This is a genomic window from Collinsella sp. UBA1693 (genome assembly GCF_002320115.1).
In the GTDB taxonomy this organism is placed as follows: Bacteria; Actinomycetota; Coriobacteriia; order Coriobacteriales; family Coriobacteriaceae; genus Collinsella; species Collinsella tanakaei.
The window spans coordinates 57,672-112,949 of sequence record NZ_DCJT01000005.1; the positions used below are offsets into that span (position 1 = coordinate 57,672).

The window sequence follows — 55,278 nt, forward strand, 5'->3', positions numbered from 1 at the left end:
GGTCTACTCGCTCATCCCCACCATCGCGAGCACGGCCTGCACGTTCATCGCGCTCGCTCCGGCGGTTCCCGCCTACGCGGCAGCGCTCGCGGTGATGCTGGTGGTCTATGTGATCGTGGCGACGCGCATGTACCAGCGAATCCTTCCGCTTTCCGCGGAAACGGCAAAAGCGCAAAACCGCCTCTCCGGCGTGCTGTCAGACGCCGTCACAAACATCTTGGCCGTCAAGACCTGCGGACGAGAAGACTTTGAAAAGGACCTCTTCAACCAAGCGGACCTTGACGCCATGCGCGCCGAGAGCCGCTCGATGCGAGCCACCATGCAGCGCGGCTTCACCACCAGCGGCATCATCACCGTGATCATGCTGGTTGTATCGATTTTCGTCGCCGGCGGCAACGCGTGGTTTGGCATCTCAAGCGGCATGCTGGTGATGATGTTCTCCTACACCTACCAGCTTTCCATGCGGTTCAACTACATCAACTCCATGATGCAGCGCATGAACCGCGCCATAGGCGACGCGAGCGAGATGGCGCGCATTTTGAACGAGCCGCGTCTGGTAGAAGACGCCCCCGGCGCACCAGACCTTGCGGTTAGCCGCGGGGCTATCGATTTCGAGCACATTGGATTCGCCTACGCGGACGCCGCGCAGGGCGACCGCGTGTTTAGCGACCTTAACCTGCACATCGAACCCGGTCAGCGCGTGGGCTTGGTGGGACGCTCGGGCTCGGGCAAGACCACCCTCACCAAGTTGCTGCTCCGTCTCTCCGACGTGCAAGACGGCCACGTCTACGTTGACGGGCAGGACATCTCCGCGTGCACGCAGCAGAGCCTTCGTCGCCAGATAGCCTACGTTCCGCAGGAAGCGCTGTTATTTCATCGCTCTATCCGCGAAAACATTTCTTACGGGCGCCCCGATGCGACCGAGGCGGAGATTCGCCGCGCAGCGCAACTCGCCAACGCGCTCGAATTCATCGACCGCTTGCCCGCAGGGCTGGATACCCTGGTGGGAGAACGCGGCGTCAAGCTGTCCGGCGGGCAGCGCCAGCGCGTAGCGATCGCGCGCGCCATCCTCGCGGACGCGCCCATCTTGGTGCTGGACGAGGCGACCAGCGCGCTCGACTCCGAAAGCGAGGCGCTGGTGCAAGACGCCCTTGAGAATCTTATGCAGGGACGTACCTCGATTGTGGTAGCGCACCGCTTGTCGACCGTCGCCGCACTCGACCGCATCGTGGTGCTAGCGGACGGCGAGATCGTAGAAGACGGCACGCACGCCGAGCTTGCGGCGGCCGGCGGAGAGTATGCCGCGCTTTGGAGCCGCCAGACCGGCGCGTTTTTGGATAGCGAGTAAACGGTGGGCTTCCTGGTATGCCAGGTGCCCTTTACGCTTGATGCAGTACAGGGCGAGGACCCCATGCCGCGCGGATGGCATCGATGATCTGCGCCGTGCGAACCGTGGATGCAAGCGGCATGACGGGACTCTCGCTTTTGCCCGAGCGCATGAGCCCGCAGAAATGCGCAATCTCGCCGTAGAAGTCATCGACCACAAGCGGCATGTCCTCAATCATGGGTCCACCATTCCCCCGCGTCACCACCAAAGATGAAGGACGGTGAAACATGGGGACAAGGATAGTACCGCGCTCGCAATCAATACGGCATTCGACCTTATACGTCTGGCTATCACCCGAGAAATCGAGGCGCACGGGAACGTCGCCGATGCGAAGGCGGACCTCATCCGCGATGTCGACGGATACTCCACCGCGCCCCTCGATCCAACGCACCTCCGCCCGCTCGACGGCAACATCGCCGGCCAGGATATCCTCCGTCCACGCGACCCCGTAGCAGCCAAGGTCATACAACGTTCCTCCCTGATCGGGATCGAGCAGGTAGCTATCGCGAAGCTCTCCGTAATCGAGTAAATGGGCCACGTCCACGCTTGCAACCGCCCCCAGCTCACCGCTATCGAGCAGCTCGTGAACACGCGAGCGAACAGGTGTAAAGCGCGGCTTCATCGCTTCCATGAACAGCGCGCCGGATTCACGAGCCGCGCGGGCGACCTCATCCGCCTGCGCCCCGGCGAGAACCGCCGGCTTCTCGCACAGCACTGCCTTGCCGGCCGACAGCGCCCGGCAGCTCCAAGTAGCATGCAAGCCGTGAGGCAGAGCTATGTACACGGCGTCCACGTCGTCATCCAACAGCAAGCGCTCATGCGCTTTCCATCCATTATCGCTTGCACTCGCATAGCACTTGCCCATGTCAACGCGATGCTTTTCAGCGTAAGCGGAGAGTCGCTCCGCGTTCCTACCAGAGATCGCCACAAGCTCGGCGCCCTCGACGCGCTCGAGCGCCGCGGCAAAGCGATGCGCGATCGAGCCCGCGCCCAGAATACCCCAGCGAATGCATTCCATAAGGCCTCCCACCTGTTAAAAGCGTACGCTTGTCATGATACTCACCCACGACGGCCTCGCGGGCGAAGGCACTCTCGATCAGTATGGTCAATGAGGGCCACGAGGTGGGTAACTCCAAGCTTATACATGAGCAAATGCCGCACGATATGCCGTTGTCGCCCATCTGAAACCGGCATCGGAAGGGATTTCACGCAGCTACGATAGTTATATATCTAACGTTTAGATATAGTTTGTCTCCAACATTACGAAGAATAGCAAGTCAAATAGTCCCAGGCGCGGCCTCGCCATCTCACTCGGAAGAACTATCAAGTCTATGGAAATAATCCCATGCCCACCTGAAGCGTTTCAATTGCCACACCAAACGCTGACGGCTTTATTTCATGAACTCCGCCTGTATGAAAGAATTAGAATCGGCAGTTCGCAAATTGCCCGCGTGCATAATGACGTCGCGCACCGCCTCCGACAAAACCCGCAGCCCTCCCCATTGCAACATGGAGAGGGCTGCGGGCCTCAAAAATCCGTGTGTTTCCGCGCGAAGGCGTGCTTCATCTACGCCGTGGCGGCGGCGTCGGAGGCATCAGCCTCGGGCGACGCCTCATCGGAATCCTTGCCCTGCGTGGTCGCTCGGGTGGCTCCGAACTTGGTAACCTGACGCGTCGCCGCGTCGTCGGTTTCCGCATCATCGCCCTCGACGGGCTTGGCATACGAGAACTCGATGGCATCGCCAACGTGGTAGCGAACAATATCCAACATATCGGGCAGAGCGAAGTCGTAGATGGCATCATCGCCCTCAAGTGTCACGTAGAAATGGGAGTTACCGTCGATGACGGCCTGCGCGATGCTTGCGATCTTGCCGGAGGCCTTCTCTTCAGCACCGGATGCGGCGGCCTCATCCTCGCTTAAGGTGCCATCGGCAGCAAGCATAGACAGATAGCTCTCTTGGGTCGCCGCAACGGTGGAGCCGGTCGCGACGCTTTGGTAGTGCTGCACGTTGATCATGGCATACATCTTGACCAAACCGGCGTTGTCCTTCAGCGCCATAAAGTAGGTGGGCTGTCCGGAGACGTTCAGCAGCAACGGATAGGTCGCCTGGTACTTAAGGTTTTGTACCTGGCCCTCGGCAGAAGCCATGGCGGAATCCTCGGTCGCGCCCGGCACGGAATAGAAATGCGACTCGCCGGTACGCTGGTTCACCAAGATAAAGCCAACGCTGGAGTTATCAGCGGTAACGGAGGTCACGCCGGAATATAGGTAGATATCCTCGCCCTGCGCAAGGTAGTTGTAGCCAAGCTGGCCGTCAGTGCCCGGCGTTGTGCGCACCACGCCCTGCTGTCCCAACCAGGAGTTGAGCCAGCCCTTAGCGTAGGCGCCGCTCCAGTTGTACTGCTGGATCAGCAGGTCGCTGGGGTAGGCACGGTCAACCCAGCTAGGCACGTCTTCAACGGCGTAGTCCTCGGTCTCGCCCGTGCACGCGTTAACGAGCACCACACGGCTCACGGTTGTTCCTTCAAACAATCCGATGGTGCGCTTCTGCACGGGGAACACCCACCAGGGCGTCCCCTCCTCATCCAGCTCGAAGGACTTCTGGTCAAACATGTAGGTGGGATACTTCAGCTGCGCGTAGCGGTCGATATTGCGCGCCAGGGGCTCGGACTCGCTGTACCTGATGGCGTCCTTCAAACGGACTACCTCTGCCTCCTGGGTCACCATGTCAACCAGCACGTATGCGGGAATGCCCTGGCTGCGGTTGGAAAACCACTTGAACAGGTCCGCGTACGTAAGCGGGCTCACGCGCACCGGGCGTCCTTGGTAGTTGATCATGCTGTAGGCGGGGCTGATCTCGAACTGGCTCACGTACTCAGGAATAGATCCCATGGCGCGGTTGCCAAGCAGCACGGCGGAATCGCGGTCGATAACCGGGACCTCGGAATAATCCACCTGTTCGATGTCCTTGGCGAAGTCTCCGTCCGTGGTGTTAAGCACGGTCGCGTAGCGCTCGGCGTTACCCGGCATGAACGGCTCGCCCCACAGCACGCCAAGGAAGAATAGGACGATGACGGCGGCGGGAACAAAGACCAAGCGGTTGAAGAGCTTCTCATGCTTCTCGGATCTCAGCGCGGCGATCTTGAAGCCGAAGATAGCGGCCATGGCGATAACCAGAACCCACATCCAAACACCGGGGCTTTGTAAGTTGAGGGCGGGATGGAACCACCAGTAACCCGCAACCAAAGCCACGACCAGCAAGATGACAAGCGCTATAAACGCGCGGCGGCTCCATTGCGCTATACGCTGGGCGATGGGACTGGGCGCACGGCGCCCGCGGTGCCTTCCACCGTGACGGGAGGAACCGGAACCGCCCTTGCTGGAACCCTTGCCAGCAGCAGAGCCACCGGACCCAGCGCGGCGCTCCTCCCCATCGATAACCGCATCAACGGGAATGGGTCCGTCATGAGCATCAGATGAGGACGAGCCGCCAAAGCCCGATCCAAATCCATTTTCAGAAAAACCAAACATGCTATGGAGCATGTCTTGGAAATCGTCATTGTTGAAATCGTCGTTACCCTGGGCCACCGTCGGTCCACTCCTTCATCCGTTTTAGGACAGATTGATACATAGCGTCCAATATACCCACGGAAAAAGGCGCTCAACCCTATCAACGTAGCCTCGCGCGCCAACAGCTATCAAGAAATCCAGGCGTCCCAAAAGCCCAAATTCGGCCAAAGAGGGGCCGGTAGGCGCTATTCCGCTCCGTGACCCCCCCCTCTACGCTACCGCGGCCACCATCTTTTTGATGAGCTTTTTGCGCGAATCGCAGGCCACCAGCTTCCCGTTGATGCGTGCATAGGCCTTGCCTTCGAGCTCGGGATTCTTCTTTAGGCATTTACCAAAGCAACCGCATGAATAATCATCTTTAGTCAAAACCTCTTTAAGGTGCTTACCCTTGATACCAGAGCACTTGGGGCAGATCTTGATGGCGGTCTTCGACATGAGGGCCTCCCGTTAAAGCAAGCTCGATGCGCCGCGGCGAACGAGTCGCAGTCCGACGCAACGGCGTTTCATTATATGCATCGAGATTACCATCATTTTTACCCAAATAGTTGCACAAAGGAAACTATTCTAAAGATTTCCGATGACCCGCTGTATGCGCGGCTGATTGGAAAAGACGTTTTAGCACCGAACGCATACGCAAGGGGTAGAATGGTTGACCTTGAACACGGCAACTAAGGAGGAACTGGTGAGGGTTATCGTCTACACGGACGGCGCGGCGCGAGGCAACCCGGGGCGCGGCGGCTACGGAGCGGTTTTAAGCTGCGTCACCCCATCCGGCAAAGAGCACGTGCTGGAGCTCTCGCGCGGCTACGAGCGCACCACCAACAACCGCATGGAGCTACTCGCCGTAATCGTAGCACTGGAGGCCCTCAAGCGCCCATGCGAGGTAGAGCTGCACTCAGACTCGCAGTACGTGGTCAACGCCTTCAACAAGCATTGGGTCGAAGGCTGGCAGCGCCGCGGCTGGCAGACCTCGCAAAAAAAGCCGGTGAAGAACATCGATTTGTGGAAGCGCCTGCTTGCCGCAAAGGAGCCCCATCGGGTCACGTTCATGTGGGTCAAGGGCCATGCGGGCCACCCGCTCAACGAGCGCTGCGACCAGCTGGCAACCAGCGCGGCAGACTCGGGTACACTTGACATCGACACGGGATTTGTCGAGGGAGACGCCGACTAGACCCAACCAGACCAAAGGAGCCGCCATGATTCGCATCGCCACCATCGGCACCAGCATGATAACCAGCAGTCTGTTGGAGGTGCTCAAACCAAACCCGCGCGCCGTCTTTGTGGGCGCCTGCTCGCGCGACGCCCAGCGCGCGGAGGCCTTCACGCAGGCACACGGTGGCGATCGCGGGTTCTCTTCCGTTGAAGATCTCGCGGCATCATCTGACGTCGACGCCGTATACATAGGCTCCCCCAACGCCATTCACTACAGCCAGGCGCTCGCTTGCGTTCGCGCGGGCAAGCACGTGCTGGTCGAAAAGCCAGTCTGCGCAAACCAACACCAAGCCTCCGAGCTCTTTGACGAGGCGACAAAACACAACGTGGTCGCACTCGAAGCCATGCGCCCCCTTCACGACCCGGCCCTGCGCCAGATCCGCGACGCCCTGCCGCGCCTGGGCACCATCCGCCGCACCACCTTGCGCTTTGGCAAATACTCCTCGCGCTATACGGACGTGCTGGCGGGCCGCCGCACCAACATCTTCGATTGCGCCATGGCATCCGGCGCGCTTATGGACATCGGCGTCTACTGCGTGGAACCACTGGTCGCCCTGTTTGGTAAGCCCCAAACCGTGCAGTGCACAGCGGCCCTTTTGGACGATGACACACGAGGCATCACGGGAGGCGCCATAGACGGCGCGGGCGTGATCTGCGCAAGCTACCCCGGTCACATAGCGACGCTTCACTACTCCAAGATCACCTCTGATTTGGCCGAAAACCAAATAGAGGGCGAACTGGGCACGCTCACGTTCAGCGGGGTGTCGATGCCCTCGAACGCGCGCATCGACCTTCGCGAAACCAAGGCGGCCGACAGCGTTGGGTATTCCAGCACCTCGACCACCGCAAGTGCGCTTGAGCTGCCCGGTTGCCCCAACACCATGGCCTATGAGCTGGATGATTTCATCGACGCCGTGCTGGCTACGCAAGCAGGCGCCCACGCCGCCGACGCACCCGCCGGTTGGCTGGGTAGCGTGGGCGACCTGCAAGCCATAAGCCTGGAGTCGCTTGAGATCATGGACGCCGCACGCCGCCAGGCGGGCGTGGTCTTCCCCAGCGACAAACAAGACCAGTAAGACGCAGGGAGGCGCCGCATGGGATTTATCGACCGAATCGTATCCCGCTCATCCAAATATGACCTGGGTGACGAGGACCGCCCCAGCAAAGCGGACCAGCGCAGTCCTGTAGAGGAAAGTCTCCTTGCACGGCTGCACCAGGCGTCAGACCAAAGCTGCGACACCGGCGAGGCCCAAAGCGAACCCGCTCAGCTACGCCTGCACCTGCGCTTTATAGGCACCGTCCAGGGCGTGGGCTTCCGTTGGACCAATCAAGGCATCGCCAACCAACTTAACCTCACCGGATGGGTACGCAACAACAGCGACGGATCGGTTGAGATGGAGATCCAGGGGCCGCCCGCCGCCATTGCCGCGCACCTAGATGCCGTCCATGCCTACTACCGCCGCTTTAACAACCGCATCTGGTTGGACGAGGAGCAGGACCGCACGCCGCAGACGGACAGCAAGGGGTTCGAGGTCCGCTATTGACCCAGCACGTCGAGCATCTGGCTTAGGTTCTTCTTGCCAAATGACACGCGTTCGGCACCGCCGCGCTCGACCACCACGCACGGCACGCTCATGGCGTTATACCGCTCGCGGAGCCGCGGGAAGTGCGCGACGTCGAACACGTGCGCCGTTACGCGTGGATTGTCTGCAGCGATGCGCTGTGCGGACACGACCGTCTCCGGGCACATGGTGCAAGAAAGCGACACAAGTACCTTGATGGAAACCTCGTCCACCAGCCCTGAGATCCGCGCTTCGTCATCCTGGGCGATAGGCTGACCGGGCCCTGCGGCGTTATAGAGGCCCAGCACAAAGCTGGTGAACTCGTGGCCGCCCGGAACTCCATGAAACGCTAAACCCAGCGGGTTCCCCTCGGCGTCGCATACCTCAACGTAGGGAAGCCCCTCGCCCGCCGGCGAGTCCGTAGCCGCCTCCGCCTCCTCCAGATGCAATTTGTCCGTAAGGCCGCAAATCTCGTCCATATACGCGCGAAGCTCGGAAGACAGATCGGATCCGTCTGTATGCAGCCGCAACACCAAAGAGCGCTCCATACGGGAGAATACGGTATTTAGCTGCGCAAGCATGGAGTCGTCAAACAAGGACGAGGAGCCGGCGACAGCGCCTGCCCGCGAACCCGCCGCGCCGGGCTCTGCGCCCGCGCCCGCACCAGCACCGGATGCACTCCCGGTAGCAGCCACGGGGCGTCCCGCCGGCGCCGCGGGCACAAGACCGGTACGTTCCTGCGCGGCCTTGAGATAGCGCTCCATATCCGTTGCGGTCTGCGCCGCCTGCCCTACCGCTGTGGCAACCTGGCGAAGGCTCTTCACGCACACGTCTCCCGCCGCAAATAGTCCGTCTGCAGAGGTCATCTGGTGCTCGTCGGTCAGCACGTAGCCAAAGGGATCAAGCTCGGCGATGCCTTTGACCAGCTGGGTCGCGGGTGCGTAGCCAACAAAGACAAAGATGCCAAAGGTGTCGCCGTCATCTGCGCGGTAGACGCCCTCCTCGCCGGTCTTGATATTGCGGTAGCGCAGGGTACGCAACGCGGAATCACCCGTCGCCTCAACCACCTCGGTGTTGTAGAGCACGGTGATCTTCTTGTTGCGCTTCGCCTCCTCGGCGGCAGCGGGCGCGCAGGTAAAATCATCCTCGCGCACCAAAACGGTGACGTGGCGCGCGTACTTGGTGAGAAAGACGCTCTCCTCCGCCGCGGCGAAACCGCCGCCAACAACAAAGACGTCCTTGCCGGTGAAGAACTCGCCATCGCACGTGGCGCAATAGGCGACGCCGTGGCCGCGAAACTCATCTTCGCCCGCAAAACCAACGCTGCGAGGACTGGCGCCCGTAGCGAGCAGGGCTGCGAAACAGGGGATATCGCCCTTAGAGGTCTTCACCCGCTTGACATCGCCATCCAGATCAAAGCCCGTCACTTCCGCGAGCATGAACTCGGCACCAAAGGCCTGGGCCTGGCGTCTCATGGTCTCCGTGAGCTGCGAGCCGCTGGCGGCGTACACACCGGGATAGTTCACCACCTCATCGGTAATGGTGATCTGGCCTCCAAAATGATCCCTCTCAACAACCAGCACGCGGTAACGTGCGCGGGCGAGATAGATTGCAGCGGTGAGGCCGGCAGGCCCTCCACCAATGATGACGGCATCATAGAGCTTATCGATGTCCATAGATTGGTCCTCCAACGTTATAAGCCGGGAAAGCAGCCATAACGGCGCCCGCCCGGCAAAGGGGCCGCGGCGAGGGATCTCTTCCCCACCGCGGCCCCTCTTAGGATCGTGTATTTGCCCCAAGGGGGCTCATGTGCGAAATCGCGTCGAGCAAGCGCATCGCGAATACCCTCGAAGAAGGCTCTCCTTACAGCTGACCCACCAGGTCAAGCGAGGGCTTAAGGGTCTCGGCGCCGGGCTGCCACTTAGCCGGGCACACCTCGTCACCGTGCTCGGCGACAAACTGGGCTGCCTGAAGCAGGCGGAACAGCTCGTCCGCATTACGGCCGATACCGCCGGCGTTCACCTGGTACACCTGGATCTTGCCCTGGGGATCGACGATGAAGGCGCCGCGCTCGGCCAAGCCGTTCTCCTCAATGAGCACCTCGAAGTCACGGGAAAGCGCGTGGGTGGGGTCGGCAAGCATAGGATAGGCTACCTTGCCGATGCGCTCAGAGGTCTCATGCCAGGCCTTGTGGGTAAAGTGCGTGTCCGTGGAAACGGAGTACACCTCGCAACCGGCAGCGGAGAATTCCGCATACTTGTTCGCCAGGTCCTCAAGCTCCGTGGGGCACACAAAGGTGAAGTCAGCGGGATAGAAGAAGAACAGCGACCACTTGCCCAGGACGTCGTCCTTGGTGACGGTGCGGAACTCGTTGTTCTGATAGGCCTGGACGGAAAAATCAGCGATCTCTTTTCCGATAAGCGACATAATTAGTCTCCTCTCATCACAGCTGTTTGCTGTCATTATTAGTACTGAGTCTTATTATGAGTAGGCACAAGGAGATGTCAAGCAGAAACTTGAGATACGGACCGAATTCTGTTGAAATATACAAGTGAGGTTATGACATTTATTATTTGCATCGCACTGCCCGCGCGTCGCGCTACGACGCACGCTTATGCTACCGGGGCGGTATAGATGCATCGAAAGGGGTCACCATGGGTGTGCAGAGACGCAACACGCGCCAGCGCGCGCTTGTGCTCGACGCCGTTCGCGCGCACGATGATCATCCGACAGCGGACGATATCTATTTGGACGTACGCCAGCAGGACGAGAAAATCAGCCGCGGCACCGTGTACCGCAATCTCAACCTTCTTGAAGAAGCGGGGATCATCAGCTCGGTCAAAACGCCGGGCGGCAACCGCTTTGATTGGAGGTCGGACGGGCACGCGCACATTCTTTGCAGAAAATGCGGACGAGTGCAAGACGTTCCGCTCGCCTATGACCTTGGCCTTGATGAGGCATGCGGTGCGCAAACGGGCTTTGCCGGCATCGATCACAGTACCCTGTTCACCGGCATATGCCCGGACTGCCTTGGGGACTCCCCTGTCACTGACGCAGCTCTATAGGACCGCCAAGCCGACTAATGCGCAGAGCCTGGATGAGAACGGACGTGAATCTACCAACCGCGCAAAATATGGCCCCGTGCACGCTTTCATGCACGGGGCCTTTGCATACGCAAGTTTACTCGTCCACCGGGGTGTAATACGTATCTAGCACGGTCTGGTAAACCGCATCCTGATTAAGATGGAACTCCGCATAGGTTTCGCCCTCGCCCATCTCGCCAGCCAGGGTGACCACGTCAAAGGAAGTCATGCCTTTCGCCAGCATAGTGTTTGCCAAATAGGAGAACTGATCAAAGCCAAGGTTGGTCCAGGTGTAGTCCTGTGCTGTCTGGTACAGGCTCAGCAGGGCCGCGGGGTCGCCCGTTGCATTCTGGAGCACCTTGTTGGTAAACGCCTTAAGGTAGGAAACCTGGCGACGCTGGCTGTCAAGCGAGGAGGTCAGCGTAGAGGTGTCGCAGAACTGAACGTAGCGCTCAGCCGTTCTCCGAAGAGGAACATGGGCGAAATGAGGCCGATGGGCTACAGAAGGCCAAAGTGCTCGCATGCCTTCCAAATACCGTCATCGTCCACCGAGGTTGTAACGTAATCCGCGCGCTCCTTCACCGTGTCCCAGGCGTTTCCCATGGCAACTCCGGTACCGACGGCCTCAAACATAGAGAGGTCGTTCTCGCCGTCGCCAAACGCGATCGCTTCTTGCGGCGAGATGCCGTAGCGCTCAAACGCCGCCCGGACACCATGAATCTTGCCGCCGTCTGCGGGCATGATGTCGCAGAACAGATGCGTCCAGCGCGTGGTGGCGACATCCGGAATGGCGTCGGTGATGATATGCTCGCGGTCCTGTCCCAAAAACGCACAGAACTGATACACCGGGGCATCGAAGGTGCGATCGATGTCATCGGGCTCGTACTCAAGGCCGGCAGCGCGCGCCACCTCCGCCACGTCATCGGTGAGCTTGCTGCAAAACGCCCTGTCGCCCTGCAGCACAAGGGCCTCGTAGCAACCGCTTTTGACCTGCTCCACCACGCTGGCCACGCCAGTTTTGGAAATGGGGTTGGAGCGAAAGACGCCGTCTGCGTCATAGCACAGCTGGCCGCTCAAGGTGATGTAGGAGTCGAACCCGGTCTTGATGCACGGGGGCAGCTGGTAGGTGGGGCGACCAGAGGAGACTATGGTCAAAATCCCTTTTTCGCGCAGCGTCGCCAACGCCCGCTTGGTCGATTCCGGCATCTTATGCGTCTTAAAGCTAAGCAGCGTGCCGTCGATGTCAAAAAACGCGGCCTTGATCATGGTTCCCCCTTCATCCCTGCAAAAGACCCCACCATGCTAGCGCATGCAAAAGCACGGGGATGCCTTGGTAGATGATACCGAAGAATCCCCGTGCGGGCTCGCATTCGCCGGAAACAAGGCTATTCGCTTAAGGCAACACGCTACGACACGGTTCCCCGACAGGTTCTATGCCTTCTTGAAAAACGCCAGCGCGATGGCGCCGGGCCCCACATGCGTACCGATGGTCGCGCCCACGGAGTGGACGGGCAGCTCCTCCCCGGGATACTCCTCCCACAGCGCGCGGCTGTCCGCGATGTATTTGCGCAACAGCTTATCGTCCAAACCGGCGTAACCAAGCTCGATAGGCATGGAGAAGTCAGCGCCGCCCACTTCCTCGATCTTCTTAGTCAGCAGGTTGCGCCCGTTCTTGGATCCGCGCGCCTTGCCCATCAAGTGGACCTCGCCGTCCTCAACGGTGACCACGGGCTTGATGGAAAGCATCTCGCCCACCGCGCCCATCGCGCCGGAAATTCGGCCGCCGCGACGCAGGTACTCAAGGGTATCGAGCAGGCCGATGACAACCACGCGGTCGCGCGCGGCTTCAACGGCGTCGGCGATCTGCTGGGCATCAAGCCCCCGGTCCACCAGCTGCAGCGCGTACTTCACCAAAATGTGCTCGCCAACCGTAACGCTTTGCGTGTCCACAATGCGCACGGACGCATCGATCTGCGCGGCGGCGGTCACGGCGCTTTGATGCGTGCCGGAGAGTTTGGACGAGAGGGCTATGACCACAATGTCCTCTCCCGCAGCGACGGCCTCCTCGTACGCCTGCGTATAGGCATACGGGTTCACCTGGCCGGTGCTGGGCAGCTCGTCGCCCTCGATAAGCAGCTCGTAGAAGCGCTCATGGCTCAAATCGACGCCGTCTTGGTACACGGTGGTGCCAAAGGCAACGGTCAGCGGCAAAACGGTGAGCTGCGGATGATCGGCGCTCGCCATGTCGCAGGCGGAATCAGCAATGATACGTACGGGCATGGATGTACCTCCTGGGTTCATTGCGCGCGAGCGCTAGTCGCGCGAGATCTTTTTGAGTTGGTCGAGAATGGTCGAAAGTGACGAGTACATGATCGAGCGGTTGCGCTCGGACACCGCATCGCCGGACTCGCTGACCACGAGGTCGATGATCTGAGTTGCGGACTCCATAGCGGCGGCACCGCGAGCGGAGAGCATCACCGCCGCGCGATACCTGCCGGTCCCTGGATCCGGCTGCACCGTGACAAACCCCTTATCCTCTAGGGTGGCCAGCGCGCGGGAGACGGCGGCGCGCGTCACGCCGCATCGCCGGGCGAGCTCCGCGCTGGTAAGCCCCTGCGGGTGGCGTGCCAGCTGGTAGAGCAGCATCACGTCAGCGCCCTTGATGCCAAGCTTTGCCGCCTCGACCATCTTGATGCGCTGGATCTCCTTCGACAGGGCGGAAATCACGCCTACGAAGTCCTCGAACCTCTCCTGCTCCTTCTCGTCCCCTTGATCCACCGCCGCCTCCTTTCATCTACTTGTTAACACATTAACATCTTACGGGTTGTTGTTAACAGGTTAACATCTTTTGAATCGCCATCCTCCACCTGCGCAAGGTCACCACATATGAGAAAACCCCGCCGGCGCCCAAGGGGAAGCCGACGGGGTTTTGAGAGCCTTGATATTTATTTAGAACTAGATGCAGGCAGCTTGGATTCAAGATCAAATGAGACGGGAACCGCTAGGCGCCAATAAAGGCAAGCGCGCTCATACCAACCAGAAACGCCAGGGCGTACGGCAGAACGGCCTTGAGAAGCTCGGCATCCTTGCCGGTGACGCGCACGGCGGCAAGACCAATAGCCAGCGTCTGCGGCGAGAGCATCTTGCCGGCGGCGACGCCCAGCGAGTTCAAGGCCACCATCCAGTAGGGGTCGGCGGAAAGCGCTTGGGCCGCCTCGCTTTGCACCTGGCCAAACAACATACCGGAACTGGTGCCGGAGCCGGTGACAAAAGTGCCGACCATACCAATCCAAGGAGCGACCAGCGGGAAGAACGCACCGGCCACGCCAATGCAGAATGAAGAGATGGAAGAGATCATGCCGGAGTAACCCATCACCTTGGCGCAACCCAAAACGGAAAGCATGGTAATCACGGTGGGCATCATCTGCTTGACGGTGGCAACCAGCACCCCGCCCATGGTGCGCAGGCTCGCGCCCTGGATAAGACCGCCGGCAAACGCGGCCAGGAATATCCACACACCCGGGGTGTTGATCCAAGAGAAGGTAAGCGACCCGGGGTTATCGCCGTTAAACACAGTGACGGTGGTGGCGAACTGCGCCAGGAAACCGTTCACGGGCGGCACCAGCTTAGAGGTGCCCAGCAGCAGGATGAAGATAAAGATAAAGCACGACCACGCCTTGAATGCGGAGCGCGCATCCAGCTCCTGCCCGGCGGAAGCCTCCATATGAAAGGCGCTGTCCAGCTTACCGGAGCGCTCCGTGCGCATAGCCATAAGGGCGGTGACCGCCAGCGAGCAGATGCTGCCCACAACCACGCAGAGCTCGGGACCAACAAACGTGGCGACCGCATAGGTGGGCAAGACAAACGCCACGGCAGAGGCCAGGGTAAGCGGCAAAACGCCCTTAAAGCGATCGGCAAAGCCCACCTTGGCGCCAGAAGCGTCGCCGGAAAGCGAAGAGCCACCCGCCACGTACACAATCAAGAACGGGGCGATCAGGAAAAATGGCGAAAGCTGCAGCATCTGAGTAGACGCCAGCTGCGCGGAATCAAGCCCCACCAAGTTGGCAAGCGACACCGTGGGGATGCCAATGGAGCCGTACGGGGTGGGAACGCCGTTAGCGAGCAGGCACATCAGCACCGCGGGGATAGGCGAGAAGCCAAGCGCGGCAAGCATGCCGGCGGGAATGGCGACGGCGGTGCCAAAGCCAGCCATGCCCTCCATAAAGCCGCCAAAGCACCATGCCACCAACAGCGCCAAAATCCTACGATCGCTAGAGATAGAGGTGATCATCTGGCTGATAACGTCCATAGCGCCGGTCTTGACGCACAGGTTATACGTAAACACCGCGGCGATAATAACCAGCACAATCGGCCACAGCGCCATGAGAAAACCCTCAAGGCTTGCGGTGGCCGCCTGGTCAACCGGCATATGCCAGTACGCCACGGCGAGCAGAAACGACGCCACAAAAGAGCCGATAGCGGCCTTCCACGTGGGCCACTTGAATACCAAGAGCATGACAACGAGCCACAAAATGGGCACAAGGGCCAAAACAAACGAGACAAAATCCATACAGAGTCCCCAACACTGTCCGGCGACGCGGCTAACTCGCAGCTTGTCGCGCCGGTACCGTATAAAACGTGCAAAAGGATAGCGCACTCCGCGCGGCCTTGGGACGAGCAACATTTGTTGTTACCCAATAGTATTGTCGCGCGCCACATTTCTGGCGAAACTATAATGATTTGCCAAACATCTCAGCAAGCAAGTAACGTACAAGCCGGCGTGATGAGATCGATAAGAACAAAGTGACGAGGACAAGGCGGGCTAGCGTGGCAAACACTCCTTTGGACATCATCCGCGAACGCATGGCGAGGCGCGGCGATATAGTTGTGGGCAGCCCGCAAAGCAGGCGCGCCACCGTCACAAAGGGGTCCCGCCCCTCCACCGCATCAAGGCGCGGCACGGGACGCGACCAGCGCCGGCGGCCGGACCGCGAGCAAACCTTTGTGGCGCGCATGGTCAACCAGTGGTGGAACCGCCTGCTGCAATCAATCTACGAGGGTTCGCTCAGTGAGCAGGAAGCCGAGTACGAATCGCACAGCACCAAGCGCGACTACCTGTGGAACACGGTGGGCATAGGCGTATGGGGCATGGTGTTTCCCCTGCTCACGGTTGTAAGCACGCAGTTGGTGGGCACCGAGCAGGCGGGCATGTTCTCCATGGCGTTTGTCACCGGCACGCTGCTTATGATCGCCGCCAACTACGGCGTGCGCAACTACCAGGTGTCGGACATAGACGAGGTCAACTCGTTCTCGTCCTATCAAATCAATCGCTGGATCACCAGCATGCTGGCGCTGGTCACCGGTATTTTGTACTGCACGCTGCGCGGATACGAGCCCTACATGATGACCGTCTCCGTGGGCGTCTACATATATAAGATGGTCGACGGCCTAGCGGATGTGTACGAGGGGCGCCTACAGCAAGCGGACAAGCTCTATCTTGCCGGCATCAGCCAGGCGCTGCGCTCGGTCGCGGTGGCGGCCGTGTTCTCCGTGGCGCTCTTTATCACGCGCAACTTGGCGGTGGCGTCCGTCGCGATGGCCGTGGTCGCCTGCGCGTCGCTGGTCTTGGTCTCCGCTCCCCTGGCCCTGCTCGAGACGGAAAAGTCGCACCGTTGGAATATGGGCGAGGTGGGTTCCCTGCTTCGCCAATGCTTCCCGCTGTTTGCGGCGTTGTTTTTATTCAACCTTATCGAGAGCATGCCCAAGTTTGTGATGGAGGGCATGCTGCCCTATGAAAACCAGCTCTATTTCAACGCGCTGTACTTCCCTGCGCAGGGTATTTTGCTGGCGATTGGCTTTGTCTACAAACCTCAGATGCTGCGCTTGGCAAGCATTTGGTCCAACCCGCGCAAGCGCCGTCGCTTTGACATGGTGGTGTTTGCCGTCATGGCGGTCATCCTGGGAATCACGGTAGCGACCGCGCTATTCATGGGGTCCATCGGCATTCCCATCATGAGCTTCATGTACGGCGTGAACTTCGAGCGATTCCGCAACCATGCCCTGCTTATGATCGCCGCCGGCGGCATCACCGCGGCCATCGACTTTCTCTACGCCATCATTACCGTGCTGCGTCGCCAGGACGATGTCATGAAGCTCTACCTCATCGCCTTTGCCGCCAGCGTTGTGGCGCCGCTCATCTTGGTGGCGACGCTCAAGCTGATGGGCGCCGTGTTGAGCTACCTTCTGGTGATGCTGCTGTTGCTGGTGCTGATCGTGCTGGAATACATCAACATCCGCCGCGCCATCACCCGCGAGCGCAATCCGTTTGGTTGATCGACTCACCGGGCAAAGCGGCATGCTGCGAAAAGCCACCGCTGGGCCGGGGCCCTATACGCAAACGCGCCCGGCATCGCTACTATAGAACAATGATGCTCCCGCCGGCCGCAGCGCCGCATAACCCGTAAGGCGAGAAGCCATGAACCAACCAGGTAAGACATCCGCAGATAGAAACCCTTGGAACACCGTTGGCAGCGTATCGGCAAAAAGCGGCTTGCCACCAAAGGCAAGCGATGGCGCCCCGACAAACCGTGCGCCCCAGGCCCCCGTGCCGACGGCGCCCGCGCCAGCCGCTCCCTTGCCGGGTCCCGAGCCCGGGCCCGCGCCAGCCGCGCCCCAAACGTTCCCGCCCGCCCCGCAGCAGCCGGTGCCCGCGGCAAAAAGCACCGGTGTTCCGGCGCTCATCTTTGGCATCGCTTCTATCCTTCTGTGCTTTTTGCCCATCATCAGCACCATCATGGGTATTGCGGCAATAGCCCTGGCAATCCGGTCGGCCCGTCGCGCAGAATACAGCGGAGCCCTTACCGCCGGCAAGATTACCGGCATCATCGGCACCGTTTTGTCCCTCCTCGTCCTAATACTCATAATCCTCAGCATAACCGTCGCATCGCGCATGTACGGCTCGCTTGGCTCACCCGCCAGCAACATCGGCGTAGACCAGGGCTACACGCCCGATCAGCAGCGGGCGTGGACCGCGGTCGAGGACAAGATGGACGCCCTTGCAAGCCAAAACGAGCAGGACGCCGCCGCGATCGCAGATCTATTCACCCAGTATGTCAACGATGACGCCGAGCTTGCCCCATACATGCAGGGCTGCGATCCCGCGCTTTACGCAACATGGTCCGTTCTGGGGCTTGAATATGAGGACGATGGCGTGTTTATCGCGGACCAAGAGGGCTACGCCTACGTCAACGTCACCGCAAGGGATGGCTTTGAGCTTGTCGGCCTTTGGTCTGATTTGCTGGACCAGGCGGCGGCGGACCCTGGTCTGGCAGACACTACGGACGAGGAATTTGCCCAGATCTTCACAGACACCTATCTGCAGGCCCTTGCCGCCAGCAACGAAATGTATGAAACCACCATCGTGCTCGACCTCCAACAGGATGCCGACGGCACATGGTCCGTTGTGGAAGAGAGCTGGGATGAGGCGTTAGCCTATCTTTTTGGCCTGTAAGGGCAGGTCAAGGAAACCTTACCCCGGCATCAGCAACTCGATTGAGATAAGCGGCGCCGCCTGTTCTGCCGCGGGCCCCTACTCGCCCTCGCGAACCTCCGCATACCACACGCGGCGGTCCTCAAGACGCATCACGCCCACGCGGCCAGAAGGATAGCCCGTCGCCGCAGCGCAATCCACGCAGATGCGGTCCGCCTCGCCAAAGGTGCTTGCGGTGGCGCCAACCTCCACCATGCATCCGTACATACCTTCATGTGCGCCGGTGCCGCCCATCAACGTTGCGTAGCGACGCAGCAAGATCGATGGCGTGTGCCCCGCCACAACAACCGGTCCGCGCCCGTCCGGACCCACAAGGCCCGTAGGCGCTCCCCAAAACTCGGAACGTATCCACAGCAGGTCGTCGGCAGACTGCCTCGCCATCATATCGCGCAGCGTCGCCACGTCTGCGCCCGATGCAACGCTGGAACCCGCGGCGTCTGAAAAAGCCCCCGCGGATCCAGCCGTGCCGGCCATCGCAAGATACGCCCGCGCCGCAAGCGCGTCTATGCCGGCGTGGGTCAACAGGTAGGTACGACGAGCATCGCAGCCCAGCACACCCGCGCGCGCCGCGGCGCCCGGACGGCGATCGTCCACCTCGACCACATCGAAAAGCGGCAGTTGCGCGATCCAGTCGATAAGGTCGGCCGCCTCATCAGACGCCAGCGAATCCAAGCCGCGCGCGGTAGTGGACCCGCCGTTCATCTCCCAAATAAAGACCTCGCGCTCGTCCTCGCTCATCAAGGTATCCAGCAGCATGCGCTCGTGGTTGCCCATGAGCACGCGAGCGTTGGGAAGGGAGCGCACCAGACGCAGCACGCCAACGGGGTCCGGCCCGCGATCAACCATATCGCCCAACACGTAGACGACGTCGCCGCTACCGGGTCCTGCAAGCTCGAGCGCGCGATCAAGCGCCCGAACATGACCGTGAGCATCCGAGGTTACATACGTCGCCATATCTCCCCCCCTCAGGAGTAAACCTTCAACCTTCAAGTGATAGTTTACACTTTCTGGTTCCCGGTATCGCAAAAAAGACGATATGCCCCATTCGCCATCAACCTACCATGAATGCGGTTATTAAAAGAAGACGTCCCCGCATCGCGCGCCGAGACCTTCCCGGCGCCGTCTGCTATGTTAGGTAACGTTTTCATTACATGGAACATACTCCACTATAGTAGAGTACTAAGGCAAAATTCCTGGACCCCGCAAGGGAGGTCATTTGACGATGACACGCGTGCACAACTTCTCCGCCGGCCCGGCCGCCCTGCCCTTGAGCGTGCTGGAGGAAATCAAAAACGAGCTGCCGGAATACGGCGACTCCGGCATGTCCGTAATGGAGATGAGTCATCGCTCCCCCGCGTACCAGGCTATTATCGACGATGCTGAGGCCGCGCTTCGACGCGTCATGGGCATACCCTCAAACTACCGCGTCCTGTTTTTGCAGGGCGGCGCCACCCTGCAGTTCGCCGGCATCCCCATGAACCTCATGCGGCGCGGCCGGTGCGGACACGTAGTCACGGGCAACTTCGCAAAGAAGGCTTGGCAAGAGGCCGCTCGCTACGGCGATGCCCGCGTGCTCGCCTCAAGCGAGGACACGCATTTCGACAGGATTCCCGCACTCGACGCCGTTGAGCGGGCGTGTGTGGACGATGACCTGGATTACGTCTACATTTGCCAGAACAACACCATCTTTGGCACGCAGTTCCACACGCTTCCCAACTGCGGCGATACTCCGCTGGTGGCAGACGTCTCAAGTTGCTTTTTGTCGCTCCCCATCGACGTGGAGCGCTACGGCCTTATCTACGCCGGCGCGCAGAAGAACGCGGGCACCGCGGGCGTAACCGTGGTCATTGTCCGCGACGACCTCATTGGGCAGAGCCCTGCCAACCCCTATTGCCCCACGTACATGGATTATCGCATCCAGGCAGACAAGGGCTCCATGTACAACACGCCCAACACCTTTGGTATCTACGTATGCGGCAAGATCTTCCGCTGGATCGAAGAAACCGGCGGTCTTGTCGCCATGGAACAGCGCAACCGCGCCAAGGCGAACCTGCTCTACAACCTGCTCGACAACAGCAAGCTGTTCTGCGGCACCGCCCAAAAGGACAGCCGCTCCATCGCCAACGTCACCTTCCGCACGCCCAGCAAAGAGCTTGACGCGGAATTCATCGCGGGCGCGGCCCAACGCGGCATTGCCAACATCAAGGGACACCGCGTTGCCGGCGGCATGCGCGCCAGCATCTACAACGCCGTCACACTTGAAAGCGTCCGGGCGCTGGCGGCATGGATGGACGAGTTTGAATCGCTGCATTGTATGGGACAGCAATCTTTGTAGCCCGCATCGACCCTGCGCGCATCGATTCCGCGCGCAGCGGTGCCGGCGGGCCCACCCAGAAGCTTCCATCTCATCCATGCAACCAAAAGGAGACTTGCAACCATGCGTCACATCAAGACTATCGACGACATCACCAAAGACGGCGACGTGGAATTTGGAGAGGGCTATGACTTTGTAGCCACGGCGGAAGAAGCCGACGCCATCCTTATGCGCTCGACCGACCTGCACGGCTACGACCTACCCGAGGGCATCCGCGCCATCGCCCGCTGCGGCGCCGGCGTGAACAACATTCCCGTCGAGGAATACGCCCGTCGCGGCGTGGTGGTTTTCAACTCGCCCGGCGCCAACTCCAACGCCGTTAAAGAGCTGGTGCTCGCCATGATGATTCTGTCCAGCCGCGGCGTGGTGCAGTCCATGAACTGGGTGCGCGCCAACGCGGACGATCCCAACATTCTCGCGGATGCTGAAAAGGCCAAGAAGGCCTTTGTTGGCCGAGAGCTCAAGGGCAAGCGCGTTGGCGTAGTTGGCCTGGGCAACGTGGGCTCCAAGGTGGCGAACGCCCTCGTCGACCTGGGTATGGATGTCTACGGCTACGATCCCTTCATCTCTGTCGAGCACGCATGGGCGCTGTCTCAAAACGTCCAGCGCGTGGGAACGCTCGAGGACCTGTGCCGCGGCTGCGACTACCTAACCCTGCACGTTCCGTCCAAGGCGGACACCAAGGGCATGATCAGTACGGAACAGCTCGCCCTTCTGGCTCCGGGCGCGGTACTCATCAACTATGCGCGCGAAACCATCATCGACGAGGACGCCGTGCACGCAGCGCTTGAATCCGGCAAGCTTTCCTGGTTCGCCGGCGACTTCGCCACCCCCAAGACCGTGCTGATGCCCAACACCTACATCACCACCCACTCCGGCGCCGGCACCGGCGAGGCAGAGGCCAACTGCGCGGACATGGCCATCTCCGAGCTCAAGGACTATCTGGAAAACGGCAACATCGCCAACTCCGTCAACTACCCCGCCTGCAACATGGGTAAGGCGCGCGCCGCGAGCCGCATCGCCTGCCTGCACGCCAATGTACCCAATATGATCGGCCAGATCACCGCCATCCTGGCAAAGGATAACGCCAACGTGCAGCGCATGGTTAACGAAAGCGCCGGCGAAAACGCCTACACCATGTTCGACACGGACGAGCATCTGGATTCCTCTACCATCGAGGCGCTCAAGCAGATTCCCGCGATCTACCGCGTCCGCGTCATCAAGTAGCGCTTCCTGGATTTGCTTTTTCGTTTCCAGGCTTGCTATCGGCTTCTCCAATTCGCCACTTTCACACGGCCCGGCCCATTAACGTTTACTACGGCGTTGGGTCGGGCCGTACTTCATGCTCCGCACCCGCCCTTGGCCCTGTGGCCCCGCGTCGAAAACGTCGATATGTATCAATGACCGCCGACCCTTCTAAAAACGTTCTATTTGCAACGCTCCCGTACATCATCTCGCAAAAAGGAGTAAGGTAAGCACTGGGAGGCAAATCATAAGAGGCGAGCCACGTGCACGCCTCTTGTTTTGCTACCGAAGGGAAGCCGATGAATGCATGGCGACTGGCGCAACAATTGGTGCGTATAGATAGCTCTAATCCTGGAGCGCAAGAAGATACGATCGAACGCTATATCAAACTACTGGTAGAGCAGCGCGTTTCAAGCATGCCCGCATGCCTTGTAAAGCATATCTCCATCAAGGAGCTCGAGGTCTTCCCCACTCGGCGCAATCTCAACGTCACCGTAGCGGGATATGGCAGCGCGCCCAATCTGGTCTACATCTGCCACATGGATACCGTCACCTTAGGCGAGGGCTGGAGCACGGACACGCCCGCGCTAGGAGCAACCGTCCGCGAGAACCGCCTCTACGGGCGAGGCGCATGCGACATGAAAGGCGGACTTGCCTGCGCTCTCTCCGCTCTATTCTCGCTAATGGACGCCATGGAGCATACCGGCACTCAACCAGAGCGTGGGTTCTCGCTCATCTGTACCGTGGACGAAGAAGCCAACATGCGCGGCGTTGAAGCCGCTATCGATGCGGGCTGGGTCGGCACGGACGAGTGGGTGCTGGACACCGAGCCCACCGACAACCAGATCCAGGTTGCGCATAAGGGGCGCACATGGTTCGAGCTCGATATCAAGGGCGTCACCGCGCACGCAAGCCAGCCTTGGGAAGGAGCAGATGCCGTCGCAGCAACGGCGGAGGCAATCAGCCACATTCGCCGCAGCATCGAGGCGCTGCCGCACCATGCAGAGCTGGGCGCCTCGACCGTTACCTTTGGCATGGTTCAAGGCGGATACCAACCCTACGTTGTCCCGGATGCATGCACCACGTGGATCGACATGCGATTGGTACCTCCGGCAACCACGGCGAAGGCGGAAACGATAGTTCAGGATGCAATCGAGAGGGCGCAGCGAGAGGTTGCGGGCATCCAAGGCGCCTACCGCATCACGGGCGATCGTCCTCCCATCGAGCGCGACTCCAGCTCTCCCCTGCTGGCGGCCCTTAGCAAAACGGTCGAGCAAACCACGGGGGCGCCCGCGCAGGTGAGCTATTTCACCGGCTACACGGATACCGCCGTCATAGCGGGAACCCGCTCAAACCATAACTGCATGAGCTACGGCCCCGGATCGCTCGCGCTGGCGCACAAGCCTAACGAGTGGGTGCCGCGCGATGATATCCAGCGCGTCGAGGCGGTGCTTACAGACCTGCTGCTATCACAATCGGGCCTCGCATAGGCAAAACCGCAACGCGTCAAACGCCGTTCATCTAGCCCATCGCCGCACTATCCCAAGGAACGATCTTATCAAGATCATCGGAAAGTCGACGACGAGCAAGTTGAGTGTCGTAAGCCGCTTGAGCACGAAGCCAATATCCATCCGTTAAACCAAAAAAACGGCACAAGCGAAGATCGGTATCCGCCGTAACAGAACGGCGGCCAAGCACAATTTGCCCAATGCGCTGTGCCGGAATACCGGTCTCTTTCGCTAGACGATACTGAGAAATACCCATAGGAACAAGGAACTCTTCCTTAAGCAGCTCCCCTGGAGAGACGGGGTCAATGTATTCAATCATCCGACATCACCACTTTAATGATAATCAACTATCTCAACATCTTGAGGACCCGCTGATGTCCATCGAAAACAGATTCGAAAGCAATCGTTTATTCTGATGCTATGCTGACCAAAGCGATCACCCTGAAGGATTTCCAACCGATTACCCGGAGGAATCCTCAGATCATTAATGCTTGCGGCTAATTCAAGTTGTCGCAGCTTACGCAAAGCGACGCGCTCGAATGGCAAAAAGCGTCTCACCCTTTCTCCTCGTGCCAATCTTTCGGTCTCTTTATCGGCATAGGATAGAATCATAGTATCGCCTCGCATTACTATTGTAAATCCCCTTGTATCATTATAGAACATGTGTTCGTTCTGAACAACTTCATGAGATTCGAAAGTAAAAATCGTTTGAATGCCAAAGGACCAGGGCTCAGCCCAATGTCCTTGTTGCTTCTGCTTCCTTTTTAACGCGCGCCACGCCAACGTTACCCTTCCAATAACCCTCTCAGCGGCGCGTGCGCGCCCGTCGCGCAGCACGTACAATGAGAAAACGGCATAACGCCACCAACAAGGAGGATCCCCCATGAAGGCATTGCCCTTTCCCTGCATACGACCCCTGCCGCAGCACGCCGCGCAGGCGGCCTCGCTTCCCTACGACGTCTTCGACCGCAAAGAGGCCGCCGACTACGTAGTCGACCGCCCGCTGTCGTTCCTCAATATCGACCGTCCGGAGACGCAGTTCCCCGCGGACCAGGACATGTACACGCCGGAGGTCTACCAGCGCGCCGCCCAGCTCATGCAGGACCGCATCGACTCCCGCATCTACATGCGCGACCCAAACCGCTGCTACTACATCTACGAGCTCGAGATGGATGGTCGCGTGCAAACCGGCCTGGTCGCCGTATGTTCCGTAGACGAGTACGAAGACGGCACCATCAAGCGCCACGAGCTCACCCGCGAGGACAAGGAACGCGACCGCATAGAGCACATCCGCGCGCTGGGCTGCCAAACCGGCCCCATCTTCCTGGCGTATCGCGACCAGCCCGTACTCGACATGATCCTGGGCGCTGCCAAAATGGCGACCCCGCTCTATGATTTTGTGGACGAGGAAAACGTGCGCCAAACCGTGTGGGAGGTCAAGCGCTCAGACACGGTCGAGGCCATCGCGGCCATGTTCCAGCACATCCCCTGCGCCTACATCGCAGATGGCCATCATCGAACCGCAAGCGCCGTCAAGGTCGCCCAGCAAATGCGCGAAGAGGCGAAAGCGGCGGGCACCTACACCGGACGTGAGCCGTTCAACTACTTCCTCTCCGTGCTGTTCCCAGCAAGCCAACTCACCATCCTGCCCTATAACCGCGTGGTCCAAGACCGCTGCGGCCTCAGTGCCGATCAGCTGGTCGAGCGCGTTCGCCAAGCGGGCTTCACGGTCGAGCCGGCGAATGCACCCGTAACTCCACAGGAAGCCGGGCGCATGGGCATGTTCGCAGATGGTCAATGGTGGAACCTGTCGCTTGGCCAGGAGCTTGCGCAGCGGGTCGCAGCGGCGGACCCCGTCTCCGCGTTGGATGTCTCCATCCTGCAAGAGCAGGTGCTCTCGCCCATTTTGGGCATTGGCGACCCCCGTCTGGACCCGCGCATCAGCTTTGTTGGCGGCATTCGCGGTACGGACGAGCTCGAGCGTCGCGCCGGCACCGAGGGCGTCGCGTTCTCCATGTGCGCCACGGGAATCGACCAGCTGCTCGCCGTGGCAGATGCAGGGCTGCTCATGCCGCCCAAATCCACTTGGTTTGAACCCAAGCTTCGCAGCGGCCTGTTCATCCACCAAATCCGCAAGTAAGCAACCAGCGCTTAGCCAATCACAACGCAAGACGCCGATTCCACAACAAGCGGAATCGGCGTCTTTTTTTCTAGGACAATATCAGCGGCCACCGGTGAGCAGCATCAATAAACAGCAATCAAATATGCTCATTGTTATAGCGTTTAGATAAAAGGCATATGCAGTATGAGGACAGATCCGGCGGAGTCCGCGTGCGGGCGGCGCTTCTCAAGAGAGGAGCAAAGCCTATAGATACAATCCTGCAAGTCATTCGCGCCCTTGGAGCGCTTTCAAGCATCGCAAGGCTGCTCTTGGAGCTGTCCGAACGATGGAATCGACGTAAGCACATCGCGGAAGACGAAAGGCAAAAGTAAGGACTCGGGTACCACCGAGTCCTTAAAGTAAACCCCTTGCGTCGCCCGCGCCAATTTCACGAGAGACGGGCTCCGCTGGTTCTATTGCGATTGCACCCCAAACTGTGTTGTGGCACTCATAAATCAAAGAGAACACAATTGCGGTCAACTGAGAAACGATTACAGAAGGCATCGATTGTCTGCCGAGGCCGCGAAGCGCTAAAGCCGCGACTCTGCAAACGGGCTGCGCACCACAACAGCACCACGCGCCCTACTCGCCCAACACCGCGCGCATCTCGTCCTGTTCCACAACGCGAACCAGCTCAAAGCGCTCGCCGTCGAAGGCGTAGCGCATAACAGAGCAGTTGCCGGGAACATCCGGATAACCCAGGTCCTGACCCTCGCGCCACTCCAGCATAAACTCGCGGCAGGCGGACCCATGGCTCACCACCAGCACGCTCTCATGTCCGGGCCGCGCCATGATCTCGCGAAGCGTAGAGCAGATGCGCGCATGGAACTCCCGCTCGCCCTCGCCCCCAAACTGAACAAAGTAATCGCCCCAGGGGCGCGCAGGCATAAGATCGACGCGCTCTCCCTCATAGGCGCCAAAGAACCACTCGCGCAGGCCCGGTTCACGCCCGTAGGGCATATCGGTTATCGCCTCTATGGTCTGATGCGTGCGCGCCAACGTTGAGGCATATGCATGGTCGAAAAAGACGCCCTCGTGGGCGAAATAGCGGCCGACGCGGGCAGCCTGCTCCTCGCCCTCGCGGGTCAGCGGCGAATCGCACCAGCCCTGGATAACGCGCTTCTCGTTAAACATGGTCCTGCCGTGGCGAACCAGGTACAGCGTTGCCGGCATTGCATCCCCCTTGGTCTCATGTCCCGTCGCAGGCGATTGTAGCATTGGTGGACGCAATCATTTGTTAGCACGCTCTTAAATGGGTATACCACACTTGAGGATTATTACACACCTGTACAATTGGAGGTCCTCATCATGACGTTCTTCGACAAGCACTCGCTAGACCACGCGGATCCTTTTTATTTTGACGAGTACAACATGATAGACCACGTCATCACCACCGTGCGCCGCCTGTACGGCATCACGGGAGCCGTGGGCCTGCTCGCCGGCCTGGCGCTGCTGTTCTGGCCGGTAAAGACCCTAGTGGTGCTCACCGTGGTGCTGGGCATCTACTTTATAGTGGCGGGCATCATCCGCCTTGCCACCGCCATTTGGACGCCGCTGCTGCCGGGCGGCTGGCGAGCGCTCAACATCATCACCAGCCTGCTTCTAATCTTTGGCGGACTCATAATGGTGCGCAACCAAGCGCTCTCCGCGGCAACGCTCGCAACCTTTGTAGTGATGGCTACCGGCTTTGGCTGGATCATCGAAGGCGTCATGACGCTGGTCGAATCCGCCGCCGTCCACAACCGCGGCTTCGCCATCTTCTCCGGCGTGCTGTCGATTTTGGCAGGCATCGTGGTGCTCATGTTCCCGCTTGAATCCACGGACATGCTTGTGCTGTTCGCTGGAGCCGCGCTCACCGTGCTGGGCATCACCCTGCTGGTCCGCGCGTTCACGTTTGGCAAGATCGCCTAGCAGCCCAACATCGCGTTCGGCGTCATCCTTAAACGCACCCCATCCTCATTCGCATCCCATCCGCACATGCATCACCAAATCATCGCGCCCTTCCAGCACGTCCTCCTCATAGGATAGCTGGGAGGGCGCGTTATGGTGGATAAGGTAGGGCACGCCGTTCTCGTTTCGCCGATCGGACACTATGCCAATATGCGAATCAAAAATCGCAATGTCGCCGCCCTGCCACTCATCGATCGCGTGAACGTCGCGCGTTAGTTGGGCAGCATGCCTGGCAAAGAACACCTTGAGGTTGCGCACGCGTCTAAAGTCGATCGCGGGATCCGGTGCGTCCAGTCCGTAGTCATCCGGGTGCTCGGTGATATCGGTCGCCACCAGCGCCTGCAGATCGTAGCCCGCATCGCGCAGGGCAAACGCCACCACGTCGGTGCACACGCCGCAGCCGTCATCCGGATACCCGCCCGAATAGTACTCGCTGCGATACACGGGTTTGGTCTGCACATAGCGCAGCGCCGCAGACAAGATATCGGTCTGGTCATCCACCCCGTCGCCATCTGCATCGGACGCGCACGCATACGGCGCCAGCACGCCCGTATATTTGTTTTCCGGCCTAGAAGCAGATGTCACGTTGACGTTGCCCGTAGCCACCAAACCTGCAAGCCCTGCAACGCCCGTACCCAGAATCAGCAGCGCTGCCAGCACAGCAAGCACAACACGCTTAGAAGAACGCGCGCCTTTCGGTGATTTTGGACGATGACGGCGCCCGCCACCTGCCATGCGCCCCGCAACGGCCCCGCGCCTGCCACCGGCCATATGCCTGCCACCAGCCGGGCGCCTGCCGGCAGGCGCTCCTCGCCCCGTAGCCCTAACCCTACGCGTGCGATCGACCATGGTAGACCCCCATCCAACGGAGCCAACGCAAAGACACAACGGAATGCCAGCGGACGCCCAAGACGGACATTCAGCGCAAGCAAGCGCGACCAACCGCAAGCCTCGCTAGAAGCCCAGCAACATCAGCACCAAGCCCCAAAGAACGGCGACCAGATACAGCAAGATCAGAATCGCTACGTTCTCGCGCATACTGCGGTTGGTGCGGAACAGCACCAGATAGCCCACGCCGGCGGACACTAAAAGGCCTGCCATAGCGGGTGCCAGCGACAGCACGCCCTCAAGGTAAAGCTGCGTGATAACCACGCTGGCAGAGCAATTGGGAATGATGCCCACCAACGTGGAACCCAAAATGGCAAAGGCGCGGTTGGAAGAGAGGAACGCCTCCATAGCGGGCTCGCCCACGGTCTCCAGAACCGCCACCAGCACGAAGGTGACAATGAAGATGAAGACCGTCACCTGCACGGTATGCGAAAGCGCGCTCAAGACAATGGACTTGATCGCACCGGCGCCATGCGCGTGATCGTGATCATGTCCATGGCCGTGGTCATGCCCATGGTTGCAAGCGCACGCAGCGGAAGCGCCATGGGAGCCACTACCGAGTACGCCATCTTGGTGGGCGTACTCGCGGTGATCGTCATCGTCGCCATGCCCATGATGGCCATCGTCCCCATGGTGATGGGCGTGAGACTCCTCGCAGCCGCAGTGGTCGCGCTCGCACAAACGGTGAATGTGCTCGGCGCTCTCCCCCGCTTCCGAGAGGCTGTCGATGATATCGGCCGCCCTCGACCCGTCCTCACCCGCAAAGGACTTAGGACCCAAAACCGTACGGCGAATCGCCGCATGGACGCGGGCGTTACGGCGCAGCGCGCGCAAGGCGGCATCCACTACAACGCCAGAGATCAGCGCAATCGCAGCCTTGACGGCAAGCAGCGTCGCCACGGAAGACGCGTCCACCCGCTCGGCCAGCAACATGGGCAGCATCTCGTCTGACGTAGAGAGAAACACGGCCACCAGCGTGCCCAGGGTGACAACGCGCCCTGCGTACAGGGTCGCCGCCATGGCGGAAAAGCCGCACTGGGGCAAAACGCCCAGCGCAGCGCCCACCACGGGACCAGCGGCGCCCGCGCGGCGCACGGTGGCGTTGACGCGGTTGCCCGCCGCATGCTCAAGCGCCTCGAGCACCAGGTAGGTTACGAACAGGAACGGAACGAGCGACAGCGTGTCTTCCAACGCGTGCTCAACAAAATGCAGCAATAAGTCCATAGAGTCGGGTCTCCTAATGCCATCCACTATTTAAAACTCGTCATGAGGGGAAGACTGATAAAACGACTTTGGCGATAGGGTGGACGATTTTTGTATAAGTCATTTGTTACCCCGCTTGCGGTTTTCCTAACGCCCCATCTAAGGTAGGCTATTGTAGCGTCAGAGTTTCACAAGGGAAACTATTATTTTCCGATCGTTACAATCAGTTTGGAAGGCACACATATATGAATGCACAGCAAGCGCTTGAGTATTACCGCCAGCCGTTTATCCCCATGTTCATCTACGGCGACTACGACGCCATGGAGTCCGAGCGCCAGCGCGGCGAGGAGGCCCTGAAAGCCCTGGTGGACGAATGGCGCGCAAACGATGAACCAGGATTCGACTTCGATGTCATCCTGGACCTGGCGGATCGCAACCGCGAGCTCTGCGACCAGATCGGCGAGGCGCGTCTGCGCAACCTCTCCAGCCCGTTGCTCGCCCGCAACCTCTCCGACGCGGACCTGTGCGCCGCCATCGGCAAGATGCAGGGCCGCGCCGCCAGCGCCGTCGCGCGCGAGGTCCGCGGCGACCGCGACGCGTACTCCGTCGCCTACGTGCGCAAGCCCATCAAGGGCACCGTCCTGGGCATCGACATCGAGACCACCGGACGCGCGCCGGAGCGCGGCTACATCATCAACGTGGGCTGGGAGATCATGGAGCTCACCAGCGACGCCGTCCCGCACGATCCCCAGGCCTTCTACTGCGGCATCCCCGACCTGTACCGAGAGACCGGCGTGCCGCTGGCCGACATCCACCACATCCAGTGGAGCGACCTTGAGGGCAAGACGCCCTTCCGCCTGGACACCAAGCTGCAAAAAGAGCTGCTGAAGCTGATGAAGAAGTATCCCATCATGGCGCACAACGCCGCGTTCGAGGACAGCTGGTTCATGCTGCACCTGCCCGGCTACGCCGAGGCGCGCCGCGCGGGTAAGATCATCGTCATCGACTCGCGCCACATCTGCCGCTCCGTTGACGGCGAGGTGCGCACCCTGCCGCGCGAGAGCGCTCCCGCGAGCCTGCAGAACTGGGCGCGCCGCCGCGGCACCCTTGCCGCAGACGAGAACGAGCTGCACCTTGGCCTGGACGATACCGATCTTATGCTGCGCACCGTGCAGGCGGAGTTTAACGGCAAGGGCATGTTCTTGAAGTAACGCATGTGTAGCGAGCGAGCGCCCTGCCCGCAGAATACGGCGAGCGTCCCGGTGGCTTTCACCGAGAGGGTTAACAACCGAGTTGATAGGATTCGTCCAAATGACCGCTATGGCGGCTTTGGGCGAATCTTTTATTATGCGCGTGAGCTACGGCATTTGTAGCCCTCATCGTCGACCGCCGCAGACATCCCGCCCTAAGCCCTGGGTCGTCCAGGCTTTCTATCCGATGCCAGCAGGCGGTTCACGCTCTCGATCGTCACCATGCGCCTTCCGTTCACAAGTCTAACGTCAAGCGCGCCAGACTTCACAAGAGCGGTCACGCGCGGGCTGCTTACCCCAATGCGTTCCGCCGCCCCCGTAAGGGTGACGCAGCGAGCCGCCTCGACATCGTCATCGCTCACATCAACGCTCACAACGTGAACCTCTGCCACATGGGCCTGCCTTGGTGCGGAGGCACCATCGGTCATCAGGTCCACCGCCTCCAAGGTGAGCACCTCGCGTGCGGCCTTCAGAGCATCGGTCCTGGTCTTGCCGCTTGTCGCAACACCGCCGAATTGTGGGAATTCCGCCACCCACGAATCACCGTCGCGAGTCAAAACGCACTCAGCGGACAAAAGCATGTAAACCCTCCGTTGATTCTATGCAGGCGCGATGACGCGCTATCACCGCGCCCTTGTGCATTAAGACCACCCTGCCTGCCTCTTGATGCTCTGCCACTCTCTCCAAGTAGCATGCTTGCCGCCCTGGTCCCTCACGGTAACCTTGTAGCCGTTTTTAGAGAAACGGCGATGATCGCCTGCGGACGCTCGTTCGACGAAGCCCTCACGAAGCAGTTGTTGGATGATCTCGCGGTAAGTCGGTGGTTGCACGTATGCTCCCTTCTACAAACCGCTAAATTAACTATATAGAAATTAATAGTTATTTACAACACTATTTAACCTTTTTTAGCATACATCGCACGGCGAACACGCCATTACATGAAGCAGGGTTTTCCATAGCGCCCCGTCCAGACAGGTTTTCTTGTCCGGACGGGGCGCTATCATTATGCGACGTCGCTATCCCCCAACCCAAAGGCTCGTCATGTTGAACCGCACGGAGGCCCCGCGCCGCGGGACCAATGCCCCGCACATCCTCATCGTACTCATCCTTGCCCTGGTGCTTGCCATGGGTGGAAGCGCGGGCTGCTCCAGCGCCGGCGCCGCGACCGGAAGCGCCGCACAGGCGGTCGCGGGATCGAGCGCGATTGGAAATGCCGACGCCGGAACCGGCGCGGAAAACGCAGCTGCAAACAACACCCCTAACGACTATCAAACGCCGGGAACAAGCAGCGACTTTGATTATTCGCAGGTCCCCGCCTACTCCGGCAGCCCGTACACCGCGATCAACGACAACGCGCCCAACCTCAACGCCGCCGACGCTGAAGCCCTGCTGGCGCAGGCAAGCTCCCCCGCGGAAGCAGAAGAGTTTTCACCACTCGACAACCTCGGTCGCTGCGGCGCCGCCATGGCAGTGGTAAGCCCTGACACGCAGCCCACCGAACCGCGCGGCAGCATCGGCATGATCAAGCCCTCCGGCTGGCACACCGTACGATATGACGACCTGGTCGATGGCAGATACCTCTACAATCGCTGCCATCTCATTGGCTACCAGCTCACCGGCGAGGGCGCCAACGAGCTCAACCTCATCACCGGCACGCGCTACATGAACACCCAGGGCATGCTTCCCTTCGAGAACTGGATCGATAACTGCGTGGACGCCGGCGGACGCGTGCTGCTGCGCGTTGAGCCCGTGTTTGCGGACGATGAACTTGTTGCGCGCGGCGTGCACATGGAGGCGCTCTCGCTTGACGACGGCGGAGCGTCCGTGAGCTTCAACGTGTTTTGCTATAACGTGCAACCAGGCGTTGGCATCGACTACGCCACGGGCGACAGCTGGCGCGAGCAGGATGCTGAAGCGAACGCGGAGCCCGCCGGCACCGCCGCTCAGAGCAGCGACGAGCAGGCGCGCAGCTACGTGCTCAACACCAATACGCGCAAATTCCACCTGCCCGGGTGCAGATCCGTTAGCCGCATGAAGGCGCGCAACAAACAAGAGGTCACCATGACCAGAAGCGAGGTCATGACCCAGGGCTACGAGCCATGCGCGCAATGCAATCCCTAGCGAGCCGCTCGCCAAACGCATCCAACCATTGGCAGAGGCTCTTTTATTCCACGGCTCGATGGGAATAAGTACGCTAACCGGCAGCAATTACCGAGCACTCCTAGAGATGCGGAGGCGACCATGGACGCTATCAAGCGGTACTGGACGGCATTGGACCAGGCATCGCGCCGTGCGTTAAGGCGGGCATTCATCATCCCCCTCGTCATAGGCACCGTCTTGATCATTGCAGCCGCCGCCCTCTACATGGCGACGGTCGGCAACATAGAAACTTCGGCGGATCTTGCACGGGAATTTGGCATGCTCCAGGCGCTTATGGCGGCGACCGTGATCGCGGGAATCTACTCGTACTTCTTGGTTTACAAGGCGCACAAAGCCATCAAGGAGAATCTCTTCGCCCACCCGGCGGACGGACGCCCCACGCCCGAGACCTGGAACCGCAAAGACGGCGTTATCCTAGCTCTCGCCCTTCTGGGCGTTGTCAGTATTCCGGGTGCCGTAGTTGGACTTGTTGCGATGGCGGCCTTACCCATCGACCTTGAACCGTCTAACTTCACGCCCCTTATCTGGCCCATCATCGGCCTGGCGCTAGGACCCTACACTGCAAAGCGCTATATACCTGTTGAGCAATAAGGATGGACGGGGCCCTAGCGCTGGCATTTGCGCTGCTAACGCGATTTAGCATCTAGCTGGTCCTCGCCCAAAAACGCTGGAACACAACGGTTATCGCGCTGAAAAGCGGACGTTGCACAAGGTATTTGGCAGCGTTAAAGGCACGAAGATTCTATAGTTCCCTTAAGGGATCTCGCGGGATTCCCTTAAGGGTTCTTTGGTGTACAGGCGTGTGGATAAGAGGCGCGGGAGCGCAATCGCACCGCCGACGGAAAGGGGCGGCAATGATTCTCTCCGAGCAGATCAGGCACGGACGCAAGCAGCTTGGCATGTCGCAGGCAGACCTTGCCGATGCCATCTGGGTGTCCCGAAACACCATCAGTAACTGGGAAAGCGGTGCCACCACGCCGGATATACAGAGCCTTGTGCTTATGAGCGCGCTGTTTGGCGTCACGCTGGACCAGATGGTGAAGGACGACGACCAGGTGATGGCGCAGGCATTCGCTCGCGACAAGAACCACATTCTGCTGGCGAGCTCCGCGATTAACGCCAGCGGCACAAACGAAAGCAAGACCGACGGATCCGATGAGGAGGACCTGAGCCTTTTTGGCCTGCGGTCGCTGGGAAACCCGTTGTATGGCAAGTTTGAAAACGCTGATATCACCGACACGTGCGGGCTTGCATACCGCTTGGTGCGCGCGGCATCGTTCTTTAGCCGAGCGCTCTATTTCATCATCGACGAGAAGAGCGGGCGCGTGGGCAGCATCGCCCGCAAGCACGCTTTGCATCATCCCGTGTTCCAGGTGCGCATGGATGGATTTGACCGCGTGCAGCTGCGCCGCGAGATTCGCTTTGACACCGGCTACCGCGACGTGATCCGCATCGACGGCGAGGGCGTGGGCGTTGAGGGCAACCTCATGGGCGACGATTTCGCCGTGACGCGCAACGGCTCCGTGACGGCCCGCGTACATGTGCAGCCCGCGCTGAACCGCGTGGCATACGGGATTGAACTGGTGGACCAAAAGACCGCTCCCCTTTCTCTTGGCGTGGTGCTCACCATCATGATGCTGCGCGATTACGACCGCGTGTGGGTAAGAGGCGCGGGAGCGCGGACGGATTTGAAATAACCCATTTGAAATGAGCCTTGATGCGCGGCGAGATTGCGTCGCGCATTTTTTTGCCTGTGATTGCCAAGTTTTGGAACGCGAATCGTATTGTTGGTAGAGGGAGATATCGAAACCGGTCCCTCGTCCAAAAACAACGACGACCGAAGCGAGGTGAAATCATGGCGAAGCAACAATGCGTGAAGGCCGCATGCCCCAACCGCACCTACGCGACCGAACCCGAGCGTCTGGTGGACACCTATGCGAACGCCATCTTGCGCGTGTGCTACACATACCTGCGCAGCACGCAGGACGCGGAGGATATATGCCAGGACGTTCTGCTCAAGGTTCTGCAGCGCCCGCAGCGATTTTTCTCGGCAGACCACGAGCGCGCATGGATCATCCGCGTGGCGGCAAACGCATGCAAGGACCTGCTGAAGAGCCGCGGAGCCCGGGCCACTGTCGCACTTGATGATGCGTCCGAGCCCGCAAGCGCGCCATATGCGACCGAAGCGCAGCTGGCGGCGCGTTCGCAGAGCGTGCTGCAAAGCGTCATGAACCTGCCCGCGAATTATCGCGAGGCAATCTACCTGCACTATTACGAGGGGTACTCGATCAAGCAGATCGCGGAGCTGGTAGGTGCGAGCGAATCCGCCATAGCGACCCGACTGAGCCGCGGGCGCACCATGCTACGCCCCGTTTTGAAGGGAGCCGACCGTGACAACCTTTGATAGCGATACGTATCGCACCGAGCTGGACCAGCTCTGCTTCTCCGATGAGCAGAAGGTCCGCATGGCGCAACGGCTTAAAGCCGCCGCGAGGTCGAACAAGGTGCTGGAGCTGCACGGAACGCAGCCGGCGACGGGTGCTCGCAGCGACGAGCGCCGCGGCAGTAGCCGCACCGACAGGTCGCAGCGCGTACGCCGTCGCAGCCCGCACAGGATCGCCGCCGCCATAGGTATCGCCGCCGTGCTGGCGCTGGGCGGAGGGACCGCCTACGCCACGGGCACGCTCGCCCGCGCGGCGGACTCGCTCGCCGCCGTCTTTGGCGCCGGCCCAGCGCAGACCGAGCTTATCGACCAGATTGGACGGCCCATAGGCGCCAGCTGCACAAGCAACGGCATCACCATCACGGCCGACGCCATCATAGGCATGCGCAACGCCTACGCGGTGGTCTACACCATCGAGAAGGACGACGGAACGGCGTTCGACGAGCTCGATATGAACCAGAACGGCACCTATAACCGCGTCCTCGATGGCGGCGGAAGCATCAACGCGCTAACCGCGCTGCGCCTTGGCATTGATGCGAGCGGAGGTACGCGCTACACCTTTGATGCCGACCCCACGGACAACGCCATTCAGCTTGTTGAGATGATGAGCTTCGGCGGGTCCGGCGTCTCCCTCGTTGGCGAGACACTGCACTTCAACGCTACCGAAATTGGCTTTACCCGCGTTGGAAAAGATGGGCGCAACCTGCCTTCGCAGGCAATTGCCACCGGAGACTGGAACATGTCCTTCAAGATCGACTATGAGGACCTCTCCGTCGACCTGCCTGCGGGCCAGACGTTCACCATCAATGGCAGCAGCGCCGTTGTGGACGAGCTTGTCGTCTCCCCGCTTGGCGCCACCATCACCTATACGGTTGATGCTACGGACGAAGCATCGGGACCAACCGGCCTTGAAACAGATGCCGAAAAACGCGTAGGACATGGCGACTTCACCGTCACCTTTGCCGATGGCACCACGCAAGAGCTTGGCAGCGGCTACACCTCTTGGCAGCAGGACGGCAAAACCGTGGTGCAGAAGACCTGGTTCTTCGACCAGATTCGCGATGTCGACGATATCACCAGCATCACCGTGGGCGACCTGACGGTTCCCGTTCAGTAGCAGCTGCATAGCATGCCGGCATCTGCTAGCAGCATTTAATAGAAGGCAGAAGGGCGTCCTTGCGGCGCCCATCTGTTGTTTGCGCTTTTCCTAGGTCAGAGCCTCGATCTTACCCGACGGTTCATAGCGCAGTAAATCGGCAGCATCAGCTCCGGTCGTCATCGAGCCACCCCATGGCCTCTTCCGCCGTTTTGAAAGAGCGCACATCATCTTCGATAATGCCAAGCTCTTTCGCTTCTGCCGCGATCAGCGCGCGGCGGGTCTCCCCAACAGGGCGATCTTCCGCGGGAAGCACTTCAAACGGAACGCGCCGCTGGATAATGAGCTGCTTTAACGCCATATAGAGATACTCATCGAGCGTAAGCCCCATGGCCTGTAAAAGATCAGCAGCAGCCCGCATGTCAACATCGTCAAAATGCAAAGTAGTAGTTGTAGCCATGGCACCTCCATGCAACGTAGGGCGCTACCGGTCTTTGTCCAGCAATAAGACCAAGCGAAAACCCACCTGCAATGATACTCCTCCCTTTCCTCGTCTAAAGAAATTCTTAACCCCGTTGACGCCTTATACTATGCGTCATATAGTATGAGTCGAAAGGAGGTATCATGGACGCACAGATGAAGCGAGGCTTCCTGGAGATCTGCGTGCTGGCGTCGTTGCGCGGCGGCGACAGCTACGGCTACCAGATAGTGAAAGACGTGCCCGACGTGCTGGGATTGACGGAATCCACGCTCTACCCGCTGCTCAAGCGCCTGGAGAAGGCCGACTGCCTAACCGCGTACTCCGTGGAGCACAACGGGCGCCTGCGCAAGTACTACCGCCTAACCCAAGAGGGCACGCAGCGCATCGACGAGTTTTTGGCCGAGCAGGCCGATATTCTTTCAATCTATGATTTTGTGAAACGAGGTGCATCGCAATGACCAAGCAGGATTTTCTCGCCGCGCTGGAACGAGCGCTCGCCAAGCTTCCGCATGCAGAGGCGCAGCAGGCCATCGCGTTTTACGACGAGGCGATCAGCGACCGCGTCGAGGACGGCATGTCGGAAGATGATGCAGTTGCAAGCCTGGGCGATGTGGACGAGATTGCGCGGCAGATAGCAAGCGAGATTCCGCCCATTCCCCGTGCGATCGCCAAGGCGAACACCGGCAGCCGCACGCTCAATATTGTGCTGCTAGCCCTGTTCTCCCCTGTTTGGGTGCCGGTTGCGGGCGCGCTGGCGCTGGCCGCGCTATGCATCTACCTGGCTATTTGGCTGATTATCGCCGCCATGTGGATGCTGGTTGTCATCCTTATTGGTATGGGGCCTTTAGGGCTGTTTGTCTTCGCCAACATCCTTGCACGCGGGTTTGCGCTCTCGAGCTTCTTTGCCTTAGGGCTCTGCCTTATGGCGTGCGGAGCGGGCCTCCTGGCAACGTTTGGCGTGATGGGCGTAAGCAAGCAGCTGGCGCTTCTCACCCGCGACTTCGCGCGCTGGGTGCGGGGGCTGTTTGTTAAGGCTAATCCCGTGCCCGCACCCGTGGATGTGGATACGCCCGCAAATACGCCCGGCGATCTCTCGGGAAACTCGTCCAGCACATCCCCCGCTTCGAAAGAAGGTGCCCTTGATGCGTAACGTTAAGAAGACCCTGCTCATAGTGTCCGTCGCGCTCATTGCGGGAGGAGCGGTGCTCGCCGGCGGCGCTTGGGCCGCAGCCGGCTTCGACCTTGCAAAGCTCTCCACCCACGTTAACAAGTTCGATAGACAGACCAAAACGCTTGAAGCGGAGTCGACGGCACCTCACAAGGCGATCCGCGTAGAGAGCGAATTTGGCAACGTGAAGCTTGTGCCCGCGGACGGCGATGCCATCGAGCTGGTGTATTGGACAAACGCCAACCGCACCGCCGACGTTAAGGATGAGAACGGCGTGCTGACGCTTTCTTTTAAAGAGACCGAATCGATTGGATCCATTGAGATCAACCTGATGGACAAGGGGCAGGATGACACCACGGTGGTGCGCGTGCCCAAGAGCTTTACGGGCGATATCAGCGTGAGCAACGACTTCGCCAGCACCACGGCGACGGATCTTGAAGGAATCTCGTCCTGCACGCTTGTGTCATCAAGCGGCGAGGTGTGGGCGAGCGACGTGAGCGCCAAGACGCTCGACGCCACCTCTAATGATGGCGTGGTCATGCTCAACAACGTCGCCGCGGACACGCTCCGTGCGCAAAGCGACAACGGAGAGGTGGGCGTTATTGGCTGCTCGTCCAAAGACGCCAGCGCAACCAGTGGAAACGGCAAGGCGACTGTAAAGGAGAGCACGTTTGATCAGGCCAGTGTCCGCGCGGACAACGGCACCATAGCGCTGGCGCATCTGGCTTGCGCAAAACTGGTTGTCGCAGCGGATAACGGCACCATCACCGGGCGCGAGCTCGATGTGGCAGACGGCGAGTACACGTCCAACAACGGCATGATCACGCTGGGATATGTGGGGTCGTCCAGCGCATACGTTATTGACGCGTCATCCGCCAACGGTACGGTCACGGCACCCGCGAGCAACCTGGGCGCCACCCGCATTGTGCGCGCGCTGAGCGACAACGGCATAATTACGATCGAGTTTGAAGAGGACAAATAGAAAGGCCGCCCATGACAGACGCCATAACACGAGACAACTACGCTGATGCCAACGCTCGAGCAATCGACGGATGGAATGCAGACGGCTGGGAATGGGGCACGTCCATAACCCATGAGGACTATCTGCGCGCATGCCAAGGCGACTGGGAAATGCTGCTCACGCCGACCAAGCCGGTTCCGCACGAATGGTATCCGGCAGACATGACGGGCCTGCGCGTGCTTGGACTCGCCTGCGGCGGCGCGCAGCAGATGCCCATCTTCGCCGCCCTTGGCGCCGTATGCACCGTACTGGACTACACCCCCAGCCAGCTTGAATCTGAGCGAATGGTCGCCCAGCGCGAGGGTTATGAGATCGAGATTGTTCGCGCCGACATGTCCAAACCCCTGCCCTTTGAGGACGCGAGCTTCGATATGATCTTTCACCCGGTCTCCAATTGCTACATTGAAGAAGTCAAGCCGCTTTGGCTCGAGTGCAACCGCATTTTGAAACCCGGCGGCAGGCTGCTTGCGGGGCTAGACAACGGCTTTGGCTACGTGTTCGACTACCCCGACGAAGAGCGCGCGATCTACAGCCTGCCGTTCAATCCGCTGGTTAATCCCGAGCACATGGCAGCGCTTGACCCGGTTGAGGACGGAATCCAGTTCTCGCACACGCTGGAAGACCAGATTCGCGGCCAACTGCAGGCCGGGTTCCAACTGGTCGACTGCTACGAGGACACCTATGGCGAGGGACGCCTGCATGAGATGAACATCCCCACGTTTTGGGCAACGCATGCGGTAAAGCCGCTGTAGAGCGTTCGGCTTAGCGCAACCCAAAACCAAGCAAAGGGCTTGTTGAGGGTTGGCGTATAGACAAAAAGCCCAATGAAGGCCCGCGGCTCCCTGTTTTTAGGGCACCGCGGGCCAGCCGCCAGGTTCCATATCACCTTTTGAAGAACCATCCCCATTCCCGATGGCAGCTGAGGGCCACGAGGCGGAGGACGGGCGCGTGCGGAGAAACGTCCGTCCCGCCGCGCGGCCCCAAGCTGAGAAAACCGCGGATTACCGCAACGCACACCGTCTAGGCCAGGCCCATGCGGTCGTCCACCTCATCGTCTGGAATATATTCCAGCAGGTCGCCCGGCTGACAGTCGAGAGCCTGGCATATAGCATCCAGTGTCGAGAAGCGCACGGCGCTGATCTTACCCGTTTTGATGCGTGATAAGTTCACCGGCGATATTCCGATGCGCTCTGCCAGGTCTTTGCCGTTGACCTTTCGCTGCGCCAGCATGCGGTCGAGCCTCAGCACAATCACAATGCCACCGCCCTACAGCAACTCGTCATCTTGTTGCTGCAAGATAGCGCCGTATTCCAGAATGCGGGCGAACACCAACAGGAAAAATCCCATAACGCAAAGCCACGGTTGGAAATCCGGATATATGGAAAGCGACCCCGCGTAACCCATGGTCGCCAGCAACGCCTCGATTACCGCCCACACCACTAGCGAGGGTGCGATGGATGCTAGTACGGCGATCGCTCCGATACGCTTGACCCGGTGCGCCGTCACAGAGCCGAAGGGGCGCTTAGTGGAAGCGACCTCGCTGAAAAAGCGACCCGCGACCGCCAGCGCCCACGCCATAAGCAGCATAGACAGATCGCGCGCAATAGGGAAGCTGCCGTTTTGGTCGATTAGGATAACGGAAACAGCTTTATCCGGCGTGGTGAGCGCCAGCAGCTCCGGGCCCGCGGACGCGGCCGCCTGGGACAGCGCCTTGGAACCGGCTAAGATGAAACCTTTGGCAAACGATCCGTCCAGCATTCCGCCCACCGCCCACTGCAAGCAGCCAACGACGCCAAGCGCTGCGGGAACCAAGCAGGCGATGGCGCCTGCGCGGCACACAATACGGGCGGCACCAGCAATGGACGACATCTCCGACAGGGCAATCTCGCGCGCATCGGGTGCCTCATGGATCAACGCCTTTTTCATTACGGACGCCTCCTTTACCGTTGGAAGAGAGTGAACCGGATGGCCTTTATCCTCCTCTATTCAACGTATAGAATATCATAATTAATGTTTGTTATTAATTAATATCAGAGAGCATGCCGTTCGCATACTTCCTCCTATACATGCTTGACATATGAGCATACGTTCATATAATCATAAATAGTTCAATATATGAGCATGTGTTCATATGAAAGGAGGAGAATATGGCCGAGGAGAACGCCACGTCCCAACCGACGCACGCTGTCTGCGAAAGCGACGGCATGCCAGAAGAAGAACTGCTGTACGATCTCGCAGACCTCTTCAAGGTGTTCAGCGACACCACGCGCATCAAGATCCTATACGCGTTGATGTCCGACGAGCTCAGCGTCAACGACCTTGCCGAGGCCATCGGCACGTCGCAGTCGGCCGTCTCGCACCAGCTGCGCATCTTGAAGCAATCCCACCTGGTCAAATTCCGCCGCGACGGGAGAAACATCCATTACTCCCTGGCAGACGACCACGTGCTCACCATCTTGGACCAGGGTCTCACCCATATCTGCGAGTAAACCAACGTCGTAAAATACGCGCCCGCGGGCGCGACGCATTAGAAAGGAATCCAACCATGCGTAAGTCTTTCAAGCTCGATGAAATCGATTGCGCCGTCTGCGCCGGCAAGCTCGAGGACGCTATCAAGAAGCTCGACGGCGTGACCGACGCCAAGGTCAACTTCCTCACCCAAAAACTCACCCTCGAGGCGGACGATGCCTCCTTTGACCAGGTGCTTGACGCCGTTGTCAAGCTCACCGCCGACATCGAGCCCGACTGCGAGATCCTGCGCTAGACATCAGCGAACCACCACGCAACGACGGATTACCGTCGCCTTCCCCGTAAGCTCTTAGACATGCTGGCGGCATCGCCACGGGAGAAACAATGAACAAGAAGCAAAAGAAATGGCTCAAGCGCATCTTGATCGCGCTCGTCATCTTCTTCGCCATCATGGTCGCGGACCATCTGGGGCTGCTGGCGCTGGCGTTCGGCGAGCCCGGCGCGCTGTACGCGAGCTTTGTCCTATACCTTATCCCCTACCTTATCGCCGGGCACGACGTGCTCGCCAAGGCATGGCGAAACATCCGCCACGGCGAAACCTTTGACGAAAGCTTCCTCATGGCTATCGCCACCGTGGGCGCATTCGCGATGATCCTCTTTCCGGACACCGAGCCGCACATGGCCGAGGGTGCCGCGGTCATGCTCTTCTACCAGATAGGCGAGCTATTCCAGAGCTACGCCGTGGGCAAGAGCCGCAAGTCCATCGCCGCCATGATGGACATCGCGCCGGACTACGCCAACATCGAGCGCGACGGCGCGCTTGAGCAGGTCGATCCGGACGAGGTCGCCGTAGGGAGCGTCATCGTGGTCAAACCCGGCGAGCGCGTACCCATCGACGGCGTGGTGGTGGAGGGCTCCTCGCAGCTGGACACCGCCGCACTCACTGGCGAGTCCATACCCCGTCACGTGGAGGCGGGCGCAGAGGTAATCTCCGGCTGCATCAACATGACCGGACTTCTGCGCGTGCGCACCACCAAGCTCTTCGGCGCATCGACCGTGAGCCGCATCCTCGAGCTGGTCGAGAACGCGAGCGAGAAAAAGGCCAAGACCGAGAACTTCATCACCCGCTTCGCGCGCGTCTACACGCCCGCCGTCACCTTCGCCGCGCTGGCCATCGCCGTCATCCCGCCGCTTCTGGGCATGGGCGCCTGGGCGGATTGGATCTTGCGCGGCCTCACCTTCCTGGTAGTCAGCTGCCCGTGCGCCCTGGTCATCAGCGTGCCGCTCTCCTTCTTTGGCGGCATCGGCGGTGCCAGCCGCTTGGGCATCCTGGTCAAGGGCTCCAACTACCTGGAAGCGCTCTCCCGCGTCGACACCGTGGTATTCGACAAGACCGGCACCCTTACCTCCGGCACCTTCAACGTGGTGGCGATCCACCCCGAAGAGTCCATCGACCCCGACTACCTGCTCGACCTCGCCGCTCACGCAGAGGCGTTCTCAGACCATCCCATCGCCGTCTCCGTAAAGGCCGCCTATAGCGGCAAGATCGACCAGGCGCGCATCGACAAGGTCACCGAGGAATCCGGCCACGGCGTCTCCGCCCGGGTGGACGAGCACGTGGTCATGGTGGGCAACGACAAGCTCATGGCGGCGCACGGATCGAGCTGGCATGATTGCGAGCTCACGGGCACCATCCTGCACGTATCCGTAGACGGCCGCTACATTGGCCATATCGTGATCGCAGACGTGGTAAAAGACGATGCCAAGCAGGCCATCCGCGACCTGCACGCCGCCGGTGTCGAGCGCTGCATCATGCTCACCGGCGACCGCGAGGACGTCGCGGCCGCAGTTGCCAAGCAGCTTGGCCTGGACGAGTACCATGCGCAGCTGCTCCCCGGCGATAAGGTCGAGCGCGTCGAGCAAATCATGGACAGCGTGCGCGACAACCTCGCTTTTGTTGGCGACGGCATCAACGATGCCCCCGTTCTCACCCGCGCCGACGTGGGCATCGCCATGGGCGCTATGGGCTCGGACGCCGCCATCGAGGCCGCCGACATCGTCCTTATGGACGACAAGCCCTCAAACATCGCCCGCGCCATCCGCGTCGCCCGCAAAACCATGGCGATCGTGTGGCAGAACATCATCTTCGCCATCGGCGTCAAAGTCATCATCCTGGTGCTTGCCGCCTTTGGTATCGCCAACATGTGGCTGGCCGTCTTTGGCGATGTGGGCGTAGCGGTCATCGCGATCCTCAACGCCATGCGCGCCATGAACGTCAAGGAGCTCTAGGCGATCATCCGGACGCGCGCCCGGCTTGCAGGCATCGACAAAGCCCCCTTTGCATACCGCGTTCGCAGATGCAAAGGGGGCTTATTGCGTTGCGTTAAATCCAAGCCTGCGAGCCAAGAGCCGCGGCACCTCTTCTTCGCCTAGTTGGACGAGGTCTTCTTGCGCACGACCACCTTGAGCGAGGGAGAAAGGCGTACCACCGTGGAGATACCGGTGCCGGAAAGGCGCGCGGCAGGGTCGAGCGACGCCTGCTCCACAGTGGTCTGGATACCGGGAATGCTTGCAAGCAGGCGCTGCAGGGCTTCGCTGTGCGGAGCCATCAGCTCGCCCGCCTCGCCGCGAAATAGCGGAACGTGCATGTTGCCCACCTCCCAGCCGACGCGGGCTACAAGCGCGGGGTCAACCGGCTGGGACGCGGTGAAGCGGATTCGCGCCACGCGGGCGGAGCGCAACTGCACCGCGACCACCACGGGCTTGCCGCCGGATGCGGACGCGGGTGCTGTGGCGGCGCATGGCTCAACCGAAGACGCGTGGGCCGCCAACGTGTCAGGGGCGACATCGCACCCCAGCACGTCGCCGTCTTTGAGACCAATCTCCTCCACCCGCTCGCCCAGGCGAATCTCCACCACGCGACCGGCGCCGCTCTTCACCACGAGGCGGCGCGCGTGCACCTGGTCCCACTCAAGGTCAACGTAATCAACCTCAAAGGGCGCGCCCAGCCTGCGTTGCAGCGCGATGACGCTCGACGGGTCGTTGATGTTTCCCAAAACCTCGGTGCACAGCATGCAGAGAGCCTCCTTGTTGTTGCGAGCAACCGACGCCTAGCGTTCGACGCACTCTATGTAAGCTTTCAACTTGCTGAAGGAGTCGTCGGAAAGGCAGTGCTCCATATGGCATGCCTCCTCCGCCGCCACGTGCGAGTCAACACCGGCAGCCGACAGCAGATCGCGGAAGAACAGGTGCTGCTCCAGCACGTGCTCGGCACGCGCAAGGCCTTTTTCCGTTAGACGGACATCTCGCTTCGCCATCTCGACATAGCCGCGCTCCTCTAGCATCGACATGGCCTTGGAAACGCTCGCTTTGGTGACACCCAGTTGATCGGCGATATCCACGGACCTCACCACGCCGTGCGCGCGGTGCAGCATGAGAATCGCCTCCAGATAGTCCTCGCCAGATTCCCTCAGTGCCATAGCCTTCCCTGCTTTCCGTACGTTATAAAAAGCGCTCCGTCGCGCTATTCGCTAGTTAGTCATAGCTTACACTAGCGAAAACGAGACGGAGCGCAAGTCAGTTAGACAAGGTTAATCAAATTGCCAGATTTGCAAAGCCGGGTCAAGCCTACCCAGCGGCAAACCCTCGCGACTTTAACCCTAGTCCAGAACCTCGACCAGCTCGATATCGAAGTTGAGATCCTTGCCTGCCAGCTCGTGGTTGGCATCGAGCTTGACGCCCTCGGGAGTAACCTCGCATACGGAAACGGGTACAGGCATGCCACCCGGCCCCTGCAGGAACAGCTTCATGCCGACCTCGATCTTCTCGAAATCGGGCACCTGGTCGGCGGGGAAGAAGAGGATCATGTCCTCGCTGCGCTCGCCATAGGCCTCGGCAGCGGGAATGTGAACGGTCTTCTTCTCGCCCACGGCCATATCGAGCACGGCGGCGTCGAAGCCCTTGATCATCTGGCCGGCGCCGGCAACAAACTCGATGGGCTCGCCGCGGTCGTAGGAGCAGTCGAACTGGGTGCCGTCATCCAGCGTACCGCGGTAGTGCGCGCGGACCTTCTTGCCTTCATTGGACATGGAAATCCTCTTTCAGTCGAAAACACTTGCCGGCAACTCGCCGGCAACACCGCTCCACTATACCCGACTATCCAGCAACTCATGCAAGATGCGCTCACGATTATTGATAAAGAGCTCTGTTATCTGGTAGCTCTCGGTCTCCTCGTACGCCACGCGGCGCAGCTCTCCCCCATCAAAGGAAACGATCTGCGCGCCGGGAAGTCCCAGCAGGATGGGCGAATGAGTCGCAACGATCAGCTGGCTGCCGTGCCGTGCGAGCTGATCCATCTCGTAGAGTAAGGTGAGCTGACGTGAGGGCGAGAGCGCCGCCTCAGGCTCGTCCAAGAAATACAAGCCGTTTTCCTTAGAGGAATCTTGGATAAAGCCTAAGAACGCCTCGCCATGGCTCATTTCATGCAGATACGCCCTGCGCCCCGTCGCGGGGTTGTGGTATCTTACGCCGGACGTCCCCGGGAGGAGACTGCACGCCTCCGCCTCAGTCGCCACGTTGTAGAAGCTCTCCGCCCACAAAAAGAACGTGGTCCACGGTTGCAGCCGTCCACGACGCATGAAGACGCCCTCGTAGAGCGCGGAGTGGGAATCGCGCGTGGAGAAGGTGTAGTTGCGCGTGCCGCCCTCTGGGTTGAGGCCGTATGCGACCGCCATGGCCTCGATGAGCGTCGACTTACCCGATCCGTTTTCACCGACTAGAAACGTCACGTTGGAATCAAACTGCAGCGGAGTCGCGCCCAGGCTCGCCAGCGCCGGGATCTGACGAAGATAGGCATCGCCGTGGACGTGCTCCCACAGCACCTGGACCGATGATATGAACAACTCGCCTTCGAGCATGGCTATCGCCGCCTTTGTCGACATAAATCGCGCCACCTTCTGCAGCGCTCAGCCGCCTGCCGTGCGGATGTGACGGATAATTGCACAGATTTGATATTTGCCTTTGTATACCCCGGAAGCGCACTTTTTCTACCAGCACCTTCTCTTGCCTGGAAGGCCTGTCTACTTCGACTTTTTCAAAATCGATGTAATTATCCGTCGCAACTGCACATTGCGGTCGCGCCACAGCGGAGAAACACCGTCTGGAAAGCATCGTTTTTCGACATCTGCACGCCAAAAAACGCTACAGTCTACTGCCGGGGCCCATCTGGGTAAGAAGGGTCCAGCAAAAAGAAGCCCGCTCGCAGGAAAGCCCCAGGAAGAAAGGAAGGATCCATGCCCTCAAGCGCCCCGGGAAACGCCGTGCGCACAGCAGTCATCACAACAACAAGCGGCGACCGCAGCATCCAGGCAACCGTGACGCGCAAGCGCGTGAAGAACCTCAACCTGCGCGTCCACGCAGACGGCACGGTGACCATGAGCATACCCATGCGAACCAGCATCGCCCGGGCGCAGGATTTCCTTGACCGCAAGGCTCCCTGGATAGCGCAGCGGCTCGAGCGCATCGAGGCTGCGCGTAACAGCCGGGGCATCATCCATCCTGCGGCAGCGCCCGCGGGCAGCGCAGACGCCGTAACAAAGCCGCGCCTGCTTCTATGGGGTGAAGAGGTAGATGCATACAGCACCCTGCAAAAACACGGCCTTCTACCAGAAGTCTTCGGTGGCGCGGACAGCAACGCCGCCGACGCCGGCATCGACACCGCCCGGCTGCAGCGCCTGGTAGACGTCCTATACAAACAGGAAGTCGCCCGCGCGATTCCGCAAATAGCCCAACCCCTGGAGTCCGCTATGGGCGTCGCCGCGAGCCGCTGGCAGGTGCGCAGCATGAAGACGCGCTGGGGATCTTGCACGCCAAAAACGGCGGCGATCCGCATCAACTCGCAGCTCGCCGCTTATCCAATCGATTGTCTAAACTTTGTTGTCGCGCACGAGCTGGTCCACCTTATGGAACCCAGCCATAACGCGCGCTTCCACATGCTGCTCGACGCCTACTGCCCGCGAAACCGCGAGCTCGCCGCACAGCTCAAGCACGCGCCCGCCTAGCGCAGGCGCTCGATTTCAACGCCCACCGAGCGCAGCGGCAGGCCCACGGGAGCCCAGGGCTTCTCGATGCGTAGGCGCACGCCTAAAAGCTGCGCGTATCCATCCAGCAGGTGCTCGGCCAACGATTCCGCCATGCGCTCCACCAGTTTGAACGTATGATCGCGCAAAAACCCGTCTATGTCGTGGCACACCGCACCGTAATCGATCGATGCATCCAAATCGTCGGTCTGCCCCGCGCGGCGCGTGTCGCAATACAGCGTCGCGGAAACCACGAACTTCTGGCCCAGCTTATTCTCTTCCTCGTACACGCCGTGGTTGGCAAACACCTCCAGCCCGTCGATGAAGATCTTATCCGCCAGCGCGATCTGCTCCGCGCTCACGTGCGCCAGAGCGCCGCGTCGCGCAGGCAGGCCGGCACCGTCCCGGCGCGCGAGCACGCCGCGGTCGTCCTCGATGCTCTCGGTCAGTTTCTTCTCACTCATAGCAATCGCTTCCCTACCACGTAATCGCGAGATTCTTCTTCCCGTCCGGCCAATTGCACAGCTCGCGGGCCGGGCACGCATAGCAGGCGCGCGCGGCTTTGTCGGCATAGCGCAAAGCATCTGCCAGCGCACCAGCGCTGCACACGCCCTCGGCAGACGCGCCCCCAGCGCAGCCGGCGCTCGTTCTGTGATGCGCGATCGCCGCGAGAATCTGCTCGCATTCGCCAGACGAGAATCTCTTGTCCTGCTCTACCGTACCCAAAATCTCGGCCGCAATCCGCGGGCCCGCAATATCATGCGGCTCTCCGCTCTCATATTCATCGGCCCGCCCAATATCGTGCAGCAATGCCGCGGCATACACCACGTCACGCGCAACCTTTGGCCAATGCGCATCGGCCGCCGCATCGACTACCGACGCGCCGCCATCCGCCGCATCGCCACCCGACAACGCGTCGGCATACGACGCCGCAACGCCGCGCTCCAGCAAGACAGTCCAGGCGATACGCGCAACATCCAAGAAGTGCTGCAGGTCATGGCTGCAAAACGCCCTGTCGCGCTCAGCGCGTTGCAAAACTCGATATCGCTCTTGATATACCGGATGGTTCCAAACGGCATCGACCCGCGGCATGGCCCGGGAACGGTCGGTCGCCATTACCCGCGGTCCAACATGTTGAAAAAGCGCTGCTCCAGAGCCGGATCGTCCTCAAAGACGCCGCGACGCGCCAGCGTCACCGTCTTGGTCCCGGGCTTTTGCACGCCGCGCATGGTCATGCACATGTGCTCGGCCTCCATCAGCACTATTACGCCCTGCGGAGCCAAGAACTCCATCATGGCGTCCGCCACCTGCGCGCACAACTGCTCTTGCAGCTGAAGTCGACGGGCGAAGGTCTCAACCGTGCGCGCCAGCTTCGAAAGCCCCGCCACGCGGCCGTTGGGAATGTATCCAATCGCCGCCTTACCGTAAAACGGCAGCATATGGTGCTCGCACAGAGAATAGAACGTGATATCGCGCTCGATAACCAAATCATCGCTGCCAACGCTAAACGTCTTAGAAAGATGCTCGCCGCCGTCCTGGTCCATGCCCGCGGCAAGCTCGGCGTACATACGGGCGACGCGCGCCGGCGTCTCGACCAACCCCTCGCGCGACGGATCCTCGCCAATGCCCTCAAGCAACAGGCGAACCGCCTCTTCTATTTTTTGCTGGTCGACCATGGAACCTCCTGCATCTCAAACCATGCAGGTATCGTACCATCAGCGCGCGGGCGCATGGGCGTGTGTGGACGAGGATACACGAGGTTTCACGCAGCTGCTATACCGCCGCCTCCCCCGCCGCCGGGTGCAACGCTACATTCTGTGGGTCGCATACACCGGACCGTCGTCCCACAGGCAGACAGCCTCCGCCGGCGCAAATCCCGCCGCCAAGCGCTCGCGCGTGCGGTTCATATCGATCAGGCGCTGGTTGGACGACCCCCTAAAGCGCAGCGTGATGTCGTAGAGATCTTGAACAAACGGGCCGTCGACCAGCACGTCAATGCACTCAAGCAGGCGATCGGTCACGTCCGTATGGTGCCTACCGCCCTCCAAAAGTTCGGCTTCCAGCGTGTCGCCCGTGAAGCACCAAATGGTTTTCGACGCGGGGGCATCACGGGGAAACTCCTTGCGCACGCGCTCCAAAAAGTCCACCAGCCCGGCCTGGTTCTCCGGTTCCATGGGCTCACCGCCCAACAGCGTCAAGCCATCGATATAGACGGGACGCAGGCCCTCGATGATCTTATCCTCGACCTCGCGCGTGAAAGGCTTGCCCGCAGCGAAGTTCCAAGCAACCTCGTTAAAGCAATTCTTGCACCCGCGACGGCAGCCGCTCACAAACAGCGTGGTGCGCACGCCCTCGCCGTTAGCGATATCGAAGTTCTTAATCTCCGCGTAGTTCATGATGTTCCTTGATACTAGATAGAACTCTCGTGTGTAAAGCGCAGCAAATAGCCGCTGGGATCTTGGACAAGAAACTCCTGCTGAGAAACAACGCCATCATCCGTCTTGTACTCAGAGGTGCGCAAGGAGCGGAAGGGTATAACGCCATGGTCCAAGACGCGCCGATAAAGGACTCCTATGTCGTCCACTTCGAGCGAGAAGTTCACGCCACGCCCCAAGGGATAGACGAGCTCACCCACATTCCAGCCCTCGTCGTGAATCTGTTCGATCATGAGCTGAACTTCACCACGTGAGAGAAACGCAAATCGTTCCTTTGGACGCTCGTACTCGACGCAAAACCCCAGCACGCCAAGATAGAACGCCTTCGACTCCTCCAGGTCAAAGACGCTCAGCTCCGGAATGAGTGGCAAAAAGGGATTGGTCATCAAATGCTCCCGAGCAAGTAGCCGCGCAGCATGTCTACAGCAGGAAGCCCGCAAGGTCTGCCGCGAGTTCCACAGCTGCGCTACGCGCGACGAGAACTGCTTGCGCAATGGGCCTTACGGGATTCCTTTGAACCTACAGATGCAGCACGCGGTCGCGGATCTCTTCCGTGCGGCCCTGGTTCCAGAACTGGGTGCCAATGTAGCCGCAGGTACGACGAGCCACGTTCAGCTTCTCCTGGTTGCGGTTGCCGCAGTTGGGGCATTCCCAGACAAGCTTGCCGTCGTCTTCCACAATGCGGATCTCGCCGTCGTAGCCGCACTCCTGGCAATAGTCGCTCTTGGTGTTGAGCTCCGCGTACATGATGTTCTCGTAGATGTACTGCATCACGCGGATAACGGCCTTGAGGTTGTCCTGCATGTTGGGCACCTCGACGTAGGAGATGGCGCCACCCGGGGACAGGCGCTGGAACTGGCTCTCAAACTTGAGCTTGTCGAACGCATCGATCTCCTCGGACACGTGGACGTGGTAGCTGTTGGTGATATAGCCCTTGTCCGTGACGCCGGGGATGATGCCGAAACGGCGCTGCAAGCACTTAGCGAACTTGTAGGTGGTCGACTCCAGCGGCGTGCCGTAGATGGAGTAGTCGATGTTCTCCGCGGTCTTCCACTCGTTGCACTTGTCATTCATGTGCTGCATGACTTCCATGGCGAACGGGGTGCCGTTCTCGTCCGTATGGCTGTAGCCGGTCATGTACTTCACGCACTCATAGAGGCCCGCATAGCCCAGGCTGATGGTCGAGTAGCCGCCATAGAGCAGCTTGTCGATGGTCTCGCCCTTGTTAAGGCGGGCCAGCGCGCCATACTGCCACAGGATGGGCGCGGCATCGGACAGGGTGCCCAACAGGCGCTCATGACGGCAGCGCAGGGCTTTGTGGCACAGCTCCAGGCGCTCGTCGAAGATCTTCCAGAACTTCTCCTTGTCCTGATGGGAGGACAACGCGACATCCGGCAGGTTGATGGTGACCACGCCCTGGTTGAAGCGGCCGTAGTACTTGGGCTTGCCGGGCTCGTAGTTGAGCGCGCGGGCCACGTTGTCATAGCCGTTGCCGGAACGGTCCGGGGTGAGGAAACTGCGGCAGCCCATGCAGGTGTAGCAATCGCCGTTGCCCTCGGTCTCCCCCTTGGAGAGCTTGAGCTCGCGCATCTTCTTCTCAGAGATGTAGTCCGGCACCATGCGCTTGGCGGTGCACTTGGCCGCCAGCTCGGTGAGGTAGAAGTACGGCGTGCCCTCGGCAACGTTGTCCTCTTCAAGCACGTAGATGAGCTTGGGGAACGCAGGGGTGATCCACACGCCCGCCTCGTTCTTCACGCCCTCGTAGCGCTGGCGCAGCGTCTCCTCGATAATCATGGCGAGGTCGCGCTTCTCAGCCTCGGAGCGGGCCTCGTTGAGGTACATGAACACGGTGACAAACGGCGCCTGGCCGTTGGTAGTCATAAGCGTGACAACCTGGTACTGGATGGTCTGGACGCCGCGGCGGATCTCATCGCGAAGACGGCCCTCGACGACCTCGGATATTTTTTCCTCGTCCGCCTCAAAGCCAAACTGGTCAAGCTCCGCCTGCACCTGACGGCGAATCTTCTGGCGACTCACCTCGACGAAGGGCGCAAGGTGCGTCAAAGAGATGGACTGGCCGCCGTACTGGCAAGATGCCACCTGGGCGATGATCTGGGTCGCGATGTTGCAGGCGGTCGAGAAGCTATGGGGGCGCTCGATGAGCGTGCCGGAGATGACCGTGCCGTTCTGCAGCATGTCCTCAAGGTTCACAAGATCGCAATTGTGCATGTGCTGGGCAAAGTAATCCGAGTCATGGAAGTGGATGAGGCCCTCGTTATGAGCGGCGACCACGTCCTCGGGCAGCAGCACGCGCTGGGTGAGGTCTTTGGAGACCTCGCCGGCCATGTAGTCGCGCTGCACCGAGTTCACCGTGGGGTTCTTGTTGGAGTTCTCCTGCTTGACCTCTTCGTTATTGCACTCAATCAGCGACAGGATTTTATCGTCCGTAGTGTTCTTGGTGCGCTTGAGCCCCTGAACGTAGCGATAGATGATATAGCGGCGGGCGACCTCATAGCGATCGAGCGCCATGATCTCGTCCTCCACCATGTCCTGGACCTCTTCGACCGAGACGGTGTGGCCGCACTTTTCGCAGGCCTCAGCGACGTTCTGCGCGGCATAGACCACCTGGCGATCGGTCAGGCGCTCGCTGTCGCCAACCTCCGCGTTCGCAGCCTTGATGGCACTGATGATTTTCTCGATATCGAACGTTACCTCGGTGCCGCTGCGCTTGATGATCTTCATGAACGCCGCTCCCTCTTCCGTAAACCCCGCGAGGCCAAGCATCTCGCGGGGAAATCCCTACCTTGCCAAGACAGCGCAACTCCCCAGGCACGGCCGGGACCGTACCAAACGTGGCTGCGTGTCTATCGATTCCTAACTACCATATCGCGCCGCCCGGACACGGTTTTCCGTGCGCGCGCGTGGCGTTTCCTCTTTTCGTGCCTGTCTATGATACACCACCTCAACGCGCTATATCCTGATTGATTCTTAAACGGTGACACAACATATTGTGTTTTAGCAGGTCAGGGACGATACTCATGAGCGGCTCATTTTGTCAAGCCCGTTTATGTTTATAAACTGCGCGAGGACAAGCGCAGGCCCCACCTGCAGCTTTGCGCGCGGCAAACGAGAACGTGAAAATAAAATGTTCCATAACTAAGCCATAGGCGTGAAGATGAACGGCACAACCCTCCATCAAACCCAGATGTTGTGTTTTGGCCGCGACCCGATCGGAGTCGGGTGAGGCACGGGGCCCATGCCGCGCTACGGCATTGCCGGCAAAGCGATTCGACAATAAAAAAAAGACCGAGAAGGAAATCCTCCTCGGTCTTGTCATTCTTGGTGGGCGATACAAGATTTGAACTTGTGACCCCTACCGTGTCAAGGTAGTGCTCTACCCCTGAGCTAACCGCCCCAATTGGCTGCGCCTCAGCGCAAGAATTTATAATAGGGTATTGTCCGGAACATGTAAAGGACTTTTTTAAAACTTTTCTAGCGAGGTGGCATGCTGCAAGTCGGCTGTCAACAAACCGCTACCATCAAACCGGCTTCCGACAGGCGACATGGAACTAGGATGGCATGGCCCTTGGATTACCACGCAGATCACTGTGCACCCATCCTACGCGCGAACGATGAGATAAACAAAACAGGCCATGGAGACTTCCCCATGGCCTGTGTACTGATTGGTGGGCGATACAAGATTTGAACTTGTGACCCCTACCGTGTCAAGGTAGTGCTCTACCCCTGAGCTAACCGCCCCAATTGGCTGCGCTTCAGCGCGAGGAATAATATAACCGAGAGCGATGAACGTGTAAAGCGACATTTTCAAAAAAGTTTACGAGACGGGCCTTGGCGCACACTCAAGCATGTACAGCCATGCGGCCCCGCCTCGTCCACGCCTACCGCTGCGGCCCGGTGAAGGTCATGTTCTCAAAGGTGTCAGCCATGAACTCGTCGTTATAGTGGGTGTCAACGTAGACCTCGAAGGGGTTTTTGGGCGGCACGCCCTCTTGTCGCTTACCGGCGCGGTAAAAGCACATGAGCGTCATGGCTATGTCCGCGGCGACAAACACGGTCAGCAAAGTTACCACGGTCATCTGCCTTGTAGTGGTGGGTTCGCCTATGCGATAGATCAGCTCCGGCATGATCACCTTGCACCACGCGATACCGATACAACCCCATATTGCAAGGAAGCGCCAAGCCACCCATTGCGAGATATGATCGGGCAAGTGTAGATAACTCCAAGACTCCGCGTGCATGAAGTACTCCATGCACCAGCCCGTTCCCTGCTCGAGAAGGCCGCCGGTGACCGCCGACACGACGAAGATCACCCACCACGGTTTTTTACGCAGCTTCCATAAAAGCATGGTAAGCAGAACGGCGCCGAACCCGTAGAGCGGAGAAAACGGACCCCAAACCAGGCCGACGCGACTCTCGACGATGCCGAACATGACGAACATCCAGACCATCTCGAGTACCAAGCCCAAGATGGACGCGATCAGAAAGATGATGATGTATTGGTAGAACCCTGGTTGGATATCGTCCAAAAAGTCATCGCGCATCTGCGTTTTGGCGGCGCGGATGATGCGTTGCTGCTCGCGCGAGATCTTGGCCCGCAGTCGCTTTTTGCCAAAATGCTCGACCTCAGACCAAACGGCTTCCTCATACACCTGCGCATCGAGCGCGCCGCTTTTGAGCATGCGCTTAAACGAACGGCCGGCGCCGCGGGCGTCATGGTACTTCTGAACAAGAAGGATTCCCAGCCTGAACAGCAAGAACATTGCAAGGATGAGCACGGTGATTGCGAACACGTACGGTCCTCCCCTCTCATTCGAACAGCGCGACCGCATGCAGGCATGATAGCGGCCATCTATCTACAAACAGTCATCATTTTAGCTGCGGCGCATATTTTTTTAAGATTCCGCTTGCAACGACCCCAAGAATCGCGTATATTACTTTCTCGCAAGCGGACATGGCTCAGTTGG

58 protein-coding genes and 2 tRNA genes (1 of these 60 cut by a window edge) are annotated in these 55,278 nt (G+C 59.9%); 26 read left to right on the forward strand and 34 right to left on the reverse strand.

Annotated elements, in window-relative coordinates:
• A protein-coding gene (locus B3H65_RS02555) for an ABC transporter ATP-binding protein (protein WP_286684021.1) crosses the window boundary here: on the forward strand, positions 1 to 1,348 show its 3' portion. The gene continues 458 nt to the left of window position 1, outside the view; only the last 1,348 of its 1,806 coding nucleotides appear in the window; its start codon lies beyond the left edge, outside the window; its stop codon occupies positions 1,346 to 1,348.
• A gap of 31 nt (positions 1,349 to 1,379) precedes the next feature.
• Here B3H65_RS02555 and B3H65_RS02560 read toward each other — a convergent pair whose 3' ends face one another.
• The 3 genes from B3H65_RS02560 to B3H65_RS02570 all read right to left on the reverse strand — a co-directional run bounded on the left by B3H65_RS02560 (position 1,380) and on the right by B3H65_RS02570 (position 5,393).
• Entirely contained in the window at positions 1,380 to 2,405 is a 1,026-nt protein-coding gene (locus B3H65_RS02560) for a Gfo/Idh/MocA family protein (protein ID WP_286684022.1), read from the reverse strand.
• A gap of 549 nt (positions 2,406 to 2,954) precedes the next feature.
• The gene (locus B3H65_RS02565; protein WP_286684023.1) at positions 2,955 to 4,976 is read right to left on the reverse strand and encodes a Tat pathway signal sequence; all 2,022 of its coding nucleotides are present in this window, start codon (positions 4,974 to 4,976) and stop codon (positions 2,955 to 2,957) included.
• Positions 4,977 to 5,168: 192 nt separating this feature from the next.
• Positions 5,169 to 5,393, reverse strand: a complete 225-nt coding sequence (locus tag B3H65_RS02570) for a hypothetical protein (RefSeq protein WP_009140144.1) — start codon at positions 5,391 to 5,393, stop codon at positions 5,169 to 5,171.
• 247 nt (positions 5,394 to 5,640) lie between these two features.
• Between B3H65_RS02570 and rnhA the strand changes: the two genes are divergently transcribed.
• Genes rnhA through B3H65_RS02585 form a run of 3 tightly spaced genes read left to right on the forward strand, consistent with a single transcriptional unit; the run spans position 5,641 to position 7,714 of the window.
• The gene (gene rnhA / locus B3H65_RS02575) at positions 5,641 to 6,129 is read left to right on the forward strand and encodes a ribonuclease HI (RefSeq protein WP_117679062.1); all 489 of its coding nucleotides are present in this window, start codon (positions 5,641 to 5,643) and stop codon (positions 6,127 to 6,129) included.
• Between the two features lie 25 nt (positions 6,130 to 6,154).
• Positions 6,155 to 7,246 (forward strand): Gfo/Idh/MocA family protein, encoded by a 1,092-nt coding sequence (locus B3H65_RS02580; RefSeq protein WP_286684024.1) that lies wholly within the window; start codon positions 6,155 to 6,157, stop codon positions 7,244 to 7,246.
• Positions 7,247 to 7,264: 18 nt separating this feature from the next.
• Entirely contained in the window at positions 7,265 to 7,714 is a 450-nt protein-coding gene (locus B3H65_RS02585) for an acylphosphatase (RefSeq protein WP_286684025.1), read from the forward strand.
• Here B3H65_RS02585 and B3H65_RS02590 read toward each other — a convergent pair.
• Positions 7,708 to 9,408: an FAD-dependent oxidoreductase gene (locus B3H65_RS02590; protein ID WP_286684026.1), complete on the reverse strand. Its 1,701-nt coding sequence runs from the start codon at positions 9,406 to 9,408 to the stop codon at positions 7,708 to 7,710. The two genes, B3H65_RS02585 and B3H65_RS02590, sit on opposite strands and share 7 nt — an antisense overlap.
• Before the next feature lie 187 nt (positions 9,409 to 9,595).
• A complete protein-coding gene (gene ahpC, locus B3H65_RS02595; RefSeq protein ID WP_117679058.1) occupies positions 9,596 to 10,159 on the reverse strand; it encodes an alkyl hydroperoxide reductase subunit C in 564 nt (187 codons plus the stop codon).
• A 227-nt stretch (positions 10,160 to 10,386) separates the two neighbouring features.
• Here ahpC and B3H65_RS02600 point away from each other — a divergent pair, with 227 nt between their 5' ends.
• The gene (locus B3H65_RS02600) at positions 10,387 to 10,797 is read left to right on the forward strand and encodes a Fur family transcriptional regulator (protein WP_278562417.1); all 411 of its coding nucleotides are present in this window, start codon (positions 10,387 to 10,389) and stop codon (positions 10,795 to 10,797) included.
• A gap of 115 nt (positions 10,798 to 10,912) precedes the next feature.
• On the opposite strand, the gene B3H65_RS02605 is transcribed toward B3H65_RS02600, so the two are convergent.
• The 5 genes from B3H65_RS02605 to B3H65_RS02625 form a co-directional block, all read right to left on the reverse strand.
• Positions 10,913 to 11,338: a hypothetical protein gene (locus tag B3H65_RS02605; RefSeq protein ID WP_286684027.1), complete on the reverse strand. Its 426-nt coding sequence runs from the start codon at positions 11,336 to 11,338 to the stop codon at positions 10,913 to 10,915.
• Positions 11,314 to 12,081, reverse strand: a complete 768-nt coding sequence (locus tag B3H65_RS02610; RefSeq protein ID WP_286684028.1) for a Cof-type HAD-IIB family hydrolase — start codon at positions 12,079 to 12,081, stop codon at positions 11,314 to 11,316. Before B3H65_RS02610 ends, B3H65_RS02605 begins: the two co-directional genes overlap by 25 nt.
• Positions 12,082 to 12,246: 165 nt before the next feature.
• Positions 12,247 to 13,095: a DegV family protein gene (locus B3H65_RS02615; protein ID WP_286684029.1), complete on the reverse strand. Its 849-nt coding sequence runs from the start codon at positions 13,093 to 13,095 to the stop codon at positions 12,247 to 12,249.
• A gap of 33 nt (positions 13,096 to 13,128) precedes the next feature.
• Positions 13,129 to 13,593 (reverse strand): MarR family winged helix-turn-helix transcriptional regulator, encoded by a 465-nt coding sequence (locus B3H65_RS02620; RefSeq protein ID WP_286684030.1) that lies wholly within the window; start codon positions 13,591 to 13,593, stop codon positions 13,129 to 13,131.
• A 223-nt stretch (positions 13,594 to 13,816) separates the two neighbouring features.
• On the reverse strand, positions 13,817 to 15,385 hold the full coding sequence (locus B3H65_RS02625; RefSeq protein WP_286684031.1) for an L-lactate permease: 1,569 nt from the start codon (positions 15,383 to 15,385) through the stop codon (positions 13,817 to 13,819).
• Between the two features lie 257 nt (positions 15,386 to 15,642).
• Between B3H65_RS02625 and B3H65_RS02630 the strand changes: the two genes are divergently transcribed.
• Positions 15,643 to 17,148, forward strand: a complete 1,506-nt coding sequence (locus B3H65_RS02630) for a lipopolysaccharide biosynthesis protein (protein WP_286684032.1) — start codon at positions 15,643 to 15,645, stop codon at positions 17,146 to 17,148.
• Positions 17,149 to 17,290: 142 nt separating this feature from the next.
• A complete protein-coding gene (locus B3H65_RS02635) occupies positions 17,291 to 18,325 on the forward strand; it encodes a hypothetical protein (protein WP_286684033.1) in 1,035 nt (344 codons plus the stop codon).
• A 78-nt stretch (positions 18,326 to 18,403) separates the two neighbouring features.
• Here the strand turns inward: B3H65_RS02635 and B3H65_RS02640 are convergent, their stop codons facing one another.
• Positions 18,404 to 19,318, reverse strand: coding sequence for a metallophosphoesterase (locus B3H65_RS02640; protein ID WP_286684034.1), 915 nt, complete (start codon positions 19,316 to 19,318; stop codon positions 18,404 to 18,406).
• 268 nt (positions 19,319 to 19,586) lie between these two features.
• Here B3H65_RS02640 and serC point away from each other — a divergent pair, with 268 nt between their 5' ends.
• The 3 genes from serC to B3H65_RS02655 all read left to right on the forward strand — a co-directional run bounded on the left by serC (position 19,587) and on the right by B3H65_RS02655 (position 23,473).
• A complete protein-coding gene (gene serC / locus B3H65_RS02645; RefSeq protein ID WP_286684073.1) occupies positions 19,587 to 20,699 on the forward strand; it encodes a 3-phosphoserine/phosphohydroxythreonine transaminase in 1,113 nt (370 codons plus the stop codon).
• 102 nt (positions 20,700 to 20,801) lie between these two features.
• Positions 20,802 to 21,965 carry a phosphoglycerate dehydrogenase gene (locus tag B3H65_RS02650; protein WP_009140126.1) on the forward strand — a complete coding sequence of 388 codons (1,164 nt, stop codon included), beginning with the start codon at positions 20,802 to 20,804 and terminating at the stop codon, positions 21,963 to 21,965.
• 434 nt (positions 21,966 to 22,399) lie between these two features.
• Complete coding sequence (locus tag B3H65_RS02655; RefSeq protein WP_286684035.1) at positions 22,400 to 23,473, forward strand: M20 family metallopeptidase; 1,074 nt, start codon at positions 22,400 to 22,402, stop codon at positions 23,471 to 23,473.
• Between the two features lie 31 nt (positions 23,474 to 23,504).
• Here B3H65_RS02655 and B3H65_RS02660 read toward each other — a convergent pair whose 3' ends face one another.
• Together B3H65_RS02660 and B3H65_RS02665 are read right to left on the reverse strand one after the other, a co-directional pair.
• A complete protein-coding gene (locus tag B3H65_RS02660) occupies positions 23,505 to 23,810 on the reverse strand; it encodes a HigA family addiction module antitoxin (RefSeq protein WP_040362073.1) in 306 nt (101 codons plus the stop codon).
• 14 nt (positions 23,811 to 23,824) lie between these two features.
• Positions 23,825 to 24,400: a type II toxin-antitoxin system RelE/ParE family toxin gene (locus B3H65_RS02665; protein ID WP_286684036.1), complete on the reverse strand. Its 576-nt coding sequence runs from the start codon at positions 24,398 to 24,400 to the stop codon at positions 23,825 to 23,827.
• On the opposite strand from B3H65_RS02665, the gene B3H65_RS02670 reads away from it, so the two are divergent.
• Positions 24,375 to 25,631: a DUF1015 domain-containing protein gene (locus tag B3H65_RS02670; protein WP_286684037.1), complete on the forward strand. Its 1,257-nt coding sequence runs from the start codon at positions 24,375 to 24,377 to the stop codon at positions 25,629 to 25,631. The genes B3H65_RS02665 and B3H65_RS02670 overlap by 26 nt on opposite strands.
• A 603-nt stretch (positions 25,632 to 26,234) precedes the next feature.
• Here B3H65_RS02670 and B3H65_RS02675 read toward each other — a convergent pair.
• Positions 26,235 to 26,825 carry a histidine phosphatase family protein gene (locus B3H65_RS02675; protein ID WP_286684038.1) on the reverse strand — a complete coding sequence of 197 codons (591 nt, stop codon included), beginning with the start codon at positions 26,823 to 26,825 and terminating at the stop codon, positions 26,235 to 26,237.
• 135 nt (positions 26,826 to 26,960) lie between these two features.
• On the opposite strand from B3H65_RS02675, the gene B3H65_RS02680 reads away from it, so the two are divergent.
• On the forward strand, positions 26,961 to 27,563 hold the full coding sequence (locus tag B3H65_RS02680) for an HdeD family acid-resistance protein (RefSeq protein WP_117679045.1): 603 nt from the start codon (positions 26,961 to 26,963) through the stop codon (positions 27,561 to 27,563).
• Positions 27,564 to 27,608: 45 nt separating this feature from the next.
• On the opposite strand, the gene B3H65_RS02685 is transcribed toward B3H65_RS02680, so the two are convergent.
• The gene (locus B3H65_RS02685; protein ID WP_286684039.1) at positions 27,609 to 28,451 is read right to left on the reverse strand and encodes a DUF1287 domain-containing protein; all 843 of its coding nucleotides are present in this window, start codon (positions 28,449 to 28,451) and stop codon (positions 27,609 to 27,611) included.
• A 105-nt stretch (positions 28,452 to 28,556) separates the two neighbouring features.
• A complete protein-coding gene (locus B3H65_RS02690; RefSeq protein WP_286684040.1) occupies positions 28,557 to 29,714 on the reverse strand; it encodes a putative manganese transporter in 1,158 nt (385 codons plus the stop codon).
• A 224-nt stretch (positions 29,715 to 29,938) separates the two neighbouring features.
• Between B3H65_RS02690 and B3H65_RS02695 the strand changes: the two genes are divergently transcribed.
• Positions 29,939 to 30,904, forward strand: a complete 966-nt coding sequence (locus B3H65_RS02695; RefSeq protein WP_009140118.1) for a DNA polymerase — start codon at positions 29,939 to 29,941, stop codon at positions 30,902 to 30,904.
• Positions 30,905 to 31,098: 194 nt separating this feature from the next.
• On the opposite strand, the gene B3H65_RS02700 is transcribed toward B3H65_RS02695, so the two are convergent.
• Both B3H65_RS02700 and B3H65_RS02705 read right to left on the reverse strand, forming a co-directional pair.
• Positions 31,099 to 31,524 (reverse strand): type II toxin-antitoxin system HicB family antitoxin, encoded by a 426-nt coding sequence (locus B3H65_RS02700; protein ID WP_278562448.1) that lies wholly within the window; start codon positions 31,522 to 31,524, stop codon positions 31,099 to 31,101.
• Positions 31,525 to 31,584: 60 nt separating this feature from the next.
• Entirely contained in the window at positions 31,585 to 31,773 is a 189-nt protein-coding gene (locus tag B3H65_RS02705) for a type II toxin-antitoxin system HicA family toxin (RefSeq protein WP_040362069.1), read from the reverse strand.
• A gap of 211 nt (positions 31,774 to 31,984) precedes the next feature.
• On the opposite strand from B3H65_RS02705, the gene B3H65_RS02710 reads away from it, so the two are divergent.
• From B3H65_RS02710 to B3H65_RS02730, 5 genes are all read left to right on the forward strand, one after another.
• Positions 31,985 to 33,064, forward strand: a complete 1,080-nt coding sequence (locus tag B3H65_RS02710) for a DNA/RNA non-specific endonuclease (protein WP_286684041.1) — start codon at positions 31,985 to 31,987, stop codon at positions 33,062 to 33,064.
• 120 nt (positions 33,065 to 33,184) lie between these two features.
• The gene (locus tag B3H65_RS02715) at positions 33,185 to 33,694 is read left to right on the forward strand and encodes a hypothetical protein (RefSeq protein WP_286684042.1); all 510 of its coding nucleotides are present in this window, start codon (positions 33,185 to 33,187) and stop codon (positions 33,692 to 33,694) included.
• A 263-nt stretch (positions 33,695 to 33,957) separates the two neighbouring features.
• Positions 33,958 to 34,800, forward strand: coding sequence for a helix-turn-helix domain-containing protein (locus B3H65_RS02720; protein ID WP_286684043.1), 843 nt, complete (start codon positions 33,958 to 33,960; stop codon positions 34,798 to 34,800).
• Between the two features lie 158 nt (positions 34,801 to 34,958).
• Positions 34,959 to 35,507, forward strand: a complete 549-nt coding sequence (locus B3H65_RS02725; protein WP_286684044.1) for an RNA polymerase sigma factor — start codon at positions 34,959 to 34,961, stop codon at positions 35,505 to 35,507.
• Positions 35,494 to 36,663, forward strand: coding sequence for a DUF4179 domain-containing protein (locus B3H65_RS02730; protein WP_286684045.1), 1,170 nt, complete (start codon positions 35,494 to 35,496; stop codon positions 36,661 to 36,663). Before B3H65_RS02725 ends, B3H65_RS02730 begins: the two co-directional genes overlap by 14 nt.
• Positions 36,664 to 36,808: 145 nt before the next feature.
• Here B3H65_RS02730 and B3H65_RS02735 read toward each other — a convergent pair whose 3' ends face one another.
• The gene (locus tag B3H65_RS02735) at positions 36,809 to 37,102 is read right to left on the reverse strand and encodes a type II toxin-antitoxin system RelB/DinJ family antitoxin (RefSeq protein WP_117679002.1); all 294 of its coding nucleotides are present in this window, start codon (positions 37,100 to 37,102) and stop codon (positions 36,809 to 36,811) included.
• A gap of 164 nt (positions 37,103 to 37,266) precedes the next feature.
• Between B3H65_RS02735 and B3H65_RS02740 the strand changes: the two genes are divergently transcribed.
• Genes B3H65_RS02740 through B3H65_RS02755 form a run of 4 tightly spaced genes read left to right on the forward strand, consistent with a single transcriptional unit; the run spans position 37,267 to position 40,064 of the window.
• The gene (locus B3H65_RS02740; protein WP_286684046.1) at positions 37,267 to 37,581 is read left to right on the forward strand and encodes a PadR family transcriptional regulator; all 315 of its coding nucleotides are present in this window, start codon (positions 37,267 to 37,269) and stop codon (positions 37,579 to 37,581) included.
• Positions 37,578 to 38,273 (forward strand): DUF1700 domain-containing protein, encoded by a 696-nt coding sequence (locus B3H65_RS02745; protein ID WP_286684047.1) that lies wholly within the window; start codon positions 37,578 to 37,580, stop codon positions 38,271 to 38,273. Before B3H65_RS02740 ends, B3H65_RS02745 begins: the two co-directional genes overlap by 4 nt.
• Positions 38,266 to 39,273, forward strand: coding sequence for a DUF4097 family beta strand repeat-containing protein (locus B3H65_RS02750; RefSeq protein WP_286684048.1), 1,008 nt, complete (start codon positions 38,266 to 38,268; stop codon positions 39,271 to 39,273). The genes B3H65_RS02745 and B3H65_RS02750 overlap by 8 nt, the downstream gene beginning before the upstream one ends.
• 11 nt (positions 39,274 to 39,284) lie before the next feature.
• The gene (locus tag B3H65_RS02755) at positions 39,285 to 40,064 is read left to right on the forward strand and encodes a class I SAM-dependent methyltransferase (protein WP_286684049.1); all 780 of its coding nucleotides are present in this window, start codon (positions 39,285 to 39,287) and stop codon (positions 40,062 to 40,064) included.
• 268 nt (positions 40,065 to 40,332) lie between these two features.
• On the opposite strand, the gene B3H65_RS02760 is transcribed toward B3H65_RS02755, so the two are convergent.
• Positions 40,333 to 40,566 (reverse strand): helix-turn-helix domain-containing protein, encoded by a 234-nt coding sequence (locus B3H65_RS02760; protein ID WP_333490187.1) that lies wholly within the window; start codon positions 40,564 to 40,566, stop codon positions 40,333 to 40,335.
• Positions 40,567 to 40,578: 12 nt separating this feature from the next.
• A complete protein-coding gene (locus B3H65_RS02765) occupies positions 40,579 to 41,238 on the reverse strand; it encodes a hypothetical protein (RefSeq protein WP_286684050.1) in 660 nt (219 codons plus the stop codon).
• 221 nt (positions 41,239 to 41,459) lie between these two features.
• Here B3H65_RS02765 and B3H65_RS02770 point away from each other — a divergent pair, with 221 nt between their 5' ends.
• From B3H65_RS02770 to B3H65_RS02780, 3 genes are all read left to right on the forward strand, one after another.
• Complete coding sequence (locus B3H65_RS02770; protein ID WP_009140101.1) at positions 41,460 to 41,801, forward strand: ArsR/SmtB family transcription factor; 342 nt, start codon at positions 41,460 to 41,462, stop codon at positions 41,799 to 41,801.
• Between the two features lie 56 nt (positions 41,802 to 41,857).
• Positions 41,858 to 42,076, forward strand: a complete 219-nt coding sequence (locus B3H65_RS02775) for a cation transporter (RefSeq protein ID WP_117678994.1) — start codon at positions 41,858 to 41,860, stop codon at positions 42,074 to 42,076.
• 89 nt (positions 42,077 to 42,165) lie between these two features.
• On the forward strand, positions 42,166 to 44,070 hold the full coding sequence (locus B3H65_RS02780) for a heavy metal translocating P-type ATPase (protein WP_286684051.1): 1,905 nt from the start codon (positions 42,166 to 42,168) through the stop codon (positions 44,068 to 44,070).
• Positions 44,071 to 44,210: 140 nt separating this feature from the next.
• On the opposite strand, the gene B3H65_RS02785 is transcribed toward B3H65_RS02780, so the two are convergent.
• The 4 genes from B3H65_RS02785 to B3H65_RS02800 form a co-directional block, all read right to left on the reverse strand.
• Positions 44,211 to 44,855, reverse strand: a complete 645-nt coding sequence (locus tag B3H65_RS02785) for a hypothetical protein (RefSeq protein WP_286684052.1) — start codon at positions 44,853 to 44,855, stop codon at positions 44,211 to 44,213.
• A gap of 36 nt (positions 44,856 to 44,891) precedes the next feature.
• Complete coding sequence (locus tag B3H65_RS02790; protein ID WP_009140097.1) at positions 44,892 to 45,260, reverse strand: metal-dependent transcriptional regulator; 369 nt, start codon at positions 45,258 to 45,260, stop codon at positions 44,892 to 44,894.
• Positions 45,261 to 45,440: 180 nt separating this feature from the next.
• Positions 45,441 to 45,869 carry an FKBP-type peptidyl-prolyl cis-trans isomerase gene (locus B3H65_RS02795; RefSeq protein WP_117678990.1) on the reverse strand — a complete coding sequence of 143 codons (429 nt, stop codon included), beginning with the start codon at positions 45,867 to 45,869 and terminating at the stop codon, positions 45,441 to 45,443.
• A 57-nt stretch (positions 45,870 to 45,926) separates the two neighbouring features.
• Positions 45,927 to 46,721: an AAA family ATPase gene (locus B3H65_RS02800; protein WP_286684053.1), complete on the reverse strand. Its 795-nt coding sequence runs from the start codon at positions 46,719 to 46,721 to the stop codon at positions 45,927 to 45,929.
• Between the two features lie 351 nt (positions 46,722 to 47,072).
• Between B3H65_RS02800 and B3H65_RS02805 the strand changes: the two genes are divergently transcribed.
• Positions 47,073 to 47,840, forward strand: a complete 768-nt coding sequence (locus tag B3H65_RS02805) for a M48 family metallopeptidase (protein WP_286684054.1) — start codon at positions 47,073 to 47,075, stop codon at positions 47,838 to 47,840.
• On the opposite strand, the gene folB is transcribed toward B3H65_RS02805, so the two are convergent.
• The 9 genes from folB to B3H65_RS02850 form a co-directional block, all read right to left on the reverse strand.
• Entirely contained in the window at positions 47,837 to 48,322 is a 486-nt protein-coding gene (folB, locus tag B3H65_RS02810) for a dihydroneopterin aldolase (RefSeq protein WP_286684055.1), read from the reverse strand. The genes B3H65_RS02805 and folB overlap by 4 nt on opposite strands.
• A 13-nt stretch (positions 48,323 to 48,335) precedes the next feature.
• A complete protein-coding gene (locus B3H65_RS02815) occupies positions 48,336 to 48,974 on the reverse strand; it encodes an HD domain-containing protein (protein ID WP_286684056.1) in 639 nt (212 codons plus the stop codon).
• The gene (gene folE, locus B3H65_RS02820) at positions 48,974 to 49,534 is read right to left on the reverse strand and encodes a GTP cyclohydrolase I FolE (protein ID WP_286684057.1); all 561 of its coding nucleotides are present in this window, start codon (positions 49,532 to 49,534) and stop codon (positions 48,974 to 48,976) included. Before folE ends, B3H65_RS02815 begins: the two co-directional genes overlap by 1 nt.
• A gap of 132 nt (positions 49,535 to 49,666) precedes the next feature.
• Positions 49,667 to 50,254: an anaerobic ribonucleoside-triphosphate reductase activating protein gene (gene nrdG, locus B3H65_RS02825; protein WP_009140090.1), complete on the reverse strand. Its 588-nt coding sequence runs from the start codon at positions 50,252 to 50,254 to the stop codon at positions 49,667 to 49,669.
• A 14-nt stretch (positions 50,255 to 50,268) separates the two neighbouring features.
• Positions 50,269 to 50,679, reverse strand: coding sequence for a bleomycin resistance protein (locus tag B3H65_RS02830; RefSeq protein WP_286684058.1), 411 nt, complete (start codon positions 50,677 to 50,679; stop codon positions 50,269 to 50,271).
• 133 nt (positions 50,680 to 50,812) lie between these two features.
• Positions 50,813 to 53,035, reverse strand: a complete 2,223-nt coding sequence (gene nrdD / locus B3H65_RS02835) for an anaerobic ribonucleoside-triphosphate reductase (protein ID WP_286684059.1) — start codon at positions 53,033 to 53,035, stop codon at positions 50,813 to 50,815.
• Between the two features lie 598 nt (positions 53,036 to 53,633).
• Positions 53,634 to 53,708: transfer RNA gene (locus tag B3H65_RS02840), tRNA-Val, on the reverse strand.
• A 269-nt stretch (positions 53,709 to 53,977) separates the two neighbouring features.
• Positions 53,978 to 54,052, reverse strand: a tRNA-Val gene (locus tag B3H65_RS02845).
• 140 nt (positions 54,053 to 54,192) lie between these two features.
• On the reverse strand, positions 54,193 to 55,104 hold the full coding sequence (locus tag B3H65_RS02850; RefSeq protein WP_286684060.1) for a putative ABC transporter permease: 912 nt from the start codon (positions 55,102 to 55,104) through the stop codon (positions 54,193 to 54,195).
• Between the last annotated feature and the right edge of the window lie 174 nt (positions 55,105 to 55,278).

Bases quoted from the DNA above. Each gene is read 5' to 3' on its own strand.
- B3H65_RS02585 (WP_286684025.1), top strand. From the start codon at position 7,265: ATGGGATTTATCGACCGAATCGTATCCCGCTCATCCAAATATGACCTG.
- B3H65_RS02710 (WP_286684041.1), top strand. From the start codon at position 31,985: ATGTTGAACCGCACGGAGGCCCCGCGCCGCGGGACCAATGCCCCGCAC.
- B3H65_RS02815 (WP_286684056.1), bottom strand. From the start codon at position 48,974: ATGGCGACCGACCGTTCCCGGGCCATGCCGCGGGTCGATGCCGTTTGG.
- B3H65_RS02660 (WP_040362073.1), bottom strand. From the start codon at position 23,810: ATGATTGAATACATTGACCCCGTCTCTCCAGGGGAGCTGCTTAAGGAA.
- B3H65_RS02765 (WP_286684050.1), bottom strand. From the start codon at position 41,238: ATGAAAAAGGCGTTGATCCATGAGGCACCCGATGCGCGCGAGATTGCC.
- B3H65_RS02755 (WP_286684049.1), top strand. From the start codon at position 39,285: ATGACAGACGCCATAACACGAGACAACTACGCTGATGCCAACGCTCGA.
- B3H65_RS02580 (WP_286684024.1), top strand. From the start codon at position 6,155: ATGATTCGCATCGCCACCATCGGCACCAGCATGATAACCAGCAGTCTG.
- B3H65_RS02785 (WP_286684052.1), bottom strand. From the start codon at position 44,855: ATGCTGTGCACCGAGGTTTTGGGAAACATCAACGACCCGTCGAGCGTC.
- B3H65_RS02720 (WP_286684043.1), top strand. From the start codon at position 33,958: ATGATTCTCTCCGAGCAGATCAGGCACGGACGCAAGCAGCTTGGCATG.
- B3H65_RS02610 (WP_286684028.1), bottom strand. From the start codon at position 12,081: ATGATCAAGGCCGCGTTTTTTGACATCGACGGCACGCTGCTTAGCTTT.
- B3H65_RS02675 (WP_286684038.1), bottom strand. From the start codon at position 26,825: ATGCCGGCAACGCTGTACCTGGTTCGCCACGGCAGGACCATGTTTAAC.
- B3H65_RS02725 (WP_286684044.1), top strand. From the start codon at position 34,959: ATGGCGAAGCAACAATGCGTGAAGGCCGCATGCCCCAACCGCACCTAC.
- B3H65_RS02680 (WP_117679045.1), top strand. From the start codon at position 26,961: ATGACGTTCTTCGACAAGCACTCGCTAGACCACGCGGATCCTTTTTAT.
- ahpC (WP_117679058.1), bottom strand. From the start codon at position 10,159: ATGTCGCTTATCGGAAAAGAGATCGCTGATTTTTCCGTCCAGGCCTAT.
- serC (WP_286684073.1), top strand. From the start codon at position 19,587: ATGACACGCGTGCACAACTTCTCCGCCGGCCCGGCCGCCCTGCCCTTG.
- folE (WP_286684057.1), bottom strand. From the start codon at position 49,534: ATGGTCGACCAGCAAAAAATAGAAGAGGCGGTTCGCCTGTTGCTTGAG.
- B3H65_RS02700 (WP_278562448.1), bottom strand. From the start codon at position 31,524: ATGCTTTTGTCCGCTGAGTGCGTTTTGACTCGCGACGGTGATTCGTGG.
- B3H65_RS02790 (WP_009140097.1), bottom strand. From the start codon at position 45,260: ATGGCACTGAGGGAATCTGGCGAGGACTATCTGGAGGCGATTCTCATG.
- B3H65_RS02670 (WP_286684037.1), top strand. From the start codon at position 24,375: ATGAAGGCATTGCCCTTTCCCTGCATACGACCCCTGCCGCAGCACGCC.
- B3H65_RS02770 (WP_009140101.1), top strand. From the start codon at position 41,460: ATGGCCGAGGAGAACGCCACGTCCCAACCGACGCACGCTGTCTGCGAA.
- B3H65_RS02635 (WP_286684033.1), top strand. From the start codon at position 17,291: ATGAACCAACCAGGTAAGACATCCGCAGATAGAAACCCTTGGAACACC.
- folB (WP_286684055.1), bottom strand. From the start codon at position 48,322: ATGAGTGAGAAGAAACTGACCGAGAGCATCGAGGACGACCGCGGCGTG.
- B3H65_RS02640 (WP_286684034.1), bottom strand. From the start codon at position 19,318: ATGGCGACGTATGTAACCTCGGATGCTCACGGTCATGTTCGGGCGCTT.
- B3H65_RS02625 (WP_286684031.1), bottom strand. From the start codon at position 15,385: ATGGATTTTGTCTCGTTTGTTTTGGCCCTTGTGCCCATTTTGTGGCTC.
- B3H65_RS02740 (WP_286684046.1), top strand. From the start codon at position 37,267: ATGGACGCACAGATGAAGCGAGGCTTCCTGGAGATCTGCGTGCTGGCG.
- nrdG (WP_009140090.1), bottom strand. From the start codon at position 50,254: ATGAACTACGCGGAGATTAAGAACTTCGATATCGCTAACGGCGAGGGC.
- B3H65_RS02590 (WP_286684026.1), bottom strand. From the start codon at position 9,408: ATGGACATCGATAAGCTCTATGATGCCGTCATCATTGGTGGAGGGCCT.
- B3H65_RS02655 (WP_286684035.1), top strand. From the start codon at position 22,400: ATGCCCGCATGCCTTGTAAAGCATATCTCCATCAAGGAGCTCGAGGTC.
- B3H65_RS02775 (WP_117678994.1), top strand. From the start codon at position 41,858: ATGCGTAAGTCTTTCAAGCTCGATGAAATCGATTGCGCCGTCTGCGCC.
- B3H65_RS02665 (WP_286684036.1), bottom strand. From the start codon at position 24,400: ATGCAGGGAAAGGGCAATGCCTTCATGGGGGATCCTCCTTGTTGGTGG.
- B3H65_RS02690 (WP_286684040.1), bottom strand. From the start codon at position 29,714: ATGGACTTATTGCTGCATTTTGTTGAGCACGCGTTGGAAGACACGCTG.
- B3H65_RS02685 (WP_286684039.1), bottom strand. From the start codon at position 28,451: ATGGTCGATCGCACGCGTAGGGTTAGGGCTACGGGGCGAGGAGCGCCT.
- B3H65_RS02650 (WP_009140126.1), top strand. From the start codon at position 20,802: ATGCGTCACATCAAGACTATCGACGACATCACCAAAGACGGCGACGTG.
- B3H65_RS02695 (WP_009140118.1), top strand. From the start codon at position 29,939: ATGAATGCACAGCAAGCGCTTGAGTATTACCGCCAGCCGTTTATCCCC.
- B3H65_RS02800 (WP_286684053.1), bottom strand. From the start codon at position 46,721: ATGTCGACAAAGGCGGCGATAGCCATGCTCGAAGGCGAGTTGTTCATA.
- B3H65_RS02605 (WP_286684027.1), bottom strand. From the start codon at position 11,338: ATGCGAGCACTTTGGCCTTCTGTAGCCCATCGGCCTCATTTCGCCCAT.
- B3H65_RS02570 (WP_009140144.1), bottom strand. From the start codon at position 5,393: ATGTCGAAGACCGCCATCAAGATCTGCCCCAAGTGCTCTGGTATCAAG.
- nrdD (WP_286684059.1), bottom strand. From the start codon at position 53,035: ATGAAGATCATCAAGCGCAGCGGCACCGAGGTAACGTTCGATATCGAG.
- B3H65_RS02745 (WP_286684047.1), top strand. From the start codon at position 37,578: ATGACCAAGCAGGATTTTCTCGCCGCGCTGGAACGAGCGCTCGCCAAG.
- B3H65_RS02715 (WP_286684042.1), top strand. From the start codon at position 33,185: ATGGACGCTATCAAGCGGTACTGGACGGCATTGGACCAGGCATCGCGC.
- B3H65_RS02615 (WP_286684029.1), bottom strand. From the start codon at position 13,095: ATGCCCGTACGTATCATTGCTGATTCCGCCTGCGACATGGCGAGCGCC.
- B3H65_RS02600 (WP_278562417.1), top strand. From the start codon at position 10,387: ATGGGTGTGCAGAGACGCAACACGCGCCAGCGCGCGCTTGTGCTCGAC.
- B3H65_RS02780 (WP_286684051.1), top strand. From the start codon at position 42,166: ATGAACAAGAAGCAAAAGAAATGGCTCAAGCGCATCTTGATCGCGCTC.
- B3H65_RS02805 (WP_286684054.1), top strand. From the start codon at position 47,073: ATGCCCTCAAGCGCCCCGGGAAACGCCGTGCGCACAGCAGTCATCACA.
- B3H65_RS02560 (WP_286684022.1), bottom strand. From the start codon at position 2,405: ATGGAATGCATTCGCTGGGGTATTCTGGGCGCGGGCTCGATCGCGCAT.
- B3H65_RS02750 (WP_286684048.1), top strand. From the start codon at position 38,266: ATGCGTAACGTTAAGAAGACCCTGCTCATAGTGTCCGTCGCGCTCATT.
- B3H65_RS02830 (WP_286684058.1), bottom strand. From the start codon at position 50,679: ATGACCAATCCCTTTTTGCCACTCATTCCGGAGCTGAGCGTCTTTGAC.
- B3H65_RS02735 (WP_117679002.1), bottom strand. From the start codon at position 37,102: ATGGCTACAACTACTACTTTGCATTTTGACGATGTTGACATGCGGGCT.
- B3H65_RS02795 (WP_117678990.1), bottom strand. From the start codon at position 45,869: ATGTCCAATGAAGGCAAGAAGGTCCGCGCGCACTACCGCGGTACGCTG.